General features: G+C 69.6%; 49 protein-coding genes and 1 riboswitch (1 of these 50 running past the window's edge). Of the genes, 26 read left to right on the forward strand and 23 right to left on the reverse strand.

Annotated features, from left to right (window positions below; translation table 11 throughout):
• A partial coding sequence (locus FKV25_RS16165) for a hypothetical protein (RefSeq protein ID WP_211345366.1) occupies positions 1–216 on the forward strand: 216 nt, incomplete at its 5' end.
• Positions 217–1,048: 832 nt separating this feature from the next.
• Here the strand turns inward: FKV25_RS16165 and FKV25_RS04455 are convergent.
• A complete protein-coding gene (locus FKV25_RS04455) occupies positions 1,049–2,368 on the reverse strand; it encodes a serine hydrolase domain-containing protein (RefSeq protein ID WP_141517596.1) in 1,320 nt (439 codons plus the stop codon).
• Positions 2,369–2,457: 89 nt separating this feature from the next.
• Here FKV25_RS04455 and FKV25_RS04460 point away from each other — a divergent pair, with 89 nt between their 5' ends.
• Together FKV25_RS04460 and FKV25_RS04465 are read left to right on the forward strand one after the other, a co-directional pair.
• Positions 2,458–3,048 carry a LemA family protein gene (locus FKV25_RS04460; RefSeq protein WP_211345368.1) on the forward strand — a complete coding sequence of 197 codons (591 nt, stop codon included), beginning with the start codon at positions 2,458–2,460 and terminating at the stop codon, positions 3,046–3,048.
• A gap of 94 nt (positions 3,049–3,142) precedes the next feature.
• The gene (locus FKV25_RS04465) at positions 3,143–5,032 is read left to right on the forward strand and encodes a M48 family metallopeptidase (protein WP_141517598.1); all 1,890 of its coding nucleotides are present in this window, start codon (positions 3,143–3,145) and stop codon (positions 5,030–5,032) included.
• Positions 5,033–5,059: 27 nt separating this feature from the next.
• Here the strand turns inward: FKV25_RS04465 and FKV25_RS04470 are convergent, their stop codons facing one another.
• Positions 5,060–6,673, reverse strand: a complete 1,614-nt coding sequence (locus tag FKV25_RS04470; RefSeq protein ID WP_141517599.1) for a GMC family oxidoreductase — start codon at positions 6,671–6,673, stop codon at positions 5,060–5,062.
• A gap of 228 nt (positions 6,674–6,901) precedes the next feature.
• Here FKV25_RS04470 and FKV25_RS04475 point away from each other — a divergent pair, with 228 nt between their 5' ends.
• Both FKV25_RS04475 and FKV25_RS04480 read left to right on the forward strand, forming a co-directional pair.
• A complete protein-coding gene (locus tag FKV25_RS04475; protein WP_141517600.1) occupies positions 6,902–8,245 on the forward strand; it encodes an NTP/NDP exchange transporter in 1,344 nt (447 codons plus the stop codon).
• A gap of 69 nt (positions 8,246–8,314) precedes the next feature.
• Positions 8,315–9,511 (forward strand): NAD-dependent epimerase/dehydratase family protein, encoded by a 1,197-nt coding sequence (locus FKV25_RS04480; protein WP_141517601.1) that lies wholly within the window; start codon positions 8,315–8,317, stop codon positions 9,509–9,511.
• 22 nt (positions 9,512–9,533) lie between these two features.
• Here the strand turns inward: FKV25_RS04480 and FKV25_RS04485 are convergent, their stop codons facing one another.
• Complete coding sequence (locus tag FKV25_RS04485; protein ID WP_141517602.1) at positions 9,534–10,034, reverse strand: hotdog fold domain-containing protein; 501 nt, start codon at positions 10,032–10,034, stop codon at positions 9,534–9,536.
• Positions 10,035–10,110: 76 nt separating this feature from the next.
• On the reverse strand, positions 10,111–12,588 hold the full coding sequence (locus FKV25_RS04490; RefSeq protein ID WP_141517603.1) for an acyl-CoA dehydrogenase: 2,478 nt from the start codon (positions 12,586–12,588) through the stop codon (positions 10,111–10,113).
• Positions 12,589–12,843: 255 nt separating this feature from the next.
• On the opposite strand from FKV25_RS04490, the gene FKV25_RS04495 reads away from it, so the two are divergent.
• The 3 genes from FKV25_RS04495 to FKV25_RS04505 all read left to right on the forward strand — a co-directional run bounded on the left by FKV25_RS04495 (position 12,844) and on the right by FKV25_RS04505 (position 15,935).
• Entirely contained in the window at positions 12,844–13,419 is a 576-nt protein-coding gene (locus FKV25_RS04495; protein WP_246071915.1) for a TetR/AcrR family transcriptional regulator, read from the forward strand.
• A gap of 84 nt (positions 13,420–13,503) precedes the next feature.
• Entirely contained in the window at positions 13,504–15,342 is a 1,839-nt protein-coding gene (locus FKV25_RS04500; protein ID WP_246071917.1) for a phosphoenolpyruvate carboxykinase (GTP), read from the forward strand.
• Positions 15,343–15,344: 2 nt separating this feature from the next.
• Positions 15,345–15,935 carry a 2OG-Fe(II) oxygenase gene (locus tag FKV25_RS04505; protein WP_246071918.1) on the forward strand — a complete coding sequence of 197 codons (591 nt, stop codon included), beginning with the start codon at positions 15,345–15,347 and terminating at the stop codon, positions 15,933–15,935.
• A gap of 7 nt (positions 15,936–15,942) precedes the next feature.
• Here FKV25_RS04505 and FKV25_RS04510 read toward each other — a convergent pair whose 3' ends face one another.
• The gene (locus FKV25_RS04510) at positions 15,943–16,980 is read right to left on the reverse strand and encodes a hypothetical protein (RefSeq protein WP_141517606.1); all 1,038 of its coding nucleotides are present in this window, start codon (positions 16,978–16,980) and stop codon (positions 15,943–15,945) included.
• Between the two features lie 163 nt (positions 16,981–17,143).
• Here FKV25_RS04510 and FKV25_RS04515 point away from each other — a divergent pair, with 163 nt between their 5' ends.
• Complete coding sequence (locus FKV25_RS04515; protein ID WP_141517607.1) at positions 17,144–18,760, forward strand: tetratricopeptide repeat-containing sulfotransferase family protein; 1,617 nt, start codon at positions 17,144–17,146, stop codon at positions 18,758–18,760.
• A 10-nt stretch (positions 18,761–18,770) separates the two neighbouring features.
• Here the strand turns inward: FKV25_RS04515 and FKV25_RS04520 are convergent, their stop codons facing one another.
• From FKV25_RS04520 to hslO, 4 genes are all read right to left on the reverse strand, one after another.
• Positions 18,771–19,430, reverse strand: coding sequence for a putative 2OG-Fe(II) oxygenase (locus FKV25_RS04520; protein ID WP_141517608.1), 660 nt, complete (start codon positions 19,428–19,430; stop codon positions 18,771–18,773).
• Positions 19,431–19,521: 91 nt separating this feature from the next.
• Positions 19,522–22,362 carry a TonB-dependent receptor plug domain-containing protein gene (locus FKV25_RS04525; RefSeq protein WP_141517609.1) on the reverse strand — a complete coding sequence of 947 codons (2,841 nt, stop codon included), beginning with the start codon at positions 22,360–22,362 and terminating at the stop codon, positions 19,522–19,524.
• A gap of 216 nt (positions 22,363–22,578) precedes the next feature.
• Positions 22,579–23,415 (reverse strand): XOO1806 family protein, encoded by an 837-nt coding sequence (locus tag FKV25_RS04530; RefSeq protein WP_211345370.1) that lies wholly within the window; start codon positions 23,413–23,415, stop codon positions 22,579–22,581.
• 174 nt (positions 23,416–23,589) lie between these two features.
• A complete protein-coding gene (gene hslO / locus FKV25_RS04535; protein WP_141517611.1) occupies positions 23,590–24,492 on the reverse strand; it encodes an Hsp33 family molecular chaperone HslO in 903 nt (300 codons plus the stop codon).
• Between the two features lie 84 nt (positions 24,493–24,576).
• On the opposite strand from hslO, the gene mtgA reads away from it, so the two are divergent.
• Genes mtgA through FKV25_RS04550 form a run of 3 tightly spaced genes read left to right on the forward strand, consistent with a single transcriptional unit; the run spans position 24,577 to position 26,799 of the window.
• Positions 24,577–25,311 (forward strand): monofunctional biosynthetic peptidoglycan transglycosylase, encoded by a 735-nt coding sequence (mtgA, locus tag FKV25_RS04540; protein ID WP_141517612.1) that lies wholly within the window; start codon positions 24,577–24,579, stop codon positions 25,309–25,311.
• Between the two features lie 59 nt (positions 25,312–25,370).
• Positions 25,371–26,411, forward strand: a complete 1,041-nt coding sequence (locus tag FKV25_RS04545) for a glycosyltransferase family 2 protein (RefSeq protein WP_141517613.1) — start codon at positions 25,371–25,373, stop codon at positions 26,409–26,411.
• Entirely contained in the window at positions 26,371–26,799 is a 429-nt protein-coding gene (locus FKV25_RS04550; protein ID WP_141517614.1) for a CBS domain-containing protein, read from the forward strand. Before FKV25_RS04545 ends, FKV25_RS04550 begins: the two co-directional genes overlap by 41 nt.
• Positions 26,800–26,830: 31 nt before the next feature.
• Here FKV25_RS04550 and FKV25_RS04555 read toward each other — a convergent pair whose 3' ends face one another.
• Entirely contained in the window at positions 26,831–28,831 is a 2,001-nt protein-coding gene (locus tag FKV25_RS04555; protein WP_141517615.1) for an AsmA family protein, read from the reverse strand.
• A 112-nt stretch (positions 28,832–28,943) separates the two neighbouring features.
• On the reverse strand, positions 28,944–29,621 hold the full coding sequence (gene trhA / locus FKV25_RS04560; protein ID WP_141517616.1) for a PAQR family membrane homeostasis protein TrhA: 678 nt from the start codon (positions 29,619–29,621) through the stop codon (positions 28,944–28,946).
• A gap of 92 nt (positions 29,622–29,713) precedes the next feature.
• On the opposite strand from trhA, the gene FKV25_RS04565 reads away from it, so the two are divergent.
• On the forward strand, positions 29,714–30,337 hold the full coding sequence (locus tag FKV25_RS04565; protein WP_141517617.1) for a sulfotransferase family 2 domain-containing protein: 624 nt from the start codon (positions 29,714–29,716) through the stop codon (positions 30,335–30,337).
• A gap of 19 nt (positions 30,338–30,356) precedes the next feature.
• Complete coding sequence (locus FKV25_RS04570) at positions 30,357–30,974, forward strand: aspartyl/asparaginyl beta-hydroxylase domain-containing protein (RefSeq protein ID WP_211345369.1); 618 nt, start codon at positions 30,357–30,359, stop codon at positions 30,972–30,974.
• Between the two features lie 15 nt (positions 30,975–30,989).
• Here the strand turns inward: FKV25_RS04570 and FKV25_RS04575 are convergent, their stop codons facing one another.
• The 3 genes from FKV25_RS04575 to FKV25_RS04585 form a co-directional block, all read right to left on the reverse strand.
• Positions 30,990–32,594 (reverse strand): peptide chain release factor 3, encoded by a 1,605-nt coding sequence (locus tag FKV25_RS04575; protein ID WP_141517618.1) that lies wholly within the window; start codon positions 32,592–32,594, stop codon positions 30,990–30,992.
• Between the two features lie 74 nt (positions 32,595–32,668).
• Positions 32,669–33,601, reverse strand: coding sequence for a peptidoglycan DD-metalloendopeptidase family protein (locus FKV25_RS04580; RefSeq protein WP_141517619.1), 933 nt, complete (start codon positions 33,599–33,601; stop codon positions 32,669–32,671).
• A 39-nt stretch (positions 33,602–33,640) separates the two neighbouring features.
• Positions 33,641–34,765 carry a phytase gene (locus FKV25_RS04585; RefSeq protein WP_170218528.1) on the reverse strand — a complete coding sequence of 375 codons (1,125 nt, stop codon included), beginning with the start codon at positions 34,763–34,765 and terminating at the stop codon, positions 33,641–33,643.
• A gap of 130 nt (positions 34,766–34,895) precedes the next feature.
• Positions 34,896–35,028, forward strand: a riboswitch (SAM riboswitch).
• A 69-nt stretch (positions 35,029–35,097) separates the two neighbouring features.
• On the opposite strand from FKV25_RS04585, the gene metX reads away from it, so the two are divergent.
• The 3 genes from metX to FKV25_RS04600 are packed head-to-tail and all read left to right on the forward strand — an operon-like array spanning position 35,098 to position 38,485.
• Complete coding sequence (gene metX, locus FKV25_RS04590; protein WP_141517621.1) at positions 35,098–36,168, forward strand: homoserine O-succinyltransferase MetX; 1,071 nt, start codon at positions 35,098–35,100, stop codon at positions 36,166–36,168.
• The gene (gene metB, locus FKV25_RS04595; protein ID WP_141517622.1) at positions 36,165–37,379 is read left to right on the forward strand and encodes a cystathionine gamma-synthase; all 1,215 of its coding nucleotides are present in this window, start codon (positions 36,165–36,167) and stop codon (positions 37,377–37,379) included. Before metX ends, metB begins: the two co-directional genes overlap by 4 nt.
• Positions 37,376–38,485: a homoserine dehydrogenase family protein gene (locus FKV25_RS04600; protein WP_141517623.1), complete on the forward strand. Its 1,110-nt coding sequence runs from the start codon at positions 37,376–37,378 to the stop codon at positions 38,483–38,485. Before metB ends, FKV25_RS04600 begins: the two co-directional genes overlap by 4 nt.
• A gap of 183 nt (positions 38,486–38,668) precedes the next feature.
• On the opposite strand, the gene FKV25_RS16615 is transcribed toward FKV25_RS04600, so the two are convergent.
• Both FKV25_RS16615 and FKV25_RS04610 read right to left on the reverse strand, forming a co-directional pair.
• The gene (locus FKV25_RS16615) at positions 38,669–40,747 is read right to left on the reverse strand and encodes a glycosyl hydrolase family 18 protein (protein ID WP_425462607.1); all 2,079 of its coding nucleotides are present in this window, start codon (positions 40,745–40,747) and stop codon (positions 38,669–38,671) included.
• Between the two features lie 469 nt (positions 40,748–41,216).
• The gene (locus FKV25_RS04610) at positions 41,217–42,599 is read right to left on the reverse strand and encodes an L-serine ammonia-lyase (protein WP_141517624.1); all 1,383 of its coding nucleotides are present in this window, start codon (positions 42,597–42,599) and stop codon (positions 41,217–41,219) included.
• Positions 42,600–42,701: 102 nt separating this feature from the next.
• On the opposite strand from FKV25_RS04610, the gene FKV25_RS04615 reads away from it, so the two are divergent.
• Positions 42,702–42,956 carry a glutaredoxin family protein gene (locus FKV25_RS04615; RefSeq protein WP_141517625.1) on the forward strand — a complete coding sequence of 85 codons (255 nt, stop codon included), beginning with the start codon at positions 42,702–42,704 and terminating at the stop codon, positions 42,954–42,956.
• Positions 42,957–42,962: 6 nt separating this feature from the next.
• On the opposite strand, the gene FKV25_RS04620 is transcribed toward FKV25_RS04615, so the two are convergent.
• Genes FKV25_RS04620 through FKV25_RS04630 form a run of 3 tightly spaced genes read right to left on the reverse strand, consistent with a single transcriptional unit; the run spans position 42,963 to position 44,880 of the window.
• On the reverse strand, positions 42,963–43,529 hold the full coding sequence (locus tag FKV25_RS04620) for a YceI family protein (RefSeq protein ID WP_141517626.1): 567 nt from the start codon (positions 43,527–43,529) through the stop codon (positions 42,963–42,965).
• 29 nt (positions 43,530–43,558) lie between these two features.
• Positions 43,559–44,116 (reverse strand): cytochrome b, encoded by a 558-nt coding sequence (locus FKV25_RS04625; protein WP_141517627.1) that lies wholly within the window; start codon positions 44,114–44,116, stop codon positions 43,559–43,561.
• A complete protein-coding gene (locus tag FKV25_RS04630) occupies positions 44,113–44,880 on the reverse strand; it encodes a YceI family protein (protein ID WP_141517628.1) in 768 nt (255 codons plus the stop codon). The genes FKV25_RS04625 and FKV25_RS04630 overlap by 4 nt, the downstream gene beginning before the upstream one ends.
• A 199-nt stretch (positions 44,881–45,079) precedes the next feature.
• Between FKV25_RS04630 and FKV25_RS04635 the strand changes: the two genes are divergently transcribed.
• The 5 genes from FKV25_RS04635 to FKV25_RS04650 all read left to right on the forward strand — a co-directional run bounded on the left by FKV25_RS04635 (position 45,080) and on the right by FKV25_RS04650 (position 51,946).
• The gene (locus tag FKV25_RS04635) at positions 45,080–48,619 is read left to right on the forward strand and encodes a hybrid sensor histidine kinase/response regulator (RefSeq protein ID WP_170218530.1); all 3,540 of its coding nucleotides are present in this window, start codon (positions 45,080–45,082) and stop codon (positions 48,617–48,619) included.
• Positions 48,620–48,675: 56 nt separating this feature from the next.
• A complete protein-coding gene (locus FKV25_RS04640; protein ID WP_141517630.1) occupies positions 48,676–49,137 on the forward strand; it encodes a DUF2946 family protein in 462 nt (153 codons plus the stop codon).
• A gap of 66 nt (positions 49,138–49,203) precedes the next feature.
• On the forward strand, positions 49,204–51,279 hold the full coding sequence (locus tag FKV25_RS04645) for a TonB-dependent receptor family protein (protein WP_141517631.1): 2,076 nt from the start codon (positions 49,204–49,206) through the stop codon (positions 51,277–51,279).
• Positions 51,270–51,401, forward strand: coding sequence for a hypothetical protein (locus FKV25_RS16565; protein WP_281286208.1), 132 nt, complete (start codon positions 51,270–51,272; stop codon positions 51,399–51,401). The genes FKV25_RS04645 and FKV25_RS16565 overlap by 10 nt, the downstream gene beginning before the upstream one ends.
• Positions 51,398–51,946, forward strand: coding sequence for a copper chaperone PCu(A)C (locus FKV25_RS04650; protein WP_141517632.1), 549 nt, complete (start codon positions 51,398–51,400; stop codon positions 51,944–51,946). Before FKV25_RS16565 ends, FKV25_RS04650 begins: the two co-directional genes overlap by 4 nt.
• Positions 51,947–52,026: 80 nt before the next feature.
• On the opposite strand, the gene hemE is transcribed toward FKV25_RS04650, so the two are convergent.
• The 4 genes from hemE to FKV25_RS04670 form a co-directional block, all read right to left on the reverse strand.
• Positions 52,027–53,103: a uroporphyrinogen decarboxylase gene (hemE, locus tag FKV25_RS04655; protein ID WP_141517633.1), complete on the reverse strand. Its 1,077-nt coding sequence runs from the start codon at positions 53,101–53,103 to the stop codon at positions 52,027–52,029.
• A 79-nt stretch (positions 53,104–53,182) separates the two neighbouring features.
• Positions 53,183–53,437, reverse strand: a complete 255-nt coding sequence (locus FKV25_RS04660) for a WGR domain-containing protein (RefSeq protein ID WP_141517634.1) — start codon at positions 53,435–53,437, stop codon at positions 53,183–53,185.
• 85 nt (positions 53,438–53,522) lie between these two features.
• Complete coding sequence (gene aroB, locus FKV25_RS04665) at positions 53,523–54,626, reverse strand: 3-dehydroquinate synthase (protein ID WP_141517635.1); 1,104 nt, start codon at positions 54,624–54,626, stop codon at positions 53,523–53,525.
• Entirely contained in the window at positions 54,623–55,165 is a 543-nt protein-coding gene (locus tag FKV25_RS04670) for a shikimate kinase (RefSeq protein WP_141517636.1), read from the reverse strand. Before FKV25_RS04670 ends, aroB begins: the two co-directional genes overlap by 4 nt.
• Before the next feature lie 114 nt (positions 55,166–55,279).
• Between FKV25_RS04670 and FKV25_RS04675 the strand changes: the two genes are divergently transcribed.
• From FKV25_RS04675 to FKV25_RS04685, 3 genes are all read left to right on the forward strand, one after another.
• Positions 55,280–55,483, forward strand: coding sequence for a dodecin family protein (locus tag FKV25_RS04675; protein WP_141517637.1), 204 nt, complete (start codon positions 55,280–55,282; stop codon positions 55,481–55,483).
• Positions 55,484–55,568: 85 nt separating this feature from the next.
• Positions 55,569–56,171: a pyridoxamine 5'-phosphate oxidase gene (pdxH, locus tag FKV25_RS04680; RefSeq protein ID WP_141517638.1), complete on the forward strand. Its 603-nt coding sequence runs from the start codon at positions 55,569–55,571 to the stop codon at positions 56,169–56,171.
• Positions 56,168–56,456, forward strand: the beginning of a protein-coding gene (locus tag FKV25_RS04685; protein ID WP_425462608.1) for a cobalamin-binding protein. It continues 512 nt past the right edge of the window; 289 of the gene's 801 nt are visible here — the first part of the coding sequence; the start codon lies at positions 56,168–56,170; its stop codon lies off the right edge, out of view. Before pdxH ends, FKV25_RS04685 begins: the two co-directional genes overlap by 4 nt.

The raw sequence follows: 56,456 nt of genomic DNA on the forward strand, positions 1-56,456 counted from the left end.
AAGGCCGCCAAGAAGGCCGCCGCCAAGAAGACGGTGAAGAAGGCCGCCAAGAAGGCCGCCGCCAAGAAGACGGTGAAGAAGGCCGCCAAGAAGGCTGCTGCCAGGAAGCCGGCGAAGAAGGCCGCCAAGAAGACCGTCCGCAAGACGGCCAAGCGCACCTCGAAGAAGAAGGCCGCACCGGCCGCACTGCCGAACATCCCGGCACCGATGATCTGATACGTCCCGATACCGTTTCCACGGTCATCAGACTCTTCCCCGCGGCCCAGGCGGGGGAGAGTTTTTTTATGCTCCATCACCCGGATCAGGCGAGCGCACCGCGAGGCGCGGAAGTCCATGTCGCCTGCATGCGCCAGCTGGCGAACGATCTGTCCGTTGTCCGGCCGCCACGGCCTGCGGTGCTCGGCGGCCTCAAAGTCGCAAGACCAAGATCAAGGAGCGTAGCGCGCAATAAGCGCAGTGCATTGCGCCACGCTCTGTGCCGGCCAACTGACCCGGGCGATGGTCGATAGCCAGGGCGAAAGCAAGAGCTGGATTCCAGCGTTCGCTGGAATGACGGTTTGTGTGGGTGCCGTAAGGGGTTCGGCTGCAGCGTCGCCGCAAGGTGGGTCGAGCCGAAGGCGATACCCACCATGGCTTCCGGCCACGACGTGAGATGGGTTTTGCTCCGCGCAACCCATCCTGCGAAGCTGCGAACGCCTGATCGCCAGCCGCGTAGCCCGGGGAGGCGAAGCGCATCCGGGGGCCCGGTGTGAGGGGGATCGGACCGGGCGACAAGCCACGCGTATTGCGCCAAGCCCTGTGCCGGTCAAGTAGCCCAGGGAGAAGGCGAAAGCGGGCTCCCAGCGCTTATCGAACGCACGACGCGTTGCGCCGGGGCAAGGCGTGCCGGAAGCGCATCGCAGGAGGAGCGAAGAAGGCGTCTCCAGGCAAGGGGAGGCTGGCCCACCCATCGGCACACCCCGGCTGCTTCCCGGGGCGACGGATGTCGATCACGCCGCCTTCCGCGGAAATCCAGGAAGCACCCTGTGGAGCGGTGCCGGTCGCGGAGTCAGTGCCGCGCGACGAGTCGTGGGTCCGGGGCCTGGAAGTGTGCCGGCGTGCCGCCTTCACCGGTGAGCGCATCGTCGTAGTCGATGTCGAGCCACTTGCGTTCGGGCAGGCCGAGTGCGCTGTCGAGGATCATCGGCAACAGGCCCGAGGGCAGGCTCGTGTTCGAGTTCCACATCACGGCCACGCCGAAATCGCGGCCCGGCAGAAGCGCGACCATGCCGCGATACCCCTGCACGACACCGCCGTGGTAGATCATCCGTTGGCCCGCGTAATCGTGGACCCGCCAGCCCAGCGCATAGCCGGCATAAGTGATCCGCTCCCGGCGCCAGGACGTACCCATCTGGCCCGGTGTGTCGACGATCGGTGCATGCAGCGTCGCCAGCAGCGGCGCCGACAGCACGTCAGGCCGGTGGCCGGTCTGGGCGATCAGCCACTGCGCCATGTCGCTCGCGCTTGCGTTCACCCCGGCCGCGGGCGGCAACTGGTAGTACGTCGGCTTCGGCGAGACCGAGGCCCAGCCACCGCGGGTGGCGATATGCGGGCGCGCCCAGCTCGGGCTGCTCTCGATGCCCTCCAGGCCGAGGCTGGCATCGTTCATTCCCAGCGGCTGGAAGATGCGGCGGCGCACCTCCTGGCTGTAGAAGTCGCCGGTCGCGGCGAACACGACGTCGCCGATCAGGCTGAAGGCGACATTCTGGTAGGCATAGCAGGTGCCCGGCTGGCAACGCAGCGGTGTGTTGGCAAGGCGGCCGGTCAGCGTGCGGTAGTCGACGTAGCGCTCGAGGTCGCGGTCGTAGGCATTGTGCGGCAGCCCCAGGCGGTGGCTGAGCAGGTCGGCGATGGTCACCTGCTGGGTGGCGTAGGGGTCCTTGAGCTTGAAGTTCGGCAGGTACTGGGTGACTTTGCTGTCCCAGCGCAAGGTGCCTTCGTTGATCAACAGGCCGGCCATGCTCGAGGCGAAGGCCTTCGACAGCGAAGCCAGGCGGAACACGGTATGCGAGTCGACCGGCGCGGGCGCCTGCATGTCGGTAACGCCATATCCGCGTGCACTGAGCACCTTGCCTTCGTGCACGATGGCCACGGCCATCCCGGGCACGCGGCGATCCGCGACCAGCGCCTGCGCCATGGCCTCGAACCGCTTCACGTTGAAGTCCGGCGGCAGCGGCGTGCTGCTGACGGTGGAAATCGTGTCGGTGGCCGGAGGCGGCGCGGCAGAGGAGGGCGTCTGCGCCGTGGTGCCGAGGGCGAGCGGAAGCAGGGCGGACAGGACCGCCAGGCGTAGGAAGGTGCGTGGCCGGGCGGTCATGGTGGCTTTCATCGTTCGCAGCGCCTGCGTATGCTGGGAGTGCATTCGATTCTAGCGCCGACCCCACCCGGGGTTACAAGCCACGTGGAGTGAAGGTCATGATGGGTTTATTGATTCTGCTTGTCGTGTTGGCAGTCCTGGGGTTCTGGGCGGTCGGCATGTACAACGGCCTGGTCGGCGCCCGCAACGCGTTCAAGAACGCCTTCGCGCAGATCGACGTACAGCTCCAGCGTCGTTTCGACCTGATCCCCAACCTGGTGGAAACCGCCAAGGCCTATCTGGCGCACGAGAAGGGCACGCTGGAGGCGGTCACCGCGGCGCGCAACGCGGCGCAGTCCGGGCTGGCGGCGGCCAAGGCGTCGCCCGGCGATCCGGCCGCGATGGCCGAGCTGTCGCGCAGCCAGGGCGCGCTGGAAGGCGCGCTGGGTCGCCTGCTGGTCACGGTCGAAGCCTATCCCGAACTCAAGGCCAGCCAGAACATGATGCAGCTGACCGAGGAACTCACCAGCACCGAGAACAAGGTGGCGTTCGCCCGGCAGGCCTACAACGACAGCGTGATGGCCTACAACAACAAGCGCGAGATGTTCCCGTCGTCGGTCGTGGCGGGCATGTTCAACTTCAAGCCGGCGGCCCTGCTCGACATCCCGGCCGACAAGCCCGAGGTGCGCGAGGCGCCGAAGGTCCAGTTCTGACCGCCCTGCCCGGGGCACGCCCCCGGGGAGCCCCCGCGGGCCCGGCGTCGCCGGGTCGCGTGTCCCGCCCACTCGACCCCTGGCCGATCCACGCATGAATTTCTTCGAACACCAGGCGGCGGCGCGCAAGAGTTCGACGCGGCTGGTCGTGCTGTTCGGGCTGGCGGTACTGGGCATCGTGCTGGCGGTCGACGCGGCGGTCGGGCTCGTTGCCGGGTTTACGCCGGGACTGATGGCGGTGGCTTCGCTGGGTACGCTCGCGGTCATCGGCCTGGGGTCGCTTTTCCGGATCGCCAGCCTGGGCGCCGGCGGCGAACCGGTGGCGCTGCAGCTGGGCGGGGTGCCGGTGCCCGAGGACACGCGTGACCTCAACCTGCGACGCCTGCGCAATGTCGTCGAGGAGATCGCGATCGCGTCCGGCGTGCCCGTGCCCAAGGTCTACGTGCTCGAGCACGAAGCGGCGATCAACGCCTTCGCCGCCGGCTACTCGCCGTCCGACGCCGTGGTCGCGGTGACGCGCGGTGCCCTCGACCGGCTCAACCGCGACGAACTTCAGGGCGTGATCGCCCACGAATTCAGCCACATCCTCAACGGCGACATGCGCCTGAACATCCGCCTCATGGGCGTGCTGTTCGGGATCATGATGATCGCCATCATCGGCCGCAAGGTCATGGTCCACGGCCACTACGCCAGCCGCAGGGAGGGCGTGGCGGTGGTGCTGGTGGCGGCCCTGGTCGCGATGGCGATCGGCTCGATCGGCCTGTTCTTCGGCCGCATGATCAAGGCGGGCGTCAGCCGCAGTCGCGAACGCCTGGCCGATGCCTCGGCCGTCCAGTTCACGCGTCAGACCGCCGGACTGGCCGGCGCGCTGAAGAAGATCGGGGGGCTGGAGGACGGCTCGCGGCTCGCCGCGCGCGGCGATGCCGAGGAGGTCAGCCACATGCTGTTCGGCGACGGCGTCGGGTTCAGCGGCCTGTTCGCGACCCACCCGCCCCTGGTCCAGCGCATCCAGGCACTGGAGCCCGGCTTCGACGACGCCCAGCTCAAGGCGCTGTCGCGGCGGTGGATGCAGGCGGCGCCCAATGGGCTCGAAGAGGACATGCAGATGGGCCTGGCGCCGGGCGCACCGCCGCCGCCCTTGCCGTCGCAGGCCGAGCACGCCCTGTCGCCGGGAGCCGTGTCCGCGCAGGTGGCCCATCCCGGTGCGGACGACTACCTGCGTGCCGACGCCCTGGTCGCGGCCATGCCGCCTTCGCTGCGCGCGCTCGCCGCCGAACGCGAAGGGGTGGTGCCCTTGCTGCTCGGCCTGCTGATGGATTCGCGCCAGGCCATCGCCGACAAGCAGGTGGCCGAGATCTCGGCGCGGCTGGGCCGCGTCGTCGCCGAGCGCGCACGCCACATCCACGACAGCGAGCTGCACGACCTGAACCCGATGCTCCGGCTGCCGCTGGCCGCGATGGCGTTCCCGGTCCTGCGCCTGCGTCCGCGCCCGGAACTGGATGGCTTCCTCGATGCCTCCAACGCGATGGTCTACGCCGATGGCCGGGTCAGCCTGTTCGAATACTGCCTGGCGCGGTTGCTGACGGTACAGGTGCGCGAGTCGCTCGACCCGGCACGCTACGCGCGCATGGGGCGCAAGCGCGTACCGGGCGTCAAGCGCGAGTTCGCGACCCTGCTCGCGGTCGTGGCGCAGGCCGGCCACGCCGACGAGGCAGGTGCCCGGCGCGCCTACCTGGCTGGACTCCAGCGGATCCTGCCGCGCGACCACATGCCCTACGGGCCGCCGGCCGAGGGCGTGGTCGCGCTGGACGAAGTCTGGGAGCCGCTGGACGCGCTCGATCCGCTGGCCAAGCAGGTGCTGGTGGAGTCCATCACCGAGGCGATCGGCCACGATGGCCGCGTCAGCGTCGCCGAAGCCGAGCTCCTGCGCACCATCTGCGGCGTCCTGCACTGCCCGCTGCCGCCGATGCTCGGCGGCGCCTGAACCGGCGGGCGCGGGGCGCGGCGAACGCTAGCGCGCGAGATCGGGCGCCAGGATCATGCCGGCCGCGCGCTCGGCGATCATGATCGTCGGCGCGTTGGTGTTGCCACCGACCAGCCGCGGCATGACCGAAGCATCCACCACGCGCAGGCCGTCCACGCCCTTCACCCGGAGGCGCGTGTCCACGACGGCCTCGTCGTCCTGGCCCATCCGGCAGGTCCCGACCGGGTGGTAGATGCTTTCGGCGCGGGCGCGGACGAAAGCGGCCAGGCCCGCGTCATCGAGGTCGCCGTGGGCCGGATGGACCGGTTCGCCGCGGTAGGGATCGAAGGCCGGCTGGGCCAGCAGCTCGCGCGACAGACGCGCGCATTCGACCATCATCTTCATGTCGAACCCTCCCTCGTCGCTCAGGTAGCCCGCCTCGATGCGCGGCTTGTCGCCGGCGCTCGCGCTGGCCAGGCGGATCCGTCCCCGGCTGCGCGGACGAAGGAAGCAGGCATGCACCGTGTAGCCGTCGCCCGGCAAGCGATTGCGACCGTGGTCGTCGAGCAGGGCGGGCACGAAGTGGAACTGGATGTCGGCCCGCGCGTCGGCTGCCAGGCGGGAACGCACGAAGCCGCCCGCCTCGGCGATGTTGCTGGTGCCCGCGCCGCGACGCCCGCGCAGGTAGTAGTCGAAGGCGATGCGCAGTTCACTGGCGCGGTCGTAACTGACCGGCAGCCTCGAGCGGGTCAGGGTGCAGATGTCCAGGTGGTCCTGCAGGTTGCGGCCAACGCCGGGCGCGTCGAACACACGCTCGATGCCCAGCCGCCCCAGTTCGTCGGCCGGCCCCACCCCCGAGAGCATCAACAACTGCGGGGAGTTGACCGCACCGCCGCAGAGCAGCACTTCGCGCGTCGCCGACTGGTGGTAGGCGCGCCCGCCGGCGCTGTAGGCCACCCCCGAGGCCCGCGGCACCGCGCCACGATCGAAGGTGATGCGAGAGACCTGCGCCCCGGTGACGACCTTCAGGTTGCGCCGGCCTTGCACGGGGTGGAGGTAGGCCACCGCGCTGGAGCAGCGGGCACCGTCCTTCTGCGTCACCTGGTAGAGGCCGAAGCCCGCCTGTCCGGGGCCGTTGAAATCGTCGTTGCGCGGGTGGCCCATCTGCGCCCCGGCTTCGACGAAGGCGTGCGACAGGGGGTTGACGTGGCGCAGGTCGGCCACGTGCAACGGCCCCGTGCCGCCATGCAGCGGTCCGGCGCCGCGCGTGTTGCACTCGGACCGGAGGAAGGCCGGAAGGACGTCGCGCCAGGCCCAGCCCGGCGCCCCCAGGGCCGCCCACTCGTCGTAGTCGCGGGGGTCGCCGCGGGTGTAGCACATCGCATTGATCGAGCTGCTGCCGCCCAGGACCTTGCCGCGTGGCCACCACAACGCACGGTCGTCCAGCATCGCCTGCGGCGCGGTGTGGTAATCCCAGTTGAGTTGCGCCTGGTCGACAAGCCGGGCGAGGCCCGCGGGCATGTGGATGAAGGGGTGGCGATCGCGTGGGCCGGCCTCCAGCAGCAGCACGTTCACGTCGGGATCGGCGGACAGCCGGTTGGCCAGCACGCAGCCCGCCGAGCCGGCACCGATGATGATGTAGTCGTGGCGTCTCGCGGACATGGGTCCTGACGTGGCCTGGATTGTGCGCATTACAGCAGATGCCGTGCACGCCGGCTGCGTGGGAGCGGGCAGGGTTGGGTACCATGTGCGGCATGCCCGCCGCGATGGGGGCTGCGCGGGTGCGGCGCCCACGGGGGCATCGCCACGGCGCATCGCATCGCGCATCCATTGCGACCTTGAGCGTCGGGAGAGCCAGGTGGGGCCGGACAAGCACATGGGCGGTGGACGATGAAGGCCTGGCCGGCGCGGACCCGGCGCCTGCGGGCGATGCTGGCCGGCTCGCCGCCACTGTGGTGGTCGCTGCTGTACTTCTTCTGCCTGCTGTGCGGCTACTACGTGCTGCGCCCGGTGCGTGACGCCATGGGCGCCTCCAGCGATGTCTTCGCCGTGTTCCCGCCGGGCCTGCTGGCGTGGGCGGCCGGCCACGGGGTGGCCCTGGGCGACTACACCCTGCAGGTGCTGTTCACTGCCACCTTCATCGTCATGGTGCTCCTGCAGCCGCTGTACGGCGCGCTGGTCGCGCACTTCCCGCGACGGGTCTTCCTGCCCATCGTCTACTTGGCCTTCATCGCCTGCCTGTTCGGCTTCCAGGCGCTGTTCGCGGGGGGCGTGCCGGGTCGCGGCGGCCTGTTCTTCGTCTGGGTGGCCGTGTTCAACATGTTCGCCGTCACGGTGTTCTGGAGCTACATGGCGGACGTGTTCGACAACGAGGACGCCAAGCGCTTCTACGGCTACATCGGCGCCGGCGGGACCCTGGGTGCGCTGGTCGGACCCGCGCTGACCAGCACGCTGGTCGGACTGATCGGGGTGGCCCACCTGCTGCTGGTATCGGCGGCGTTCCTGTGCGTGTGCCTGCTGTGCATCGTCAAGCTCAGGCCCTGGGCGATACGCCGCGAACGCCTGCACCGCGACGCCAGCGGCGAGCAGGCGATGGGCGGTTCGATCGTCGCCGGACTGAAGCTGGTCGCGTCCAGTCCGATCCTGCGTGCACTCGCGCTGCTGATGTTCTTCGGCGTGGGCGTGGGCACGCTGCTCTACAACGAGCAGGCGGCCATCGTGAGGGCCTTCTACCCGGACGCACGCGAGGCCACGCGGTACTACTCGCTGATCGACGCGGCGGTGAACACCACGACCCTGCTCATCCAGCTCGTGATCACGCGCTGGCTGCTGCGACGTCACGGCGTCGCGCCGGCGCTGCTGCTGCCGGCCTTCGCGATCATCTGCGGCTACGCATTGCTCGCGATGTCGCCCCTGCCGGTGCTGGTCGCGATCGTCCAGGTGGCCACGCGGGCGGGCGAGTTTTCCCTGGGCAAGCCGGGGCGCGAGACGATCTACACGCGGGTCGACCGCGAGTCGCGCTACAAGGGCAAGGCGGTCATCGATACCGTGGTCTACCGCGCCGGTGACCTGAGCTTCGTCTGGCTGCACAAATGGCTTGCGATCTTCGGCTCGCGGGTGGTGTTCGGCGTCGGCATGGGCGTGGCCGCCTGCCTCGCGCTGGCCGCCTGGCGGGTCGTGCGCACCCAGCGCGAACTTCCCGGCGGGGAAGCGACGCCCCCCCGTGAGGCATGACCTCCGGCGCATGGCGGACCGGCCGCAGAGGTCGCACAGTGCAGCCATCCCTTGCCGCTGGAGCCCGTGATGCAGACTGGACGCCGTGAACTCTTGCTGGGCGCGCTGGCAGGCGCCGTCGCGATGGCGCTGCCGGCATGCGCCGCGGGCGGATCCGTGGCCGGGGCCCCGCCAAAGGCCCGGCCGCTACGCATCCTGGTGATGGGCGGCACCGGCTTCCTGGGGCCGCATTTCGTCGAGGCCGCGCTGGCGCAAGGCCATCGGCTCACGCTGTTCAATCGTGGCAAGAGCCATCCCGAACGCTTCAGCGATCCGCGCTACGCCGCCATCGAACAGTTGCAGGGCGATCGCAAGACCGACCTGTCGGCCCTCGAGGGCGAGCAGCGATGGGACGCGGTGCTCGATACCTCGGCCTACATCCCCGCGGACGTGACGCGCTCGGCACGCCTGCTCGCCCCGCGCATCGGCCAGTACCTGCTGGTCTCGACGATATCGGTCTACGCCCGCAACGACATCGTCGACATGGACGAGGACGCCGAACTCATCCGACTGCCCGACCCGACGGTCACCGAGGTGACCGGCGAGACCTATGGCGGCCTGAAGGCGCTTTGCGAGGCAGCGGCGCGCGCGGAAATGCCGGAGGGCACGACCGTCGTCAGGCCGGGCCTGATCGTCGGGCCCGGCGACACCACCGACCGCTTCACCTACTGGCCTGCGCGGGCCGACCGTGGCGGCGAGATCCTCGGCCCCGGTTCGCCCGAGGCGCCCACGCAGTTCATCGATGCCCGCGACCTGGCCGACTTCCTGCTGCACCTGCTCGAAACGCGCACCCTGGGCACCTTCAACGCCGATGCGCCGGCTGGGGCGCTGACCATGGGGGCGGTGCTCGATGCCAGTCGCGAGGCGGCGCGTTCGATGAGCGTCCGGCACTGCGTCACCGCGCCATGCCCGCAGCCTCCCGGTGCGCAATCGAGCGTGACGTGGGTGCCTGCCGATTTCCTCGAGGCGCAGGGGGTGCGTGCCTGGCAGGACATGCCTGCGTGGATTCCCGCACGGGGCGAGTACGCCGGCTTCGGCCGCACCCGTACCACGCGCGCCCAGGCCGCGGGCCTTCGCTACCGGCCTCTGGAGGAGACCGTGCGCGACACCCTCGAGTGGTGGCGAGCACAACCGGAGTCACGGCGCGCGCAACCCAGGGCCGGTCTCGCGCCGGAGCGCGAAGCCGAAGTATTGCGCGCCTGGCACGCTGCCCGGCAGACCGGATGACGCTCTACGGCCGGTCCCGGCCCTAGCGTGGACCGGCTGTTGCTTCGCGGTTGCGCGCGGGACGCGGTGACACCCACATGGCGATGACGGCGACGAACACGAGGCTGCCGGTGTGGTCGAGCACCTCGACCCGGACCGGGAGTTCGTAGCCGCTTTCGCGCGAGGCGATGGGCGCGTCCGGCGTGGCCGTCGCGTGCATCGTGCCCTGGGCGCGTGCCCGGTACTCGACCTGCATGCCCTTGGGGATCCAGCGCATGTCGCGCGGCAGGCTGGCATCGAGCATGACGCCGCCAGCCAGTTCCGCCAGGTTGCACAGCGCGATCGCATGCACGCTGCCGATGTGGTTGTGCACCGCGCGGCGGTCGCGCATGCGGACCTCGCAGCGCCCCGTCCCGAGCGCGACGAAGCGCGGCGAGATGGTGGAGAAGTAGGGCGCCTTGAAGCAGACCGCGCGGGAGAACAGCCAGGGGCCGGCGGGCCAGCGCGACAGGCGTTGCCAGGTGGACAGCAGGGGAGTGCTCATGGACGCTCCGTCGAAGGAACCGCGACCCCGGAAAAGGGAACGGCGGGTCGCCCCGCCGTTCCGCCTCGCGCGCCGGTCAGGCGGCGTCGCGCTTGTCGTCGGCCGCGATCTGGTCGCGGAAATAGCCCGCCGAGCGCAGTTCCCAGGACTCGAAGTCGTCCACCGAGATCGCATCGACGGTCATTTCGCGGAGCGCTTCGAGCTGCTTGCGCTCCTCGGCCGTGATCCAGCCTTCCTTCACGCCCTCGTCGAGCTGCGACTTGAAGTCCAGCGCTTCGATGTCGCTGTTCTTCAGGGCCTTCAGGAACTTGCGCTCCACCGGTTCGGCCAGCACCACCTGCGGCAGGTAGCTGTTGATGCGCCCGGCCGGGTTGTTCGCGCCGGGCGTGGTGAAGATGCCCTGGGCGAGGCGGTCGCGCGCGTCGTTGGGCGACATCAGCAGCGAGGCCAGCTTGTGGCCCAGGCGATCGCTCGGCGCCTGTGCGCGGCGGCCCCACGGGAACACCAGCAGCCACAGCAGCCAGCCCACCGGTCGAACGGGGAAGTTGCGAAGCGCGCTCGACAGGGCGATTTCCATCTTGTGCACGCTGTTGTGGAACGACCAGGCGAGCAACGGCTGGTCGGAGGCCGGGCGGCCCTCGTCCTCGTAACGCTTGAGCATGGCGCTGGTGATGTAGAGGTGACTGAGCACGTCGCCGAGGCGGCCGGACAGCGACTCCTTGAACTTCAGCTTGCCGCCCAGCAGGAGCATGGACGTGTCGGCCATGAGCGCCAGCGCAGCGGAATAGCGGTTGAGCTTGCGGTAGTAGCGACGGGTGTAGGCGTCGCCCGGGGCGCTGCCGAAGCGCGCGCCGGTGATGCCGAACCACCAGCTGCGGACCGCGTTGGAGATGGCGAAGCCGATATGGCCGAAGAGGTTGCGGTCGAACTCGCGCAGGCGCTCGCCCGGGTCGGGCAGGGTGGTGGCCTTCATCTCCTTGAGCACCCAGGGATGGCACAGGATCGCGCCCTGGCCGAAGATCATCAGCGAGCGCGTCATGATGTTCGCACCTTCCACCGTGATCGCGATCGGCGATGCCTGCCAGCCGCGGCCCAGGTAGTTCTTCGGCCCCAGGATGATGCCCTTGCCGCCATGGATGTCCATCGCGTCCTTGGCCGCCTCGCGGCCCATCTCGGTGCAGTGGTACTTGGAGATCGTCGAAGGGACCGCCGGCAGCTCGCCGCGCGCGACGGCGGCGGCCGAGGCCTCCGACAGGGCGCTGGCGGCGTAGGCATTACCGGCGATGCGCGCCAGCGCTTCCTCCACGCCCTCGAAGCGGCCGATCGACAGGCCGAACTGCTTGCGGATGCGCGAGTACGCACCGGTGACCACGGCCGCCATCTTGGCGCCGCCGCTGGCGGTCGAGGGCAGGGTGATCGAACGCCCGATCGACAGGCACTCGACCAGCATCTGCCAGCCCTTGCCGGCGTACTTCTCGCCGCCGATGAGCTGGCTGAGCGGGATGAACACCTCGCGGCCATGGATGGGGCCGTTCTGGAACGGGCTGTTGAGCGGGAAATGGCGGCGGCCGATGTCGATGCCGGGGGTGTCGCGCGGGACCAGCGCCAGGGTGATGCCGATGTCCTGCTTGTCGCCGATGATCCCGTCCGGGTCGTACATGCGGAACGCCAGGCCGATCAGCGATGCCACAGGCGCCAGGGTGATGTAACGCTTGTCGAAGGTGAGCTTGAGGCCCACCACCCGCGCGCCGTTCCACTCGCCCATCGTGACGATGCCGTAGTCCGGGATCGAGGTGGCGTCGGAGCCGGCCCACGGGCCGGTCAGGCCGAAGCACGGGACCTCGCGGCCGTCGGCCAGGCGCGGCAGGTAGTAGTCCTTCTGCTCCTGGGTGCCGTAGTGCATCAGCAGTTCGGCCGGGCCCAGCGAGTTGGGCACGCCGACGGTGGAGCTGACCACGCTCGACATCGACGCCAGCTTCTGGATGACCTTGTGGTTGCCCAGCGCGGTGAAGCCCAGGCCGCCGTACTCCTTGGGCACGATCATGCCGAAGAACTTGTTCTTCTTGATGAAGTCCCACATCTCCGGCGGCAGGTCGGCACGGACGTGGGTGATGTCCCAGTCGTCGATCATCTTGCACAGCTCTTCCACCGGGCCGTCGAGGAAGGCCTGCTCGTCCTCGCGCAGGGTCGGCCGCGGTTGCGACAGCAGGGCGTTCCAGTCGGGCTTGCCGGAGAAAAGTTCGCCCTCGAAGCCGACCGTGCCGGCCTCCAGCGCGACGCGTTCGGTCTCCGACAGCGGCGGCAGGATCTTCGTGTAGAACTTGAGCAGCGGCGCGGTGATCAGCGGCAGGCGGATGGCCGGGACCAGCAACGGCACGGCGACCGCGGCCAGCAGGATGCCCGCGACGAGGCTGGCGATGGCGTTCGCGCCCAGCAGCCAGGCGGCCACCAGCGCAGTCGCGCTCAGGGCCACCCACACGGCAAGCCGCATGCGGTGGTAGGCGGCGATGGCGCCCACGACCAGCAGGACGATGAAGGGAATCGCGATGCTCATGGCGACACTCCAGAGACGGTATGGCATTGGTGACGGAAGGACAGACAGGCCCGCCCATGGCGATCTCCATCCTGCCAGCCGGGCCGCGAAGAGGGGGTGACCCGCTCGCCTCGGACTGGATGGCGATGGTGGCCTGCTGTTAACATACGCTTGAGTATGGTTATAGCGCTGGCAGCCTGTCAAGCCGCCGGAATGTCTGCATACTGTCCCCCTCGCACCCGTATGGTTACACTTGACACCATGAGCGTTTCAGCCATGACGAAGACCGAGCGGAACGGCCGCCTGAGCGCGGAAGACTGGGCCCAGGCCGCCCTGGACCAGATCGCCGAGCAGGGCGTGGCGGCGGTCGCCGTGGAGCCGCTCGCCCGTCGCCTGGGAGTCACCAAGGGCAGCTTCTACTGGCACTTCCCGTCCCGCGACGCACTGCTCGTGGCGGCGCTGGAGCGCTGGGAAAAGGTCGAGCAGGAAGAAGTCTTCGGCCAGCTCGAACCCATCCCGGACCCGCGCCAGCGCCTGCGCGCACTGTTCAGCGTCGTCGCGCACGAGGTCAAGTCGCACATCGTCTATTCCGAGCTGCTCAAGGCGCTGGACCATCCCGCCGTGCAGCCCGTCATCGGACGCGTGTCCGACCGCCGGCTCGAGTACCTCACCGCGTCGTTCCGGCAGGTCGGCCTCAGCCGCACCGATGCGCGCTATCGCGCGCAGCTGCTGTACGCCGCCTACGTGGGCTTCCTGCAACTGAACCTGCAACTGCACCAGACCCGGATGCAGCACGAGGAGTTCGAGGCCTATGTCGAACACATGATGGACACCCTCATCCCGTCCAGCTGAATCCGGTCGCGCGCCGCCGGCCCCGTGCCGGCCTGCCGGTCGCGTCCAATCCGTCTTGTCCGAAGTATGTCCCGGAGTCCCGCCGTGAATGCCCTCTCCTCTGAAGCGTCCAAACCCGCCCCTTCAACGTCCGTTGCCGGCAGCCGCCTGGCCGCGCTGAACGCCTGGGTGGCCGAGGTCGCCGCGCTGACCGCTCCGGCGGCGGTGCACTGGTGCGACGGCAGCGACGCGGAGAACGCGGCCCTGGTCGCGCAGATGCAGGCCGACGGCACGCTGCTGCCGCTCAACCCCGCCACGAACCCCGGAAGCTGGCTGCATCGTTCGGACCCCGACGACGTGGCCCGCGTCGAGCACCTGACCTTCGTGTGCACCTCGCGCGAAGAGGACGCGGGCCCGAACAACCACTGGATGGCACCTGCCGCCGCGCACGCGAAGATGGACGCGCTGTTCAAGGGCTGCATGCGCGGGCGCACCATGTACGTCATCCCGTACTGCATGGGCCCGATCGATTCGCCGCTGTCGCGCTGCGGCGTGGAGATCACCGACAGTCCCTATGTCGTGGCCAACATGCGCCTGATGACCCGGATGGGCGCGCCCGCGCTGGCGCGCATCGAGCGCGAGGGCCTCGAGCGGGCTGCCCGCGGCGAGGGCGGCGACACGTTCGTCAAGGGCCTGCATTCCATTGGCGAGCTGGACCCGGGCCGCCGCTTCATCATGCACTTCCCCGAAGAGCTGGCGATCAAGTCCTACGGCTCGGGCTACGGCGGCAACGCCCTGCTTGGCAAGAAGTGCCACGCCCTGCGCATCGCCTCCTACCAGGCGCGCCACGAGGGCTGGATGGCCGAGCACATGCTGATCGTCGGCATCGAGAACCCCAGCGGCGAGACCCACTACGTCGCGGCGGCGTTCCCGTCGGCCTGCGGCAAGACCAACCTCGCCATGCTGATCCCGCCGGAGGGCTACCAGCGCGAAGGCTGGAAGGTCTGGACGGTCGGCGACGACATCTGCTGGATGCGCCCGGGCGCGGACGGGCGCCTGTACGCCATCAACCCGGAGGCCGGCTACTTCGGCGTGGCCCCGGGCACCTCGGCGAAGTCGAACCCGAACGCCCTGGCCACCATCGACGCCAACACCATCTTCACCAACGTCGGCCTCACCGCCGACAACCAGCCGTGGTGGGAAGGCCTGGACAACGGCGAGCGGCCGGCGACGGACTGGCGCGGCAATCCCTATGATCCCGACAAGGGCCCGGCCGCGCATCCGAACGCGCGTTTCACCGTCAGCGCGAAGCAGTGCCCGAGCTGGTCTCCGATGGCCGAGGACCCACAGGGCGTGCCGATCAGCGCGATCGTGTTCGGCGGTCGCCGCGCCTCGCTGGTCCCGCTGGTGTTCCAGGCGCGCGACTGGACGCACGGCGTGCTGGTCGGCGCGGCGATGGGCTCGGAAACCACTGCCGCGGCCACCGGTGCGGTCGGCGTGATGCGCCGCGACCCGATGGCGATGAAACCCTTCTGCGGCTACAACTTCGCCGACTATTTCAGCCATTGGCTGTCGTTCGACGGCGCCGGCGCGGCGTTGCCGAAGGTCTTCCACGTGAACTGGTTCCGCAAGGGCGACGACGGCAAGTTCCTGTGGCCCGGCTTCGGCGACAACCTGCGCGTGCTCGAATGGATGATCGGCCGCGTCAAGGGCGAGGCCGGCGCCGTGGAAACCCCGATCGGCCACCTGCCCATCCCGACCGACCTCAACCTGGAGGGCGTGGAGCTGTCCGACGAGGCGCGCGCCAAGCTGTTCGGCTTCGAGCGTGCTGGCTGGCAGGCCGAGTTCGCCAGCATCGGCGAGTATCTCGACGGGTATGGCCCGCGCATGCCGCAGGCGCTCAAGGACGAACAGTCGCGCATCGCCGTCCTGCTGGCGGACTGAGCATGTCGAGCGCCGACGCGCCGCCGGGGGCGCTGCCCGCCGACCGCGAAGTCCTGGTCGACGGGCGCCCGTTGCGCGTGTTCGACGGCCATCTCCCGAACGTCGGCGACTACGTCCAGGCGCTCGGCCGCGCGCCCTTCACCCGCACCGAGGTGGCGCGCGAGGACACGGCAGACTACCGCCACTGGGCGACCGAGATGAAGATCGAGGCACTGGTCCGCCAACCCATCTTCGAGGTCACCCGGCGCGCGGTCATGGGCTTCTCGTCCCCGGGCCATGGCTACCGCCCGTACCGCGCCTACACGAACGTCGCCAGTTACGGCGACATGCTGTTCACCCACACCGACTGCCTGCCCGAACAGCGCGACCTCACCGCGCTGTGGTACCTGTGCGACCGCTGGGACGTGGAGTGGGGCGGGGAGACCGTGTTCTATGATGCGAACGACGAACTGATGTGCGCCGTGCGCCCGCGTCCCGGGCGGCTGGTCGTGTTCGACGGCGCCATCAAGCACGCCGGCCGGGCGCCGAACCGTATCTGCTACACGCCGCGCTACACCTTCGCGATCAAGTTCGAGCGCGTCGCGATCGGCTGACGCCGCCTCAGCCAGGTGCCAGCGCCTTCCTCTCGCGCGGCATGCGCGTGTGCGGCGCGACGGCGCGCGAAGACCACTCCAGCGCTGACGCGACGATGGGGCCCAGTCGCTCGCGCAAGGCCTCGCGTTCGATCGCCCGCGCGTCGGGCCCGTAGCGAAGCCCGACATCCTTGCTGTTGCGCGTGAACACCGCGTCCACCCGCGCCGCGAATGCCGCCTCGCCATCGGCGAACACGCCATCCAGGCACAGCCAGCGGGCGACCGCCGCCACCGTGGCCCGCGGATCGTCGAGCAGCTGGGCCATGTCCAGGCTGCGCAGGCGGTCTTCGGCATCGGCGGCCAGGGCCCCGGCATAGCGTTCCATCTGCGCATGCCAGACCAGCACGCTGGATTCGACCGGATTGAACGGGTGCGTGGGATCCACGCCCAGTGCCTGTTGCAGCTGCGTGCCCGGGAGCAGGTAGCGGACCATCCACCGCAATGGCTCCTCCGCGCCGGGTAGCTTCTTCAGGCATGAATACAGGAAGTCCTCCAGGCTGCCATGGAGCAGCACCCCGCGACTGCCGGGCGCGGCCCGCAGCAGGCGCGGGATCAGCCGGTTGACGGCGTTGGTGGGCTTCACCAGCACGCGTCCACCCGGCGCCCAGGCGCGCGCGAGCAGCCGGCAGGCATCGCCGGTGCGCGCCTCGAGCCGTGCGCGCGCACCGGCATCGGGCGCCAGCGACAGCGTCGCCAGGTCCGTCAGCGCGTGGGGTTCCTTCAGGGCGACGACCGCGTCCGGGGCGTGGAGGGCGCGCGCGAGCAGGGTCGAACAACAGAACGCGGAATGGAACAGCCAGGCCGGCGCAGGCCCCGGCGATGCGCCAGGCACCGGCGTGGGCCCCGCCGTTTTTCTCGTCCATGCGTCGCCCATGCGCGCGTCCAGGAAGGGCGCGAGCAGGGTGGATGCGTCGATCGGGGCGAAGCAGAACGCATCCGCGGCGATGTCATAGCTCACCGGGAAGTGTCGCGGATCGTCCGCCGCCGGGGGCAGTTCGGTCTTCAATACGGGTCCGTGCGCGGGGCTGCGTGCGAAGGGTGCGGCCACGCTACCAGATGCCCATCGCGATGGCCCAGCCTTGGCCGCGCCCCGCGGCGGCGCCCTGATACCATCGGGCGTGCTTCGCGCGCAGCGCGTCGTCATTTTCCGTTTCCCCGGGGCGGCGCCCATGCCACAAGGCACGACCATCGACATCCACGGCTACCCGCTGCCGGCCGCGCTCGGGCCGCACTGGCAGCGCGGCATGGCACTGGCCGGCCAAGGGGACATGGCCGCGGCAGCGGCCTGCATGCAGGCGATCGTCGATGCCCGGCCCGACTTCCTGCCGGGCCGGCTGCAGCAGGCGCATTTCCTGCTGGGCGCGGACCGCTACCGCGACGCGCTGGCGATCGCGCTGGACCTGGCGGACTGCATGCCGGCCAGCCTGGAGTTCGCCTGGCACCTGGTCCGCCTGCTGCGCCGCTTCGAACTTCACGAACAGGTGGCCGGGGTGGTGTCGCGAAGTGGCTGGGAGCAAAGCTGGAATGCTGAAGGCCTCTGCCGGTTGGCATCCCAACTCGGACCCATAGGGCTCTATGGCCCCATGGAAGCGATTTTGGAACGCCTGTCGGCCCTGGGCTCCGTTGACGTAAACGTACATGTGCTGCGCGGTACGGTTGCCCTCGTCTCCGGCGATACCGGCGCGGCGGCGCATCACCTTCGCCGGGCGTTGGCCGAGGGCGGCGACTCGCTCGCGCATGTCCGCTGGATGTTGACCCTGCACGAAGACGCGACGCACGCGGACGCCGACAGGCATGCGACTGAAGTCGAACTGGAGCGCGTGCGCCCTGGGAGCGAAGACGAGGCCTACCTCGCCTTCGCCCTGCACAACCTCCTGCACGCGGCGGGCGACGTCGAGGGCGCATGGGTGGCGCTGGAGCGGGGGTGCCGGATCAAGCGGCAGGCCGCCCGGCATGATGACGCACGCCAGGAACGCCTGTTCCAGGCCCTCGCCACGGCGCCGCTACCCGACGCGCCGCCCGACGAGGCGCCGGAGCCGGGCCCGCGTCCGGTCTTCATCGTCGGCATGTTCCGCTCCGGCACCAGCGTGGTCGAGCGCGTGCTCTCGGGGCATCCCGACGTGGTGGATGGCGGCGAGAGCTACGTGATGCCCGCGGCGATGTGCGCGGCCGCCGATCATATGTGCAATGAGATCGTGGACGAACGCATGATCCAGCGCATCGACGCCGAGGGCCTGCGAGTGGCGGCTGCCCGTTTCCGTGCGCACGCGCGTTGGAAGGCAGGGGGACGGGCGGTGTTCACCGAGAAGCTGCCGTCCAACTTCCTGCTCACCGGGTACATCCTGGCCGCGATGCCCGAAGCGCGCATCGTGCACATGCGGCGCGATCCCATGGACACCTGCTTCTCCAACCTGCGCACCTTCTTTACCGGGGCTGCTGGCTACAGCTACGACCAGGCATCGCTGGCGCGCTACTACCTGGGCTACCGGGCGCTGATGGCCCATTGGCGCGAGCGCCATCCGGAGCGGATCCTCGAGGTCGACTACCAGGCCTTCGTCGACGATCCCGAGGGGCAGGCGCGTCGCCTGCTTGCGTTCTGCGGCCTGGAGTTCCTGCCCTCGGTGCTGGATGTCGGCCGCTCGGGCGGCTATTCCGCAACGGCCAGCATCGGCAGCGTGCGCAAGGGGATCCTGCGCAATCGGGGGGGCGCGTGGCGAGCCTACGCGGCCCACCTGCAGCCGCTGCTGGAGGGGCTCGCGCCGGTGCTCGTACCGGACGGCGACTGAGCGCGCGGCGTCAGGCGTCCTTCATGCCGAACCAGCAGTTGAAGGCGATGGTGATGCGCTCGTCGCTGCCATAGAAGGGCAGCACCTCGTGCTGCAGCCACGACGGGAACAACACCAGTTGCCCGGCCCTGAAGCGGATGCTCCAGGTGCCATGGTGGTAGGGCGGGCGCTGGCGCATGTTGCCGGCGTCGGTGAAGTAGTTGCTGTAGTGGTGCGGGCTGTGGAAGCGCAGCACGCCCGACTCTTCGCGGTCGGCCGGGGTCTCGCCCGGGTCGACGCAGTAGACGCCCGACCATGAGGCCATCGGGTGCGTGTGCATGATGGTGAAGCCGCCGTGGCGGGTCACGTGGAACCAGGTGTGCGAGAAGATCTGCAGCCGCTGCATCTCCTCCGCGCCATAGCCGTTGATGTCCTGGATCGTGCGTCCCAGGGCCGTCCAGCAGAAGTGCCGCAGTTGCTGGATGCACTCGTCCGGCCAGGCGAACAGGTTGAAATCGCTCTCGAATACGCCCGCCTGCTGCTTCAGCGAGGGATTGGGGTTTGCGTAGCGCGCGCCCTCGGCCTCCCGGGCCAGCAGCAGCGGCTTGATCCGGGCATTGAGCGCGTCGGCCTCGGGATGGGTGTCCTGGGCCATGGGGACGGCGAACATCGGACTGATCTGCAGCGTCATGGCGGCGGTTTCCGGCGTGGGCGGTGGCGGGCGTCAGAAAAAACTACGGCCCCTTTCGGGGCCGTAGCAAGGTAACGCAAGATCGGGTCGATCAGAACTTCTGCGTGTAGCGCATGTAGAAGAACTGGCCCGGGACTTCGTACTGGGGATCGAAGCTGTTGGCGAAGGTCGAAGCCGAGAACGGCGGATCCTCGTCAAAGATGTTGTTGATACCCACAGCGATCTGGCCGTTCCACGGCGCGTTCCAGTAAGCGCTGACGTCGTTGTAGAAGGTGTCGTCGAGCTTGTTGCGCGGCGCCGGGCCTTCAGCGGTACGACGGTCCGGATCCGAGCACAGCAGCTGCGTGTTGGCAGCGTTGTAGCCCGAGCAGTCCTCGACCTGCGAGTCGTAGTAACGCAGGGCCCAGGTCGCACCCCAATCGCCCATTTCCCAACGGGTCATGAGGTTCGAACGGATGCGCCAGTTGTTGCTGCGATCGAAGTATTCGCCGACCTGGTTGTCGCCGTCGTTGTTGTCCTCGAACTTGGACATGTAGGTGCTGTCCCACACGAACGAGAACTTGCCCCACGAGGTCTCCGGCAGACGATAACCGATGGTCATGTCGTAGCCTTCGACTTCACGGCTACCGATGTTCAGGCCGGCCGCAAGCAGGTCGGTGATGAAGCCGCCACCGCCACGCGTGATCAGGCCGCAGGCCTGCGCATTGCCGTTCTCGTAGCAGTCATCGAGGATGAAGTTGCCGGAGAACGTGGTGATGGTGTCCTCGAGCTCGATCTTCCACCAATCCAGCGAGATGTCGAAGCCTTCCAGCCAGCTGGGGTTGTACACGAAGCCCAGGGTCTGGTTGGTCGCCTTCTCCGGCAGCAGGTTCGGGTTGCCGCCGACGCTGATGCGGATCTGCGAGTTGACCTGGTTGTAGCCACCCGTCGGGACGCCATCGGCGACGCAGCGGTTCTGCGCGGCTGCGCTCAGGTTGCCCCAGTTCACGTTGTTACACGGATCGCTGATGGTCGGGAAGCTGTCGCCCACGCCCTGGAACAGCTCGTTGATCGACGGCGCGCGGAAGCCCTCGGCCCAGTTGCCGCGGATCAGCAGGTCGTCGATCGGCTTCCAGCGGAAACCGAACTTGCTGTTGAGGGTGTCGCCGAAGTTGCTGTAGTCCGAGTAACGGGTCGCGATGCTGAAGTCCAGCAGGCGGGCGCCCGGAACGTCGGACAGCACCGGGATGGCCAGCTCGAGGTAGGCTTCGTCGAGCGAGTAGCTACCCGAGGTCGGCGTACGCGAGTTGCCGGTGGTGTCGCCGGCGGCGATCAGCGCGTCCGGACGGTCGTAGCCGGACTCTTCGCGGTGCTCGAGGCCGAACGAGAAGGCAAGCGGGCCACCCGGCAGGTCGAACAGGTCACCGCCGATGTTGGCGAAGTAGCTCTTCTGCTTGTAGCCCAGCTGCTCGTGGGCTTCGAAGGTCAGGTAGTCCAGCATCTCCGGGGTCAGCGAGCCGTTGTTGGCGCCGCCCAGGAAGTTGGCCGGGACGCAGCCCGCGATCGCGGTGCTGGCATCGCCGGGCGTCTGGACGCAGGTCGGAACGCCGCCCACCAGCATCGACGGGCCAAGCGCGTTGCGGATGGCGGTGTAGGTCAGCAGGCCGTTGGTCGCGTCGTTCGAACGGTTCTCACCGTAGAACATGCCGGCTTCCCAGTCGAAGAACTTCTCGCCGACCTCGAAGCTGCCTTCGAAGGCGCCGTCGAACGCAAAGGTGTCGACGGTCTGCTTGAACGAACGGCCACCGGTCTCGACCGCACGGCGCTGGATCCAGTTGATGTCCTGGCCGTAGGGGTTGTAGATGCTGTCGGCGCTGATGACGATGTCGGCCGCCTGCGGGGCGCCCGGGAAGCCCACCACCACCGGCATCGCGGCGAGCAGCTGCTCGGAGCGGCGCTGGTTGTAGGTGACGGTGCTCTTGAAACGCAGGTTGTCGCTGATGTCCAGCGAGCCGCTGGCGAACACCGAGGTGCGCTCCTGCGGGGTCAGCAGGTAGTTGAGCGGGGCGAAGTTGAAGTTGTCCGGGGTACCGGCCCACTCGCTCCAGCCGCGACCGTCGTTCGGGTCGGCCTTCCACAGGCCATAGGCGCCGTCGGGATTGGCGCAGGCGAAGGTGGTGGTGTCCAGGATGCAGTAACGGCCATCCGGGGTGGTCGAGCTGCCGCCCAGGCCCGGGGTGGAGCCGAAGACCGGCACCGCCGAGATCTCGCGGTCGCCCGCCCAGACCGGGTCCTGCTTGACGTAGCCCACGCCCATCATGGCCGACCAGCGGTCGCCGGTGCTGCCGACGATGAAGTCGTAGGCTTCGGTCGCGCCGTCGCCCTTGTCGAACTGGCCGAGGTAGACGTTGGCTTCGGCGCCATCGAAGTTCTGGCGCAGGATGACGTTGACGACGCCGGCGATGGCGTCGGAGCCGTAGATCGAGGAGGCACCGTCCTTCAGGACCTCGATGCGCTCGACGGCGGCGGTCGGGATGGTGTTCAGGTCGACGGCGCCGCCGAGACCGGTACCACCGACCCAACGGCGGCCATTGACCAGCACCAGGGTGCGGTTGGAGCCGAGGTTGCGCAGGTTGACGCGGGTTTCACCGTTACCACCGTTGTTCATGGTGGTGTTCAGCGTCGAACCGTTGGCGCTGATGTTCTGGATCACGTCGCCGACCGAGGTCAGGCCTTGTGCCGAAATGTCTTCGCGCGAGAGCGAGAAGATCGGCTGCGAGGTTTCGATGTCGGTGCGCTTGATGCGCGAACCGGTCACCTCGATGCGATCGAGGGTGGTGGCCTGCTCTTCGCTGTCCTGGGCGAATGCAACGCCCGTTCCGGCAGCAGCCGTGGCGCCCACGGCGAGTGCGAAGGTAATCGCGTCGCGGAGCTGGGTGGTCTTCAAGGTCATCTCTCTCTCCAAGTCAGTCTTGGTTTCCCATGGGAACCCGCCGCCAGCGTCAAGAAAGACGCCAAATACGGCAAGGTCGGAGCCGATAGTAGCCCCCTTGGCCGAAAAATTAAAGTGTCGTTAACAAACGAAAAAAACCGCCCTGTTAAGGACGGTTTCTCTTTAAAAATCAATGGCTTGATAAGGCCAAATGTTGAATTTTCGTGATTCGTGCCGCTACAGGTCCTGCTCGTAGCGCACGTAGGGGACGGTCCCTTCGTCCTGTTCGGCGGAATTCGGCGCGAACGGATTCTTGCCCCGGGTGATGACATTTTCGGCGCCCACGCTGAGCTGGCCGCTCCATGGCGTGCGCCAGGTGAGGCCGATGCCGAGGCCTTCCCACTGGCCGGGCTGGCCGGGCATGTCGACCACGCGACCGACGATGTTGGCGCCGAAGTTGCCCACCTCGGCGCCCAGGGTGAGGCTCTTGCTGGTCCAGCGCTCGCTGAAGCCCACCGGCAGGTCCGAGGCCGGGATCAGCCGGGCCTTGGCCCAGGTGCCGCCGATGGACACGGTGGCCTCGCGGCCGATGTTCTTCTGGCCGTAGAGCGTAAGTGTGTTCTGGTCATACCTGCTGTTGCGGCCGGTCGGGCTGAGCCAGGCCGGCAGCTGGTCCCGGCCTTCGCCCAGCAGCATGCCCACCCGGCGGTCGGCATTGCCGAACGAGGCACCGAGGGTGGCCTGCTGGCTACCGCCGGAGCGTGCATCCTGGTCCAGGGAGGCCAGCATGCAGTGGTTGGCGAGGTTGCCTATGGCGCTGGCCAGGCCGGTCTTGCGGTCGCAGACCAGGCCCAGGGTGTTGCCGGCGGACAGGCCGAAGGCCGCGTCCAGGGTGTTGTTGCCGCCGAACCGCAGCCGGGCGGTGTTGCCCTGGCCGCCGGTGGGCTCGAGCAGGAGCACGGCCTCGAGCTTGCCGTTGGCGTTGTTCAGGACCGGCAGGACCGTGGAATCGCCCGCGGCTCCGGGCCGGCTTTCCTGCGCGCGCGCGCCCGTCGCCACGCCTAGGGCGAGCATCAGGGCGAGGGGTAGCTGGAGCAGGCGCGCGTGCATCGTTGGCTGGGACCAGCGAAGGCTGGAAGAGTTCCTTTATTCCGGATTCAGACTATAAATCGTTAATTTTCGTTTAACAATCGCCGCCGGTCGGTAGTTTGAAGTGCGACACATTCCTGTTGCAGCGACGTGACCGCGTCATTGCGCCCGGTCCGGCGCTTCCATCGAGGCGGAGCGGGTGGCGAACAGGCGGTCGATCTCGTCCCGGCTGAAACGGTATTGCTGCCCACAGAACTCACAACGGATGTGGGCCTCCCCATCGGCCGCGGCCGCATGAGCCTCGGCCTCCCCCAGGGATACCAGCATCGACTCGACCCGCTCGGCCGAACAGGAACACGCGAAGGCCAGCGGACGTTGCCCCAGCATGCGGACACCGTCTTCGTGGAACAGGCGGGCCAGCAAGGTCTCTGCCGGCAATGTGAGCAGTTCGTCCGTGACGACCGTGTCGAAGAGCGCCCCGGCGCGGGTCCAGCCATCGGAGTCGCCCTCGTCGCCCGGCAGCTTCTGCAACATCAGCCCCGCGGCCCGCTCGCCGTCGACGGCCAGCATGAGCCGGGTCGGCAACTGCTCGGACTGGATGAAATAGTCCTCGAAGGCACCGGCCAGGTTGTCGGCGCTCAGCTCGACCATGCCCTGGTAGCGCATCGGCTCGCGCTGGCCCAGGGCCGGGTTCTCGATGGTGATCGCCAGCAGGGCGTCGGGGCCGAGCTCGCGCAGGTCCCGGGAGGGCTGGGCGCCCTCGGCCACCTGGGCGATGCCGCGCAGGGTGCCGGCGGCGGTGCATTCGGCGAACAGCGTGCGCAGGGCGCCATTGCCCCGCAACTGCACCGACAGCCTGCCGTCGACCTTGGCATGCCCGGTGAACAGCGCGGCGGCGGCGGTGGCCTCGCCAAGAAGCTCGGCGACCGCGGCGGGATAGTCGTCCTGGCCGACGATGCGCTGCCAGCTGTCGCGCAGGTGCACGTGCACGCCGCGGACCCCGGCCTGCTCGATCAGGAAGCGGCTCTGGCAATCGTGGCGGGAAGGAGTGGTATCGCTCATCATGGTCTCGACGGGAGTGGGGACGGGGCGCGGGCCGCGCCGGTGCGCCGCCGCCTGTACCTGGCCGAACAAGATGAGGGCGCCGTGGATCGTCGACAAGGGGAAATCGCTGAACCGCGGCGGCGCCGGCGCTGGCTGCACTGGCTCTGGCGGCTGCCCCTGCTGTTGCTGCTGCTGAGCGTGGTGCAGGTGCTGGTGCTGCGTTTCGTCGACCCGCCCGTCTCGGCGTTCATGCTGGGCCGCCAGCTCGAAGCCTGGGGCGAGGGCGAGTGGCGCTACCGTCTCGCCCACGAGTGGCGGGACCTGGACGCGATCTCCCCGCAGGTGCCGCTGGCGGTGATCGCATCGGAGGACCAGCGCTTCGCCGAACACCGCGGCTTCGACATGCAGGCCATCGAGAAGGCAATGGCCAGCAACGAGCGCGGCGGGCGGGTACGCGGGGGCAGCACGATCAGCCAGCAGACAGCGAAGAACCTGTTCCTGTGGAGCGGCCGGAGTTGGGTCCGCAAGGGCATCGAGGCCTGGTACACGGTCCTCATCGAGGCCATGTGGCCCAAACGGCGGATCATCGAGGTGTATGTGAATGTCGCCGAGTTCGGCGATGGGGTGTATGGCGCACAGGCGGCGGCGCAAGCGTATTTCGGCACCGACGCGGCCCGTCTCGGCCCCGCGCAGGCGGCCCGGCTGGCCGCGGTCCTGCCCAGCCCGCGGCGTTACAGCGCCGCACGGCCGGGGCCGTACGTGCAGCGCCGCACCGCGTCGATCCAGCGGCAGATGCGCAACATCGGCGGCGTCGGCTACCTCGAGCGCCTGGACTGACCGCTGCCGCCCCTGCTGCGGCTGCGCCCGGCAGGCATTGACGGGCTACCATTGAGCGCATGAGCCAATCGCACGCCCGGGACATGCTGACCGTCGTCATCGCCGCCTTCAACGAGGCCGACAGCCTGCCGGTGCTGCATCCCCGCCTGATGGGCGTGCTCGGCGCGCTCGCGCGCGAGCAGGGCGTCGACGCCCGCGTGCTCTACGTCGACGACGGCAGCCGCGACGGCACCTGGGCGCTGCTGCAGGCGTTCGCCGCGGCGGACGCGCGGGTCGGCCTGTTGCGCCTGTCGCGCAACTTCGGCAAGGAGGCCGCACTTACCGCGGGGCTGGACCGCATCGAGGCCGGCGCGGCCCTGATCCTCGATGCCGACGGACAGGACCCGCCGGAGCTGATCCCGCGCTTCGTGGCCAAATGGCGCGAAGGCTTCGACGACGTCCACGGCACCCGCATCCAGCGGGCCGGCGAGGGTTGGATCAAGCGTTCCAGCGCGCATGCCTTCTATCGGGTGATCGGACGCCTGTCGAAGACGCCTATCCCGGCAGATACCGGCGACTTCCGCCTGCTGTCGCCGCGTGCGCTGGCCGCGCTGGGCCAACTGCGCGAGCGCCACCGCTTCATGAAGGGCCTGTTCGGCTGGGTGGGGTTCAACCGGGTCGCGATTCCCTACGAGCGCGATGCCCGCGTCGCCGGCGTGAGCAAGTTCAACCTGTGGCGCCTGTGGAACTTCGCCCTGGAGGGCATCACCAGCTTCTCCACCGCCCCGTTGCGCCTGGCCACCTACATGGGCCTGGCGACCGCCGCGGCGGCTTTCGCCTACGGGGTGTGGATCATCGTCAAGGCTTTCTTCTGGAGCGATCCGGTCGCCGGCTGGCCGACGATGATGGCGGTGATCCTGTTCCTGGGCGGCATCCAGCTGATCGCGCTGGGCCTGATCGGCGAATACCTAGGCCGGCTGTACGACGAGGCCAAGCAGCGTCCGCTCTACCTCGTCGACGCGTGGCACCCGGCAACAGGAGTATCCTCGGGCCACGACCACGGCGTTGAAGGAGGCGGACATGCGGACCGTTCGACAACTGCTCGAAGCGAAGTCACTTGACATCCATTCGGTGGCGCCCGATACCCCGGTCGTCGACGCGATCCGGCTGATGGCGCAGAAGGGCATCGGCGCGGTGCTGGTGATGGATGGCCCCCGGCTGGCGGGCATCGTCTCCGAGCGCGATTACGCACGCAAGGTCGTCCTGCATGGGCGTGCCTCGTCCACCACGCCGGTCAGCGTGATCATGACCGCCGACGTGTTCACCGTCGGTCCCGACGACACGGTCGACCGCTGCATGGTCAGCGTCACCGAACGGCGCATCCGCCACCTGCCAGTGGTGCGCGACGGGCACGTGGAAGGCGTGGTGTCGATCGGCGACCTGGTCAAGGCGGTCATCGAGGACCAGCAGCTGGAACTCGACCAGTTGCAGCGCTACATCGCCAGCTGACCCGGCCTTCGCCGGAGGACCGGCGCGCCCATCACTTCGCGTACTGCCCGCCGCAACCGCTGTCCTCGCCGGGCCCGGTCTCGATGGTCGCCAGCAGCGCCGCCGGCGGCGTGATGCTGCCCAGCGCCAGGGCGATCGCGCCGCGCAGGCCCAGGGCGCCGATGTCCGGCCGGATAGAGGGCGAGCGGAAGCTGCCGTCGAGCTTCAGCGGCGCGCGCAGGCTCAACAGGCTGCGGTCCTTGGGTCGGGGGCGAATGGTGAGGTCGAGCCGCTCTTGCCGAAGGTCGATCGTCCCTTCGCCCAGCAGCAGGGTGTCGGTGGTGTCGAAGGCCAGGCTGTTGGCGGTCATGACCCCGTCCTCCAGGTCGAAGTCGCCGAAGGCGCAACGCACCGGGATCATCCTGTCCTCGGTCAGCTCGAACTTGATGATCTCGGCCAGGTCGATGCCCGCCATCTCCATGAGCAGGTTGCTGATCGACCCTCGCCCCATGCCGACCAGGACCTCGCCGTCGCCACGTCCCAGCATGTCGGCCACTGAATTGCCCGTGGTGTCGATGCGCAGTTGTCCGCCGACCTTGCCGATCGCATTGCTGGCGAGTTCGACGGTGGGCAGCAGCTGGGCGAGGTCGAGCCCGCGCGCCTGGATGTCGGCGCGCGTGCGCAGCGTGTCCTCGCGGGCGTCCATGAGCAGGGTGGTGCGCAGCTGGCCATTGGCGACGCCGAAGTCCAGCGGGTCCAGGCGCAGCACGCCGTCCTCGAGCAGCAGGTGCGCGACCATGTCGTCGAGCGGCAGGCGGGGGGCGTTGATGCGGTCCGCCTTGAGGCGCACGTCGGCGTCCATCGTGCGCAGCTTGTCGAGCCGGTACGGCGTGTCGGGCAGGACCCGGGTCCGCGCCGCCTGGGCCGCGGCCTCCCGAGCCTGCTCGGGATTGGCCGTTTCGCCGCCACCGGCCTGCGGGGCGCCGCCGACGAAACCGGCGAGGTCGTCGAAGTCCAGCCGGCTCGATTGCAGGTTCGCGCGCAGGTAGGGGCGCTCGCCAGCGGTGTCGACGTTGGCATCGCCGGACAGGTCGCTGTCGCCGACCTTGCCCTTGAAATCGTCGTAATGCCACACGGTGCCCTTCCGTGTGAAGCGCCCGTCGAGCGTGTAGGGCGGTGTCGGCGGGATCGCGAGTCCGATCAGCGGGTAGAGATCGGCGAGGTCGCGCCCGGCGAGTGCCAGTTGCAGGTCGAAGCCGCGAAGGCGCAAGGGGTCGAGCAGGGTGCCCTGGGCATGCGCGCGCGTGGCGCCAGCGGTGGCCCGTGCGTCGATGCGGTAGGGACTGTCGGCATCGCGCAGGTCAAGAGGCGAGTCGGCGCGTCCCTCCAGGGCGAACGCATTGCCCTGCCAGCGGCCCTGGCCTTCGACCACGATCGGCGGCGAGGGCGAGGCCGCGTCGTCGACGGTCTGCACCGACACCTCGATATCGGTGTCGCGGCCGGCGTCGAGGAAGTGCAACCGGCCCGCATCGATCTCGATGCGACGGAACTCGGTGTGGAAACGCCCGCCGGGCGTCGTGTCGAGGCGCCAGTTGCCGCGCCCTTCCGGGCCGGTCTCCAGTCTGAGAACGGGGCGTTGCAGGCGGATTCCGGGCAGGCGCACCGTGCCCGACAGCAGGGGCCACAGCGCCAGGTCGATTTCCACGCGCTCGGCCTGCGCCATGTCGCGCGCCTCCGACCAGTCGGCGTTGGAGAAGCGCACCCGCTCGGCGCGTACCGTCGGCGTCCAGCCCAGTTCGACGTCGAGGTCGCCGGCGATTTCGAGCTCACGTCCCGTCGCGGCGTGCACCCGGCGCTCGAGCGGTCCCTTGAACCAGTTCCAGTCCCAGAGCAGGAGCAGCAGCACGATCGCAAGCGCCAAAGCCCCCAGTACCCACCACGCCAGGCGCACGCGCGGCCAGGACCTGGCGACCTGCCGCGTCGGAGGCGTGGCGGGAGGTGTGCTCACGGGGTGTACCTTGGGTGCGACGGTCGGGGCATCGGGGCTCGCCATGGAAGCGTGGCCCCACCATCGACAGGCGGGCATCAAGCACGGGTGAAGCCGCGCAGGCGCCGTTCATGAAGCGCTTGGGTCTCGCCCTTGGGCGCGAACGCCGGGAGCAGCCTCAATCGCCGGTGTGCAGCACCTGGGCGGTCACCGCAATGAAGTGGCAAACGCTGCCGGCAACCACGAACAGGTGCCAGATCGCATGCGAGTAGGGTAGCGAAGGGCGGTGGTAGAACACCGTGCCCAGCGTGTAGCAGACGCCGCCGGCGAGCAGCCAGCCGAAGGTCCAGGCGTCCAGCGCGCCGAGAAGCGGCTTTATCGCGACGATGACAAGCCAACCCATCGCGATGTAGATCAGCGTCGAGAGCAGCTTGAAGCGGCCGGTGAACATCAGCTTGAAGACCACCCCGGCCAGCGCCAGCGACCAGATGGCCGCGAACAGGCCCCAGCCCCAGGGGCCGCGCAGCCCGATCAGGGTGAAGGGCGTGTAGGTCCCGGCGATCAGCAGGTAGATCGCGCAATGGTCGAACACCTTGAGTCGCGCCTTCGCCACCGGGTGCTGGACGGCGTGGTACAGCGTCGAGGCCACGTACAGCAGCAACAGGCAGATGCCGAACACGATCGCGCCGGCCAGTTGCCAGCCATCGCCGTGCACCGCTGCCAGTGTGATGAGCACCGACCCGCCGGCCAGGGCGGCGGTGGCCCCCAGTCCGTGGGTCAGGGCATTGGCCCACTCCTCGCGGGTTTCCGCGGCGGAGGGGAGCGGGGAACCAGGGGTCAGGCCGGGGGCGTCCATGCCCGTATCCTACCGTGCGCCACCGAATGTGCGAGCGCCGCCGGCCGCTGGCGATCCTCTATGATGGCGCCCGGTTCCCGATGCCGTCGCCGATGATCATTTCCCACCTGCACCGCTATGTGTTCGCCGCCATTCCCAAGACAGGGACGCATTCGGTGCGCCAGGCCCTGCGCGAACACATGGGGCCGGACGACCTCGAGCAGGTGGGCCTGTTCGTCAACAAGCGCTTCCCGTGGCCCGAACTGGCCGCGATCTCGCACGGTCACCTGGGACTGGCCCAGGTGCGTCCGTACCTGGGGGAGGAGGCCTTCGCCTCGTACTTCAAGTTCGCCTTCGTGCGGAATCCCTTCGATCGATTCGTGTCCTATTGCGCCTTCATGACGCGCGCCGACGGCAGCTTCGAGCGCCAGCCGCGGGAGGTGATGCACCACGTGCTGTTCAGGCTGCGGCCCATGCAGCACGTGCTGTTCCAGCCCCAGCATTCCTTCCTGGTCGGCGAGGATGGGCGACTGCTGGCCGACATGGTCGGGCGCGTGGAGGACATGCAGGGGTCGTACGACGCCATCTGCGCGCGCATCGGCATACCGGCCGCGCCGCTGGGGCAGGTCAACGCCTCGCGCCATGCCCGCTACCGGGACTACTATGACCCGACCCTGGTCGATGGCGTGGCCGAACTCTATCGCCGCGACCTGGAACTGTTCGATTACGCTTTCTGACGATGCCCCCGAGCCCGACTTGAACGACCAGGCCCCCATCGGCGTGTACCCCAATCCGCGCAAGACCACGTCGGTCCGCCGCCTGGGCGTGCTCGACGTCGCGGCGCTGCGCGAGGCGGTGCTGGCGATACCCGAGGCGACCTGGGACGCCGAGAACGCCGGCAAGCCGAACCGTTTCGACGCGCTCGACCGCACCCGCCACATCGTGTTCCGCTTCGTCGACGACTTCCGCGATTGGCGCGGCTCGCACGACCGGCCGCTGTGGGACGCGTGGCGCGGCCTGCTGGCGCCGATCCTGGACCAGGCCGTGGCCCCGTATGGCTACGCCCGGGCGGACTTCCCGCGGGTGATGCTCGCGCGCATGGCGCCGGGCGGGGTGATCAAGCCCCATCGCGACGCCAATCCGGCGGCGAAGTGGCCGCACAAGATCCACGTACCTTTGCTGACCAACCCACAGGTGACCTTCTACGTGGACGGCGTTGGCCACCATTTCGCCGAAGGCGAGGCGGTGGAGGTCAACAACATGGGCGTGCATGCCGTGCAGAATGCCGGCGAGACGGACCGCATCCACCTGATCTTCGAGTACTTCGACCTCGACCAGCCGGACCCTGACTGGGTCCACCTGATCGAGTCCTGAGCCTGCGCGGGGCCGTCAGTCCACCGACACCGCGTGGGCATGCTCGCGGGTGGCGAGGAATTCCACGTCCGGTGCGCGTTCCTGCGCCAGTTGCAGGTTGACGCGGGTCGGCGCCAGGTACACGTACTCGCCGGCGGCATCGACCGAAAGGTTCACCGCGTTCTTGTCGCGGAACTCCTCGAACTTCTTCTCGTTGGCGCACCGCACCCAGCGGGCGGTGGCCACGTTGACCGGCTCGAAGCTCGCCTCCACGCCATACTCGTCCTTGAGGCGGTAGGCGACCACGTCGAACTGCAGCACGCCGACCGCGCCGAGGATGAGGTCGTTGCTCATGAGCGGCTTGAAGAACTGCGTCGCGCCTTCCTCCGACAGCTGGGCCAGGCCCTTCTGCAACTGCTTGAGCTTGAGCGGGTCGCGCAGGCGCGCACGGCGGAACAGTTCCGGCGCGAAGTTCGGGATGCCGGTGAAGGACAGCTTCTCGCCTTCGGTGAAGGTGTCGCCGATGGAGATGGTGCCGTGGTTGTGGATGCCGATCACGTCGCCCGGATAGGCCGTCTCGGCGATCTCGCGGTCGCTGGCCATGAAGGTCAGCGCGTTGGCGAGCTTCATCTCCTTGCCGCTGCGTACGTGGAAGGCCTTCATGCCGGCGTTGAAGCGGCCCGAACACACGCGCATGAACGCGACGCGGTCGCGGTGCTGCGGGTCCATGTTGGCCTGGATCTTGAACACGAAGCCCGAGAGCTTGCCTTCGGTCGGACCGACTTCGCGCGTGGTCGTCTCCCGCGGCCGCGGGGACGGTGCGTGCGCGACGAAGAAGTCCAGCAACAACTGCACGCCGAAGTTGTTGACCGCAGAGCCGAAGAACACGGGCGTCAGTTCGCCGGCCAGGTACTTGCCAAGGTCGAAGGGGTGGGATGCGCCCTCCACGAGCTCGAGCTCCTCGCGCAGTTCGGCCATCGCCGCCGCGCCGATGCGTGCTTCGAGCGCGGGGTCGTCGATCGACGCGAAGATGGTCGAGTCCTGGCGGGTGAAGTTGCGGCCCTGTTCGAACAGGTGCACCTCGCCCGAGACCAGGTGGACCACGCCCTTGAGTCGCTTGCCCATGCCGATCGGCCAGGTGATCGGTGCGCACTGGATGCCGAGCACGCTTTCGACCTCGTCGAGCAGCTCAATCGGGTTCTTGCCCTCGCGGTCGAGCTTGTTGATGAAGGTCATGATCGGGGTGTCGCGCAGGCGGCAGACCTCCATGAGCTTGATCGTGCGTTCCTCGACGCCCTTGGCCACGTCGATCACCATCAGCGCCGAGTCCACGGCGGTCAGTACCCGATAGGTGTCCTCGCCGAAGTCGGCGTGGCCGGGGGTGTCGAGCAGGTTGACGATGCTGTCGCCATAGGGGAACTGCATCACCGAACTGGTGACCGAGATGCCACGCTCCTTTTCCAGCGCCATCCAGTCGGACGTCGCGTGGCGCGCGGCCTTGCGGCCCTTGACCGAGCCGGCCATCTGGATGGCGCCGCCGAACAGCAGCAGCTTCTCGGTGAGCGTGGTCTTGCCGGCGTCGGGGTGCGAGATGATCGCGAACGTGCGGCGGCGGGCGGCTTGGAGCGAAACGTCGGACATACGGGCGGGGCGCACGGGCGCCCGGAAGGCAAGCAGGGGCGTGGATTATAGGGCCTGTACGGCCGCGGGGCCTGCTAGCGGGGTTCGCTGAAGCGCAGCGCGCCGGCCGGGCCGCGCATGCGGAACGGCAGGGACTCCAGGCGCATGCCCCGGTTGACCTGCACCACGAAGTGGAGATGCGGGCCGGTGGTGAAGCCGGTGTTGCCCGACAGGCCGATCCGCTGGCCGGTCTCGACCTGCTGGCCAACGCGCACGTGCACGCCATTGGCCTTCAAGTGGGCATACAGCGCCATCGTCCCGTCGTCGTGCAGGATCCGGATGTAGTTGGCCCGGCCGCCATAGGTTTCCTGGCTGAGGCCGGCGCGGTCGAAGCCGGACTCGACCTGCATGACGCGCCCCGCGCGGGCGGCCAGGACCGGCGTGCCGATGGGGGCGCCGAAGTCGATCGCATGGCGGTTCTCCGGGTCGGCGTGGCTGAAGCTGCCGCCGTAGCCCTGCTCGATGTCCAGCGCGGCGGTCTCCAGGGGCATCAGGTATTCGACGTCCCGGGGCCGTGCGTTCGGATCGCCGGGCAGGCTGTCCATGCGCAACTCGAAACTCCCGCCGCGGCCCTGCGTTGCGGCACTGAGCACAGACACCAGGGCGCTGCCGTGGGCGGGCACCGTGGCGCGCGCGGGTAGCGCCGGGGCACCGATGATGTTGTTGCTCTGGCTGAAATGCAGCATCACCTCGATCGGGCCGTCCAGGGTGTTGTCGGCCCAGGCCAGGTAGCGGCCACCGTCGGGCTCCACCCGCAACCGCGCGATCGCCCCGGGCTCGGCGTGGACCGGAATCTCGCGCACGGGCGTGGCCGGCGCGTCCGGCTGGTGGTCGCCGTAATGGGTGATCCCATTGCGGTCGGTCCATCGATAGACCGTGCCCGCTTCCAGCCGGCCGGGCCCCGGCGCGAGCCACAGCGCCAGCAGTGCGGCGCACGTGGCGAACAGGGGCGGGCGTGGGGAGGGCATGTCAGTGGAGGCGGGAAGCGGAGGCGACGGTTGCGCCGCTTAATCGGTGCAATTGTGCTCCAGCGAGAGCACGCGGGTGACTTCGCGAAGGTCGAAGGCGGTGATCGCCTTGTCGTCGTGGACCGCGTACAGCACGCCGCCGGTGAAGGCGCGCGTCGGCGCCGCGTGCAGGGTGATGCCGTCGGTATAGGACGTGGTGTCGCCCTCGAAGCTGCCGACGTAATCGAGCGTATTGCGGTCGAACAGCAGGAACACCGTCAGCGGCGCCAACTGGTCCACGGCCACCCAGTAGCCCTCGCCATCGCGGCAGTTCCACAGGGCCACGCCCTCGGCTTCGGCACCGAAGGTCGCGTCAGGGAGGCTGGTGCCGGTATAGCGCCCGTCGAGGGTGTACTCGCGCAGCGTGGACACGTGGCGGCGGTCCTCGTCGGCGACCATCAGGCGGCCATTGGCGGCGTCGCCCGCGAGCGATTCCACCATGCGCAGCGCGGCTTCGGGCGAGGTGTCGCCGAATGCGCCCTGGTACTGCGCGACCACGCCTCCATCGTCGGGCGATCGCGCGACGTGGAAGCGCTTCACCCGTTCGTCGAGCTCGTCCCACGCCGGGACCTGGTCGTACTTGTCGCCGTACATGAAGCTGTCGGTGACGTAGGCGTCGTACTCGCCCGGCAGGGTCTCGTGCAGCCAGATCCCGTAGGGACTGCGCAGCACGTCGGCGCCGAAGGTCCCCAACGGGGTGAAGTCCGGCAAGGCCAGCACCTGCACGCGGTGGTTGTCGCGTTCGACGACGAACAGCAGGTCGCCCATCACCGCGATGCCGTTGGGGCGCTTGAACTCCCCCGGGCCATCGCCCTTGGCGCCGTACACGCGCAGCGGCGCGCCGGTATCGCCGTCGAACACGTGCAGGCGATGGCTGGCCTTCGCGGTGGCGATCAGCCAGGTGCCGCCATCGGGCGTGGGCCAGGTCGCCAGGGAGTCCAGTTCCTCGCCCTCGAGGACATCGGAGACGAAGGTCTCGGGGATGTTCAGGGTCGGATGCGTGCCGGCCATCGGCATCGCGTTCCGGCTGCTGCCCGAGCTTTCGCGGGTGACCGGTGCGGTGGAGCAGGCGGCGAGCGCGAGCAGGGCCAGGAGGGTGGCGGCTGTGGTCAGTCGGCTGTTCATCGTCGGGAAGTGTATTCGGGAAACCGTGGTGGGTGTCGGCGCGGGGCCGGATGGGGAGGCAGGATCAATCAATCCTTTCATCGCAATAAAGCGATTGACATGCATGTCCGGCCGGGTGCAGACTGTGCGTCATCCATCGAGACCGACTGAGGGACAGGCCCTTTGACGTCGGGGCAACCGGTGTGGCGAAAGCTGCACAAGGTGCCAATTCCTGCGGTGGTCCACGACGTAGCTGCATGCGCCGGGACCCCGGAAGATGGTCGTGCTGCGTGCCCGGTTCGCCGGCGCGATGTACGTCTGGCTCGATGGCCCCGTCATATCGGATGTCCGCCATGAGCCTCGCCCACAGTTCGAACGCCTTCCCGCTTTCCACCCCCGACGCCGCGTGCCAGGCCAGCGACGCCTGCCTCGAGGTCGCGCCGCGCGCGCCGCTCGCCCTTCGTGGCGAGATTTCCCTTGAGCTGGAGCTGCGCCACGCCGGCCGGCGCGCGGTCACCCTTCGCTACGAGAGCGTGGGGGCGCTCGAGCTTCCGGCGATCTTCGTCTGCGGCGGCATCTCCGCCGACCGCCACGTCGCGGCCAGTGCTGCCCATCCCGAGGCCGGCTGGTGGCAGGCGCAGGGCGGGGAGGGCCAGGCGCTCGACCCGACACGGCACCGCATCGTCTCCTTCGACTGGCTGGGCGCCGATGGCGCCCTGGACGTGCCGTTGGACCCGGCCGACCAGGCCAACGCGATCGCCGCGCTGCTCGATCGCCTCGACATCGCCCGCCTCGAGGCCTTCGTCGGTTGCTCGTACGGGGCGATGGTGGGCCTGCAGTTCGCCGCCCTGCACGGCGTGCGACTGGGCAAGCTGGTCGCGATCAGCGGTTTCCACCGAGCCCACCCCTATGCCAGCGCGTGGCGCGCCCTGCAGCGCCGCGCGGTCGCGCTCGGCGCGCTTCAGTGCGACGAGACGCACGGCCTCGGGCTTGCGCGCCAGTTCGCGATCCTGAGCTACCGCACCCCCGACGAGTTCGACGCGCGCTTCGCTCCCGCGCGCGTCGTCGACGGGCGCGTGCGCGTGGGCGCCGAGGATTACCTCGACCACTGCGCCGCGCGTTTCGTCGGCCGCAGCTCGCCGACCGCCTACCTGCGACTGTCGGAGTCGATCGACCTGCAGGCGGTGGATCCGGCGGCCGTGCGCGTGCCGGTCACCGTCGTCGCGGTCGAAGAGGACCGTCTGGTCCCGCTGTCCGACGCGCATGCCCTGGTCGACGCGCTGCCGGTCGCGGCGCGGCTCCGCGTCATCCGCTCGCCGTACGGCCACGACGCATTCCTCAAGGAGGTCGTCGACATCGGCGAGATCCTCCGCCACGCCCTCCACTCCCCCCTCCAGGACGTCTGCAAGGAGAACGCAGCATGAGCCATCGCAGCCTGTGTACCGCCGCCGTGCGCGCCGGCATCGACCGGGACACCGCCTACGGCGCGGTGACGCCGCCCATCGTGCTGTCGTCGAACTTCAGCTTCGCCGGTTTCAACGACAAGCGCACCTACGACTACACCCGCAGCGGCAACCCGACCCGCGACCTGCTCGCCGAGGCGCTGGCCGAGCTTGAAGGCGGCGACAGCGCGGTCGTCACCGCCACCGGCATGGGGGCGATCACCCTGGTCCTGCACGCCTGCCTGCAGCCGGGCGACACCCTGGTCGTGCCGCACGACGCCTACGGCGGCAGCTGGCGGCTGTTCAACGCGCTGGCCGCGAAGGGCGCCTTCAAGCTGCTGACCGTCGACCTGACCGACCCGCGCGCGCTGGCCGAGGCGCTGGCCGCCAAGCCGGCCGTGGTGTGGATCGAGACGCCATCCAATCCGCTGCTGCGCGTCACCGACCTGCGCTTCGTGATCGAGGCCGCGCATGCCAGCGGCGCGCTCGCGGTGGTCGACAACACCTTCCTGTCGCCGGTGCTGCAGCAACCGATCAAGTTCGATGCCGACGTGGTCGTGCATTCGACGACGAAGTACATCAACGGCCACAGCGACGTGGTCGGTGGCGCGGTGGTGGCGCGGGAGAAGGCGCTCGGCGAGAAGCTGGCCTGGTGGGGCAACTGCCTGGGCCTGACCGGCTCGCCGTTCGACAGTTTCCTGACCCTGCGCGGGCTGCGCACCCTGGACGCGCGCCTGCGCGTGCACCAGGAAAACACGCTTGCGATCGTTGACCTGCTCGAATCGCATCCTGCCGTCGAGGCGATCCACTACCCCGGCCGTGTCGAACATCCCGGCCATGCCGTGGCGGCGCGCCAGCAGAGCGGCTTCGGCGCGATGCTCAGCGTCGACATCAAGGGCGGCGAGGCGGCGGTGCGTGCCTTCGTGGACGGGCTGCAGTGCTTCACCCTGGCCGAGTCGCTCGGCGGCGTGGAAAGCCTGGTCGCCCACCCCGCGACGATGACGCATGCCGCGATGAGCCCTGAAGCCCGCGCGGCGGCCGGCATCGGCGATGGCCTGCTGCGCCTCTCGGTGGGCATCGAGCACGCCGACGACCTCGTGGCTGACATCCATGCGGCGCTCGACCGCGCGTTGGCGGCCGGCGGCAACGTGGTCGCGATCGGCAAACTTGAAGGCGAGTGCGTGGCGCAATGAATGCATTGGTCGAGGATTTGCGCACCTCGCCGGCCCATGGAGGGGCCATCCCGCGTCCGGTGGCGCAAGCGCGCCTGGCCCTGTTGGGCACCGGTACCGTCGGCAGCGCAGTGCTCGCGCGGTTGGCCGCTTGGCAGGACAGCGGCTTCGCGCCGGGCCTGCAACTGGCGCACGTCGCCAACTCGCGTCGCGCCGTGGACGGCGAAGCGGGCCTGGCGCCCGGCCTGGCCCGCGCGCGCCTCGACGGCAGCGACCAGGCCAGTCGGCTCGATGACGTCCCAGCGGCCCTGCGAGGCGCCGGCAAGTCAATCGTGGTCGATGCCACGGCCAGTGCCGAGGTGGCTGCCCGCCACGCGGCCTGGCTGGAGCAGGGCATCCACGTAGTCACCGCCTGCAAGCTCGCGCGCGGCACCTCGCTGGCCGGATGGCAGGCGGTCGAGGTCGCGAAGTCGCGCGGCGGCAGCCAGTACGGCGATGCCGCGACGGTCGGCGCTGGCCTGCCGCTGCTGCGTTCGATCCGCGATCTGCGGGCCGGCGGCGACCGCATCCATGCCGTCGCCGGCGTGCTCTCGGGCTCGCTGGCGTGGCTGTTCAACCACTACGACGGCCTGCGTCCCTTCTCGGGATTCGTGCGCAATGCGCGCGATGCAGGCTACACCGAGCCCGATCCCCGCGAGGACCTCTCCGGCGAGGATGTGCGTCGCAAGCTGCTGATCCTCGCGCGCGCTGCAGGCGTCGCGCTCGAGCAGGAGGCGGTCGAGGTCACGTCGCTGGTGCCGCCCGACATGGCCGCGCTCGGGCGCGGCGAGGTCGATGCCGCCCTGCCGCGACTGGATCCGCTGCTGCGCCAGCGTTACGCCCAGGCCTACAAGAACGGCGAGGTGCTGCGCTTCGTCGCGCGGCTGGAGCAGGGGCGGGCCCGGGTCGGGCTGGAGTCGCTGCCGGCGGACCATGCGCTGGCCGGAGGCGCCGGTACCGACAACCGCGTCGCGATATGGTCGGACCGGTATCGCGATCAGCCGCTGGTGATCCAGGGGCCGGGGGCGGGGGCGGAGGTCACCGCGGCCGGACTGCTGGACGACGTCCTGCGCATCGCCGCGTCCTGAAGCCTCTTCCGCCGTGGCGACGGTGCTGCGGCGGCATGGCTGCCGGGTCCCGGCCTGGGGGACAAAACGGAGCGCCGGCCCCGAGGGGGTAACCGGCGCTCCAGAGCCGCGCCGACCTGAGGGCCGGCGCGGTGAAAGAATCCCCGGCCGTCGCAGGCGCGACGTCCGGGGTCACGGCGGTGCTCAGTCGAGCCCCTCGCTGATGGTCCTGGTCAGCGTGCCCTGGGCATCGTCGCCGCTGAACTCCCAGAAGAACGCGCCACCCAGCGACTGGGCCTTCACGTAGTTCATCTTCTCGGTGATCATCGCCGGCGTGTCGTAGCTCCAGAACGTGTTGCCGTCGTACTTCCACGTCGCGCGCGCGTTGGCGTCGGTGTAGATCGTGCCCGGCTTGTTCTTGATGACCTTCCAGTCCTCGTTGCCGGCTTCATACGTTCCCGGTGCCGCGGTACCGCTCTGGTAGAGGCCGTTGTTGACGTTGGGGACGTTCGTCCAGCCGCGGCCGTAGTAGCCGATGCCCAGGTTGAGCTTGGACGCGGGGACGCCCCGGCTCAGGAAGGCTTCGATCGCATCGTTGCTGTTGTACATCGCCTGGTCGCCCGTGGACGGGTCGGCGGGCGAGTCGAACAGGGCCGAGTGATGGTTGGTCTGCGGATTCCACGTACCGTGGAAGTCGTAGGTCATCACGTTGATGAAGTCCAGATACTGGTGGTAGCTGCCCGGGTCGGTGACGCGCACCTTGTCCACGCCAGCGCCCGCGGCGATGGTGAGCAGCAGCCCGGGGCGTTGCGCGTCCAGCTGGCGCCGGAACTCGGCGAGCAGCGCGGTGAAGTTGGCGCTCTCCTCGGGCGTGCCGCAGGTCAGGCCGCAGGACGCCGGATACTCCCAATCGAGGTCGATGCCGTCGAACACGCCCAGTGCCGCGCCGGGACCACCGGCACCGTCGGTGACCGGCAGGTTGCCCTTGATGTAGGCATCGATGCAGGACGCCACGAAGGCCTGGCGGTTGGCGGGCTTGGCGGCCTCGGCGAACTGGCGCGACCACGTCCAGCCACCCAGCGAGATCAGCACCTTCAGGCCCGGATGCTTGGCCTTGAGCTCCTTGAGCTGGTTCCAGTTGCCGCGCAGCGGCTGGTCCCAGGTGTCGCCCACGCCGTCCACGCTCTGTCCGGCGGCGAACGACTTGGTGTAATCGGCGAACGCATCGCCGCCTTCGCCGGTGTTGGGGTTGGACGGGATGGTCCTGCCGACTTCGCAGCGGTTGTTGCGCACGTTGCCGAACGCATAGTTGATGTGCGTCAGCCGCGCGGCGGCGCCGCTGGTGTCGATGTCCTTGACGAGGTAGTTGCGGCCGTAGATGCCCCACTGGGTGAAGTAGCCGATCACGTTCTTGCCGCCGCCGGGCGGCGTGGTGCCGGTCCGGGTCGATACGCTGATCGCGCTGCCCTGGGCCGAGGCGTTCCCGGCGTTGTCGCGGGCGCGCACGCGGTAGCTGTAGCTGGTGCCGGGGCTCAGGCCGGTGTCGGTATAGCCGGGCTGGGCGGGCGAGCCGACCAGGCTGCCGTTGCGGTAGACGTCATAGCCGGCCACGCCGCTGCCGCCGGCGTTGTCGCTGGACGCACTCCAGCCCAGGCTGATGCTGGTGGTGGTCTGGCTGCCCGAAGCGAGCCCGGTCGGGACGCTCGGGGCGGTGGTATCGGTCGGCGGGTTGGTGCTGGTGACCGTCACGGTGATCGCGCTGGAGGTGGTGGTGGCGCCGTCGTCGTCGGTGGCCACCGCCTTGAGCGAGTAGTTGCCGGCCGCCGCATTGCTCCAGGTCACGCTGTAGGGCGCGCTGGAATCGGTGCCCAGCGACGTGGTGCCGCGGAAGAACTGCACCGAAGCGATCGCGCCGTCGCTGTCGCTGGCGTTGGCCGAGACGGTGATGTTGCTGCCGGCCGGGTGGCTGGAGCCCGCGGTGGGGGCGGTCAGGGACACCGACGGCGGCAGGTTCGGGTTGGGGCCGCTGCCGCACTCGCCGAGATCCTCGTACCAGCCGCAGGTCGTGCAGTGGGTGGGGGGCGCGTTCCAGATCGGGATGTTGGCCTTGTAAAGACGGTTCTGGTACTGCAACTGGTCGCCGGGGTTGTAGACGGTGCTCGGGTTCCAGACGGGGACGGCGGCGCAGGACGCGGCGCTGGCCTGCGTGGGCGCGAGCGCCAGGGCGGCGAGCATGCAGACCAGCAGGCTCCCGGGGCGCATTGCTTTCTCAAGCGGGTTCATGACTTCTCTCCATAGAAACGGGTGCGGTGCGGACGTGCCGGTGCTGCAAGACCGGCGCAACTCCCCTCGGGTCCATCTGAAGCGAAGGCGGTGCCTTCGGTTACGGCATGGGAGGCTCGGGCCTCCTCGTGTCGGTGCTTCGACTGCAATGCGGGGCCCGCGGGACCGCCTGCGCGCAAGCGCGTCGTGGTACCCGGTGGAGATCCGCGCGTGTGTGACACGCATTCACAATCTCAGCCCCTGTGGCGCCGAGGTTGGTCGCGGAAAGATATCGTTGTCAATCCGGTGTTCAAGGCTTTGCGCCTTGGTTCACATATATGCATGTCATTTCAAGACATTTTTATGTCTTTTTGTGCGCTGCAGCGAGACAATTGCATCCGCCGGCACCAGTCGGGGCCATTTCCGTGCAGGCCGATACGCAAACGCCCGGTCTGGACCGGGCGTGGGGGCGTGAGGCTGGCCTTGCCCGTCAGCACTCGATGACGTTGACCGCGAGGCCGCCGCGCGAGGTTTCCTTGTACTTGTCGCGCATGTCGCGCCCGGTGTCGCGCATGGTCTTGATGACCTTGTCCAGGCTCACCTTGTGCTTGCCGTCGCCGCGCATCGCCATCCGGCTGGCGTTCAGCGCCTTGACCGCGCCCATCGCATTGCGCTCGATGCAGGGGATCTGCACCAGGCCGCCGATCGGGTCGCAGGTCAGGCCGAGGTTGTGCTCCATCCCGATCTCGGCGGCGTTCTCGATGCGGCTGGGCGAGCCGCCCAGCGCCGCGGTCAGGCCCGCGGCCGCCATCGAGCAGGCCACGCCTACCTCGCCCTGGCAGCCGACCTCGGCGCCTGAAATGCTCGCGTTCTCCTTGTAGAGGATGCCCACCGCGGCCGCGGTCAGCAGGAAGTCGCGCACGCCCTGCGGATTGCTGCCCGGGATGAAGCGGTCGTAGTAGTGCAGCACCGAGGGGATGATGCCCGCCGCGCCGTTCGTGGGCGCGGTGACCACGCGACCGCCGGCGGCGTTCTCCTCGTTGACCGCCAGCGCATAGAGGTTGACCCAGTCGAGCGTGGTCAGGGGATCGCGCATGCCGGCTTCGGGCCGCGACGACAGGTCCTGGTACAGGCAGGGCGCACGTCGGGAGACATGCAGCCCGCCGGGCAGGGTCCCGGTCTCGCGGATGCCGCGGCGTACGCAGGACTGCATCGCCTCCCAGATCTCGTCCAGGCCGGCGTCGATCTCCTCGCGGCTGCGCCAGACCTCTTCGTTGGCGTACATCAGGCCGGCGATGCCCAGCCCGCTTTCGGTGGCGCGACGGATGAGCTCGTCGCCGGACGCGAAGGGATGGGGCACCTGCGTGGTGTCGGCGACGATGCGGTCCTCGGCCGCTTCGTCCTGGTTGACCACGAAGCCCCCGCCGACGGAGTAGTAGTCGCGCGTGGCGATCACCTCGCCGGCGCCGTCGTAGGCGGTGAAGCGCATTCCGTTGGTGTGGAACGGCAGCTTCTGGCGCTTGTTCATGATGAGGTCGTGCTTCTCGTCGAAGTCGATCTCGTGGCGGCCGAACAGGCGGATGCGCTTGCTGCCGCGGATGCGCTCGAGCGCCGCGGGGATGATGTCGGGGTCGATCTCGTTCGGCCAGTGGCCCTCCAGGCCCATCAGCACCGCCTTGTCGGTGCCGTGGCCACGGCCGGTCAGCGCCAGCGAGCCGAATACTTCGGCGCGCAGGCGCGCGGTCCTGTCGAGGTCGCCGTTGTCGATGAGCCAACGTTCGATGAAGCGGGCGGCGGCGCGCATGGGGCCGACGGTGTGCGAGGAACTCGGCCCGATGCCGATCTTGAACAGGTCGAAACAGCTGACAGCCATGTTGTACAACTCCGGATTGTCCCCGCGAGGGATGGCAGGCGGGGCGAGGCGCTATTCTACGGCCCCGCCCGCCGCGGAGTTGAATACTCCACCGGATTGAAGATGCCCGGATCGCCCCTGTCCACGCCCGGTTTCGTGCTGTTCCAGCGCGACGACTGCCACCTGTGCGACCTCGCGCTGGACGTGCTCGCGGCGGCGGGCCTCCCGGAGTTCGAGAGCGTCTTCATCGACGACGACGACGCCCTCGAGGCGCGCTACGGCCTGCGCGTGCCGGTCCTGTCCGATGCCAGCGGCAGGCGCCCGGACCTGGATTGGCCGTTCGACGCCGCCGGCGTGCGCGCCTGGCTGGCGCGCTGAGGCGGTTCAGGGCGCGGGTCGGAACACCACGCGGGTGCTGACTGCCACCTCGTCGGGGAGTTCGGCGACGTCCGCCCAATCGCCCGCGCCGACGCCGAAGGCCAGGCGCGGCACGGTGGCCTTGCCGGCCAGTACCGGGGCAGGTCCCGGCGTCCATTCGAAGGTCAGGGTCACCGGCTTGCTGATCCCGCGCAGGCTCAGCGTGCCGTCGGCGGCGTAGCGGCCGTCGTCGAGCGCGCGGAAGCCGCTGGCCTGGAAGCGCGCCTGGGGAAACTTGCTGGCGAAGAAGAAGTCCTCGCCAATCAAGGTCTCGTCGCGCTCGGGGTTCTTCGTGCTGGCGGTGGCCAGCGGAATCGCCACGTCCAGCCTGCCCGACGCCGGATCGGCGGGATCGAACGACAGCGTGGTGCGGAAGTCCGGGAACCGCCCGACGAATATCTCGCCCTGGTACTTGCTGGCGAAGGTGAGCGCCGAGCCGGGCGCCTGGACGTAGTCGGCGGCGATGGCCGGCAGGGCCGCGAACGCCAGGAGCAATGCGGCCAGTGCTTGGGCGGAGCGTTGGGTGAAGGACATGGCGTGGGTCTCGGTGGGAGCGGGTCGGGTCAGGTGCCTCGGCGACGCGGCAGCATGCGCTTGAGCGTGTCGTCGCGCTGGAAGATGTGGTGGTAGAAGGCCGCGCCGACATGCAGCGCGACCAGCGCCACCAGCACCCAGAACAACCATTCGTGGGCCTCGTGGGCGAAGTCGCGGATGCCCGGGTCGGGCGCGCTGAGCTTGGGCACCTCGGCCATGCCGAACCAGCGCAGCGGGCGCAGGCCGCTGGCCGAGTCGTACAGCCAGCCCGACAGCGGCATGGCCAGGATCAGGCCGTACAGCACCCAGTGCGTGGCGCCCGCGATCGCCGCCTGCCACGCCGGCGTGCCGGCCACCGGGCGCGGGCTGCCGGCGTAGAGGCGCCAGGCCAGGCGCAGCACGACCAGCACCAGCACCGTCAGGCCGACGGACTTGTGCAGGTCGTACACCCAGAAGTACTTGGGCGATCGCGGCAGCGAATCGAGCGAGAGGCCGACGATGGCCAAGCCCAGGATCAGCAACATGATCAGCCAGTGCAGGAACTGGCTGACCGGACCCCAACGGTCGACGGTGTTCTTCAGGCTCATGGCAGGGGCTCCGGGCGGGGTGGTGGGACGTCGCCGTCGTCGGCATCGTCCAGGGAGGGGTCGTCGCTCGCCGCCGCTTCCAGCGCGGCCGCGGCGGCGGCTTCCATGGCCTCGTTCGCGTCCGGGGTCGCGGGGGTTACATCCGCGCCAGGCGCCGGCGCCGGCTCGAACGCCGCGCGGGCGTCATCGTCGCGCACGGCCTCGGCTTCGATCCGCAGGCTCACGGTATCGCCGATGACCGACGTCCAGGCGTCGATGCCGAAGTCGGCGCGGCTCAGCTGCGCGGTGGCCGAGAAGCCGGCGGTGCGGCGGAAGGGCGGCATCGGATGGCGCTCGATGGCATTGAGGGTCACGTCCAGGCATTGCGGGCGGGCGACGCCATGCAATTGCAGGGTGCCGCAGACGCGCGCATGCGTGGCGTCGACCGGCTCGACGCGCTCGCTGCTGAACCGGGCCTCCGGGTAGCGGGTCGTATCGAGCAGGTTGCGGGCGGCGACGGCGCGATTCCAGTCCGCGTCGCCGAAATCCAGGCGGGCCAGCGGCACGCGCACCTCCAGTCGCGCGCTGCGCCAGTCCCCGGGATCGAACAACAGGGCGCCTTCGCTGCCCGACACGGTGCCCAACGCCTGCGAGAAGCCGGCGTGGCCGACCGCCACCAGCACGCGCGTGTGGACCGGATCCAGGGCGTACGCCGCGGGCTCTCCCGCGGGCGACGCGAGCGGTGCCAGCAGGACTGCGAAGGCGAGGGCGGGCGTGAGTCGCATGGGCGGGTCCGGCGGCTGGGTCGGGTGCGCACACCATAGCAATCCCGGCGCGCCGCTTCGTGATCGTGGAGCGACGCAGTGTTGCAGCCGCGTGGGCAACCTGGCGGCGATTGCGGTATTTTCCGGGCCGCGGGGCGGATTCGTCGCCAGCGCCAGGAGGCAGGCTGTGGGCCAGGGACAGTGGACGTGGCGGGGAAGGGTGGGCGGCGCCATCGTCGGCGCGCTGGCCCTGTGGTCGGCGTGGACCGCCCCGGCCGGGGCGGCGATGCCCGACGTCCCGCGTCCGCAGCTGATCGGCGTGGAACGGGGCCTGCCCTCGACCTACATCAACGGTATCACCGAGGACCGCCAGGGCTACATCTGGGTCGCGACCACCGACGGCCTGGCGCGCTACGACGGCAGCGGCATGCAGGTCTGGCGGCACGATCCGGCCGAGCCCGGCTCATTGCCCGGCAACCTGATCACGGCGGTCCACATCGATGGCCAGGACCGCGTCTGGGCCGCGGTCGAGGCGCGCGGCCTGAGCATGCTGGACGCCGCCCGCGCGCGGTTCCGGCACTACCGCATGGCCGACGCCCCGGCGATGGGCAGCGACGATGTGTTCGCCATCGCCAGTCGTGGCGAGGACGTGTGGTTCGGCACCTATGGTGGCGGCCTGCATCGCCTGTCCGCCGACGGAACGATCGAACGCTTCATGCCACGCGAGGGCGACCCCGGCAGCCTGCCCTCGGAAACCATCACCTCGCTGGCCTTCGATGCACGGGGCGTGCTGTGGATCGGCTCGCTCGCCGGCCTCGCCGCATGGGACGGCGCGCGCTTCGAACGCATCGCCCTGCCGGGCGATGCGCCGAACGGCCTGGTGTATTCGGTCACCGCCCGCGACGACGGCGTATGGGTCGGTGCCGCCAGCGGTGTTTACCTGCGGACGCCGGAGGGGGAATGGCGCGACCTGCCGTGGGCACCCATGTTCGCCAAGCCCAACGCCGTGCTGAGCGTGGTGGGCGACCACCAGGGTCACTTGTGGCTGGGCACCCAACGCAGCATCTGGCACGTGGCGCCGGGTCGCGTGCCGGTGCCCGCGGCGCTGGCCCCGCATGGCCCCACGCGGCTTGTCCAGCAACTGCATGCCCAGGCCAATGGCGGCCTGTGGATGCCGGTCGCCGGCCGTGGCCTGGGCTACCTGCGGCCGGACTGGCGTACCGCCATCCAGCTTTCGCGCGAGAACGGCCTGACCAGCTCGCTGTACCTGGGCATGGTGCCCTCGGCCGACGGCGGCCTGTGGTTGATGGGCGAGCGCGGCGAACTCGACCACCTCGACGCGGTCGGCCTGCTGCATCCCACCGACGAAGACATCCGTGACGCCTTGTCCGACTGGCGTCCCACCGCGATCGTCGAGGACCGCCGCGGCCACCTGTGGCTGGGCACCGCGGGCGTGCATGCCAGCCTGCTCAGGATCGACGGCGAGGGCCGCGTGCGCGAGTGGTCCCCCGACAGTCCGCGCGACGCCACCCTGGGCGGCGCGATCCCGCTGATGAAGCTCGCCCCCGACGGCAGCCTGTGGATGGTGAGCTCCGGCGGCGGCGTGCAGCAGCGCGACACCGACAGTGGCCGCGTACTGACCGAGATCCCTGCAGGCGGCGACAACGGCCTGGGCGGCGGCGACCTGGAGGCGATCGGTTTCGATGGCGACGGCGCCCTGTGGGTGGCCGGCGACGACGGCCTGATGCAGTGGGACCCGGTACGCGAGCGTTTCCAGACCTTGCCCGATCGCGTCGGCGAGCGCGTGTACGGCTTCGACTTCCGCGGCCCCGACGAGCTGTGGCTCCAACGCCTGTCAGGCCTCAGCCACTACCGCCGCGAAGGCGGGCGCTGGCGACTGCGCGCGGATGTCGGCAGCGCGCAGGGCATCCCGGCGGTCGAGGGCATGGGCCTGCACGTCGACGCGCGCGGCCGGGTCTGGCTGGCCACGGCACGCGGCCTGTATCGATGGGATCCCGAGCGGACCCAGGTGCGCCGCTTCGGCCTGGCCGATGGCCTCACCAGCCAGCAGTTCGTCGACCACTCCACGGTGCTGACCGGCGAGGGCATGTTCGCCGGTGCGGTCGAGGACGGCGGGGTGGTGCTGGTGGACACGCGCGCTGAGGATCCCGCGCCCTCGCGGCCGCCGCTGCACTGGGACCGGATCGAAGTGCGCCGCGACGGCGAGTGGGCGCCGGTCGCGGCAGGCATGCTCGCCGGCTTGCCGTCCAGCGACCGCGAACTCCGCGTGCGCTTCCGCCTGCTGGCCTACGAGAATCCGGACGCCAACCGGTACTTCAGCCGCCTGGACGGCTACGACCGTGACTGGGTCGCGCAGGGCCCGCAGGGAGAGCGCATCCTCGCCGGCCTCGCGGCCGGCGAGCACGTGCTGCGCGTGCGCGGCGAGGACGCGGCGGGCAACGCGTCCGGGGAGAAGTTGCTGCGCTTCACGATCCTGCCGCCGTGGTGGCAGACGCCGCCGGCCTGGGCGGGCTTCGCCGGCCTCCTGGCGTTGCTCGCATGGTGGTCGAGCGACCTCTACCGTGCCCGCCTGCGGCAGAAGCACAGCCGCGAACGCATCGAGCACGAACGCGAAGTCGCCCAGCAGGCTTCGCTGGCGAAGACCCGTTTCCTGGCCACCCTGGGCCACGAAGTACGCACGCCGATGACCGGCGTGCTGGGCATGAGCGAACTGCTGCTCGACACCGGCCTGGACGAGCGCCAGCGTGCCTACACCGAGGCGATCCGCACTGCCGGCGAACACCTGTTGCGACTGGTCAACGACGCGCTGGACCTGTCGAGGATCGAATCGGGCAAGCTCGAGCTCGAGCCGGCGCCCTTCGACCTGCACGCGCTGGTACACGAAGTGGCGGCGCTCAGCGAGCCGATGGCGCTGCGCAAGGGGCTGGCGTTCTCCGCGGAGGTGACCGTGGACGTGCCGGCCTGGGTCCGGGGCGATCGCAAGCGGGTGTGCCAGATCCTGCTCAACCTGCTGGGCAATGCGATCAAGTTCACCGACGTCGGACGCGTCGGCCTGAGGGTGGACGTAACCGAAGAGGGGGCGATCTGCTTCCACGTCGACGACACCGGGCCGGGCCTCAACCGCGAACAGACCGCGCGCCTGTTCCGTCGTTTCGAACAGGCCGAAGGCGTGCGCACGTCCGCGCGCTACGGCGGCAGTGGCCTGGGCCTGGCGATCTGCCAGGAGTTGACCGTCGCGATGTCGGGCCGCATCGACGTCGACAGCGAGCCCGGCCGTGGCGCGCGCTTCGACGTCATCCTGCCCCTGCCCGCCTGCGAGGCGCCGGCAGTCCAGGCCACGCCCGGAGCGGAGGCGTTGCCGCCGCTGCGGATCCTGCTGGTCGAGGACGATCCCACCGTGGCCGAGGTCATGGCCGGCCTGCTGCGTGCGCAGGGCCATCGCGTGGTGCATGTGGGCCACGCCCTGGCGGGGCTGAGCGAGGTCGCCGCGGCACCGTTCGACGTCGCGCTGCTCGACCTCGACCTGCCGGGGATGGACGGCCTGGCCCTGGCGCGCCAGCTGCGCCAACAGGGCGCGCGGATGCCGCTGGTCGCGATCACCGCGCGTGCCGATGCCGAAGCCGAGGTCGAATCGATGGAGGCCGGCTTCGACCAGTTCCTGCGCAAGCCCCTCACCGGTCGCATGCTGGCCGGCGCGCTGTCGCGGGTGCTCGGCGGCCGGCAGCAGGGCATGCAGTAGATCGGCCGCATCGACGTGCCTGCCATGTCCGCTGCGCGACGTCCAGATGTCGCGCGATGCGCGTAGCCAGTAACATCGCCGCCGTGATCCGATCCCGCTCCTTCCAGTCCGGCATGCTCAGGTTGGCGTTCGTGGCCACCCTGCTGCTGGTGCTGCTGCCCACGTTCGGCCGCCTGGCGGAGTCGCGGGTGCAGACCGACGGCTCGAACGGCGCGGATGCACACTGGACGGCGATCTGCACCGTCGCCGGGATCCAGTACATCGCGTTGCCGGATGCGCTTGCGGCACCCGGGCACGCGGGCGCCGGCGCGCACTCCGGCAAGGGGACGCCTGCGCATCCCGGTGCCGACTGCGACTACTGTCCGCTGCTTGCCTCGTTGCTCGTCGTCGCGTTGTGCTGGGCGATCCTCGGGCCTCAGGGGCAACGTGCCATCCCGACAGTGCCCGCGCCGTCCGCGCGTCGCTGGCAGCGGCATCCCTGCGGGCTCGGCTCGCGCGGTCCACCGATCGCCCTCTGAAACACAAGCCCCGACCCGTTCCGCGTGGCCGACCAGGCCGCGCATCTTGTGCTTTCCGGAGTCCTCATGTCTATACCCGTTTCCGCGACGCCGCGCGCGTCGCGCATGGCCGTGGCCGTGTGCCTGAGTCTTTCCCTTTCCCTCGTTTCCCGCCCTGCCGCTGCCGGCGGCGACGACGATCCCGGTGCCGCCACGCTGGACACGGTAGTGGTGCGTGGCGAGCGACCGGCGACCGTCGAGTCGCTCCAGCAAGCCCGCGACCGCCTGTCCCAACGCGCTGGCGGCACCGCCATCATCGATGCCGACACCTACCGCGACGGTCGTGCCAGCACCATGGCCGACGCGCTGGGCTATGCGCCCGGTGTCTTCATCCAATCGCGCTTCGGCGCCGAGGAAGCACGTCTGTCCATTCGCGGCTCCGGCCTGCAACGCACCTTCCATGGCCGCGGGATCGAACTGATGCAGGACGGCAGTCCCCTCAACCTCGCCGACGGCAGCTTCGATTTCCAGGCGGTGGAGCCGCTGTCGGCACGCTATGTCGAGGTCTACCGGGGCGCCAACGCACTGGAGTACGGCGCCGCCACCCTGGGCGGTGCGGTCAACTTCGTCTCGCCCACCGGCCACGACGCGGCCGCGCTGACCGGCCGCATGGAAGCCGGCAGTTCCGGCTACAGGCGAGGGCAGGTGGCGACCGCCGGAAGCCGCGGAGACGCCGACGGCTACGCCAGCCTGACGGCGTTCGAGCAGGACGGATTCCGCGACCATGCCGTCCAAGAGAATTATCGCCTGTTCGCCAATGCCGGTTACCGCTTCAACGACACGCTCGACGGCCGCCTTTACTACACGCATGTCGACACCGACTCCCAGCTGCCGGGCAGCCTGACGCGGGCGCAGGCCTACGCCGACCCGCGCCAGGCGGCGGCCGGCAGCGTGGTGCTCGACCAGAAGCGCGACTTCCGTCTCGACCGCGTCGCGGGCAGGCTGGCATGGACGCCTGGCGACGGACGCAAACTCAGCCTGTCGCTCTACTATGCCGACAAATCGCTGGACCACCCGATCTTCCAGGTACTGCGCCAGGACACGCGGGATTACGGCATGGACTTGCGCTGGCAGGCGTCGGGCGCGCTCGCCGGACACCGGAACGAACTCGTTGCCGGACTCGCCTATGGTCGAGGCGACACCACCGATGCGCGCTTCCTGAACCTCGGGGGCACGGCCGGTGCCCGCACCAACGGCTACGCGCAGCACGCCAGCAACGCCAAGGCCTACCTGGAGAACCAGGCCTGGCTCACCGACCGCTGGACGCTGGTGATGGGGGCGCAGGGACTGAAGTCGGTCCGCAACCTTCGCGATACCTTCGTCACCGCCTTAGACGAGAGTTTCCGCGAGGACTACAGCGGGTTCAGTCCCAAGCTGGGCACGCGCTTCATCGTCGACGAGCGCCTGCAGTTCTTCGGCAACCTCAGCCGGAGCATGGAGCCGCCGAGCTTCGGCGAGCTGGCCGGCGGGCCGAACGTCACCCGCAACGACGCCCAGCGCGCGACGACCGCCGAACTGGGCATGCGCATCCAGCGAGCCGGCCTGTCACTGGACGCGGCCGTGTATCGCGCGCGGGTCGAGGAAGAACTGTTGTCGTTGAGCGATGGCGACGGCAACCCGCTGGGCACCGTCAACGCCGACCACACCCTCCATCAGGGCGTGGAACTGGGCCTGGACTGGGCGTTCGCAAATCGCTGGAAGCTGTCGGCGAACTACCTGTTGAACGACTTCCGTTTCGACCACGACCCGGTTTACGGCGACAACACGCTGGCCGGGGTGCCGCGCCAGCAAGTGCGCATGGCCCTGCGCTGGTCGCCGGGCCCGGTCTTCCACGTGGCCCCCCAAGTCGAATGGGTGCCTCAGGACTACTACATCGACCATGCCAACACGTTCACCGCCCCGGGCTACGCATTGCTGGGCCTGAAACTGGGCGGCGATATCGGGTCGGGGGCGTCATGGTTCGTCGACGCCCGCAACCTGGCGGACCGCAAGTGGATTTCCACCACCGGCGTGATCGCCGACGCCGGCGGGCAGGACTCGGCGCAGTTCCTGCCGGGCGACGGGCGGTCGGTCTACGCCGGCCTGCAGTGGGCATGGCAATGAGCCCGGTCGCCATCGGCGCGGCCTGCTGCATGGCCCGGGACGTCCTGCTGGTGCTGCTGCACGTGCACGGTACCCGCATCCCGCAACCCTTATCCTTGTTCGACACCCAGGAGGTCCCATGAAAACCCCGTTCTTTGCCGCATCCCTGCTCTCGGCCCTGCTGCTCGCGGCATGCGCGGCGCCCCAGGCGCCCACGGCCGAGGTCGATGCCACCACCGACGCGCGCCCCGCGCCCGCCCCGGCGGACCAGGGCATCACCGTGAGCGCGGCCTGGAGCCGCGCGATGCCGCCCGGCGCCCGCGTAGGCGGCGGCTTCATGACGATCCGCAACCGCGGCGACCGGGACGATCGCCTCGTCTCATTGAGCAGCCCGGCCGCCGACAGCGTGGATGTCCATGAAATGCGCGAAGTCGACGGGATGATGCAGATGCGCCCGCTCACCGACGGGCTGGTGATCCCCGCGGGTGGCGAGGTCGTGCTCGAGCCCGGTGGCTATCACCTGATGTTCATGCAGCCCGTGCAGCCCTTCGTCGAAGGCGACGCCATCGATGTGACCCTGGTCTTCGAGCATGCAGGCGAACGCCAGGTCGCGTTCGAGGTGCTGGGCCTGGGCGCGACCGCTCCCGAGGCGGGCGAGGGCGCCGCCACCGAACACGCCGGGCACTGAGGCAGGCGCGGCGCCGCGAACGTGCGCGGCGCCGAATGTGGACAGGGCCGTCGTCGGCCGCCGACGGGGCCGACCGGCGCTCAGCGCGCGCTGAGCGTATGCACGGCCTCGACCAGGACACCGACGTGGTCGGGGTCCATGTCCGGCGACATGCCGTGGCCGAGGTTGAACACGTGGCCCTCGCGCGACCCGCCGTTGCCGTCGCGCCAACTGTCGAGCGCACGCCCGACTTCGGTGCGGATGGCATCGGGCGTGGCATACAGGGTCACCGGATCCAGGTTGCCCTGCACGGCGACCTTGCCGCCGGTGCGGCGGGCCGCCTCGCCCAGGTCGACCAGCCAGTCGGCGCCCACGCCTTCGGCGCCGGTCGCCGCCAGGTCTTCCAGGTAGGCGGCGTTGCCCTTGCCGAACAGGATCAGCGGCGTGCGGTCGCTGCCTTCACCGCGCTCGAGCTCGCTGGCGATGCGTTGCAGGTAGCGCAGCGAGAACTCGCGGTACATGCGCGGCGAAAGCACGCCGCCCCAGGTGTCGAACACCTGCAGCGCCTGCGCACCGGCCGCGCGCTGGGCCGACAGGTAGGCGATCACCGCGTCGGTCGTGACCGAGAGCAGCTGGTGCATCGCCTCGGGGTGGTTGAGGGCGAGCGACTTGACCCGGGCGAAATCCTTGCTGCCGCCCCCTTCGACCATGTAGCAGGCCAACGTCCAGGGGCTGCCGGAGAAACCGATCAGCGGCACGCTGCCGTCGAGCGCGGCGCGGATGGTGCGGACCGCGTCCATCACGTAGCGCAATTCGCCGTCCATGTCCGGTACCGCCAGGTGCGCGATGTCCGCGGGCGTGCGGACGGGATTCGTGAACTTCGGACCCTCGCCCTCGGCGAAATACAGGCCCAGGCCCATGGCGTCGGGAACGGTGAGGATGTCCGAGAACAGGATCGCCGCGTCCAGCGGATAACGGCGCAGCGGCTGCAGCGTCACTTCGCAGGCCAGCTCGGGGTTCTTGGCCAGGGCCAGGAAGCTGCCGGCCTCGGCGCGCGTGGCGCGATACTCGGGCAGGTAGCGGCCGGCCTGCCGCATCAGCCAGACCGGCGTCCGGTCCACGGGCTCGCGGCGCAGGGCGCGTAGGAATCGGTCGTTCTTCAGGGGGGTCGCGGACATGGAAGGGCTCGTGGGCTGGGGCCGGCACCGGCGTGCTGCGGGCGGCGGGACTAGCGGGGGCGCGGGGGCGCGGCGAAAACTAGCGAGGCGCGGGGGCGCCCTGGGTGAACATCAACTGGAAACCGCGCTTGATCTGCTGGTCGCGCACGCGCTCCAGCGCCGCCATCGCGCTGTCCTGGTCGAGGAACTGCTCGCGCCGCACGCTGCTGCGGCCGCCGATGTGGCCGGACTCGCGCACGAGCGTGTAGCCCCCGAGCAGGTCGGGTTGCAGGAACAGCTGTACGAAGCGGGGGGCCTCGTCGCCGTCGGCTCGTTGTTGCAGTAGCAGGCGCATGACCGTCCATTGTAGTGCGCAAGCCGCCGCCGAGACAGGCCGCCGCGGGCGATGCCGCCCGGATCGGCACCGTCGGCGGGGCCGATCAGCCGGCCAGCACGTCCAGCACGGCCGCGTCAGGCACGTCGCGGACGACGCGGGCGGCGCCGGCACGGTCCCACAGGATGAAGCGCAGGCCCTGTGCGTCGGCCTTCTTGTCCAGGCGCATGCGCGCCAGTAGCGCGTGCGGGTCCAGCCCGGCCGGCACCGCGACGGGCAGGCCGAAGCGCTCCAGCAGCACCTGCAGGCGGTCGGCATCGGCGACGGGCGCCAACCCCTCGCGCGCCGAGAGGCGGGCGGCCAGGACCATGCCCACGGCGACGGCTTCGCCGTGGTTGAGGCCATCGCCGGTCGCGCCGGCATAGCCCTGCTCGGTTTCGATCGCATGCCCGAAGGTGTGGCCGAAGTTGAGCAGGGCGCGGTCGCCATGTTCGAAGGGGTCGCGTTCGACCACGTCGGCCTTGTAGCGGCAACTGCGGGCGACCGCCTCGGCGATGGCCGCGTCGTCGCGCGCCAGCAGGGTGTCGACGCGCGACTCCAGCCAGTCCAGGAAGCCGGCATCGAAGATCGCGCCGTACTTGACCACTTCGGCCAGGCCCGCGCGCAGTTCGCGGTCGGGCAGGGTGCGCAGCGCGGTGGTGTCGGCGATCACCGCGCGCGGAGGGTGGAAGGCGCCCACCAGGTTCTTGCCGCTGGGCAGGTCGACGGCGGTCTTGCCGCCCACCGACGAGTCGACCATGGCAAGCAGGGTGGTGGGCAGTTGCACCACGTCGATGCCGCGCATCCAGCAGGCCGCCGCGAAACCGGCCAGGTCGCCGATGACGCCCCCGCCCAGGGCGATGACCGCCGCGTCGCGCGTCGCACCCAGGCCGGCAAGGGCATCCAGGCACTCGCCGAAGCGCGCCAGCGTCTTCTCGTGTTCGCCCGCGGGCATGACGAAGCGTGCGATGCCCAACCCGGGGCGTGCGCGGCGCAGCGCGGCCTCGACGCGATCGGCGTACAGCGGTGCCACGTTCGCGTCGCTGACCAGCAACGCATGGCGTCCGCGCAGGGGCGCGCGCAACGTGGCGCCGTCGTCCAGCAGGCCCGGTGCGATGCGCACCGCGTAGGGGGCGTCGCCGCCGATCTCGACCGTGTGCATCGCCGTCATGCGGGGACTCCATTGCGTTTCCAGAGTGGCTCGAGGGCATCGATGAGCCCCGCCGCCGCGTCGCCGGCATCGAAGCGGCCGGTGTCGAAGGCGAGGTCGGCGACCTCGGCATACAGCGGGCTGCGCACGCGGGCCATGGCCTCGAGCACCGATTCGCGATCGGCGCGTGCCAGCAGCGGCCGGCTGCGATCACCCTGCAGGCGCGCCAGTTGCTGCGCAGGCGTCGCCTGCAGGTGGACGACGAAACCGCGGGTGCGCATGCGCTCGCGATTGCGCGGGTCCAGCACCGCGCCGCCCCCGGTCACCAGCACGATGTCCACGCCGTCGAGCAGGGTGTGCAGCATGGCGTGCTCGCGCGCGCGGAAACCGGACTCGCCCTCGCGGTCGAACAGCGCGGCCACGCGCATCCCGGCCTCGGCTTCGATGGCCGCGTCGAGGTCGAGCAGGCGCAGGCCGAAGTGCGCGGCCAGCGGCGGTCCCAGATGGGTCTTGCCCGCGCCGGTCGGGCCGACCAGGATCAGGTTGCGTGCCGGATTCATCCGCCGATTGTAGGGCAAGGCCCCCGCGCGGCGTCCCGGTCGCGCGGGTTTAACGCGCTGCGTCGTAGCGTGGGGGTCCGGGTGCTGCTGCCCGGCCAACCCAGGGAGTCCGCCATGTCGGTTGCCAAGGTCATCGAACTCACCGCCGCCTCGCCGGTCAGCGTCGAGGACGCGGTCAAGACCGGATTGAAGAAGTGCAGTGAATCGGTCAAGAACATCCGGGGCGCCTGGGTCAACGAAGTCAAGGTCGTGACCTCCGGCGATGGCACCATCACCGAGTGGCGTGTGAACCTGCGCATCACCTTCGTGGTGGAGTGAACCCGGACGTCGTCCACGGTCCCGGGTCTGTTCGTGATCGTGGGGCGGCGTTAGGCTCTTGGGTCCCTGGACCCCGGTGCCCCCGATGAGCGCGTCGAACCTGCTTGAACATGCCCTGGCCACCTTCGACACCCTGTTCGAGGAGGCGCGCGCGGCCGGCGAGCCCGACCCCACCGCGATGACCGTGGCCACCGCCGACCGCGATGCGCGGCCCTCCGCGCGCACGGTGCTGCTGAAGGCGCACGACGCCCGCGGCTTCGTGTTCTACACCCATCTCGACGGGCGCAAGGGCCTGGAACTGCAAGGCAATCCACACGCCGCGCTGCTGTTCCACTGGCCGCGCGTGCGCCACGGCGTGCAGGTGCGGATCGAGGGGCCGGTGGAGCGCGTCTCCGACGAAGAGGCCGATGCCTACTTCGCCACCCGCCCGCGGGGCAGCCAGCTGGGCGCCTGGGCCTCGAAGCAGTCCGAGACGCTGGATTCGCGCGAGACCTTCGACGAGCGCCTGGCGCAGGTCGAGCGGGAGTTCGAGGGACGCGAGGTCCCGCGGCCGGCGCGCTGGACGGGCCTGCGGGTGCGGCCGGAGAAGATCGAGTTCTGGTACGGCGCGGACTTCCGCCTGCACGAACGCCAGCTCTACGAATGCGACCCGGTCGGCGACTGGTCGCAGCGGATGCTGTATCCGTGAGTTTCGGCCCGCGCCGCATCGTCTGCCTGACCGAAGAACCCACCGAGACCCTGTACGCGCTCGGCGAGCAGGATCGCATCGTCGGCATCAGCGGCTTCACCGTCAGGCCGCCCCGCGCGCGCCGGGAAAAGCCGAAGGTCAGCGCCTTCACCCGCGCCCGGATCGACGAGATCCTCGCCCTGGAGCCGGACCTCGTCGTCGGCTTCTCCGACATCCAGGCCGGGATCGCCAGTGAACTCATCGGCCGCGGCGTGGAGGTTTGGATCAGCAACCACCGCAGCGTCG

This window comes from Marilutibacter aestuarii, assembly GCF_006546775.1.
GTDB lineage: Bacteria > Pseudomonadota > Gammaproteobacteria > Xanthomonadales > Xanthomonadaceae > Marilutibacter > Marilutibacter aestuarii.

Coding starts and splice junctions, on each gene's coding strand:
- FKV25_RS04455 (WP_141517596.1), bottom strand. CDS start 2,368: ATGAAAGCCACCATGACCGCCCGGCCACGCACCTTCCTACGCCTGGCG.
- FKV25_RS04460 (WP_211345368.1), top strand. CDS start 2,458: ATGGGTTTATTGATTCTGCTTGTCGTGTTGGCAGTCCTGGGGTTCTGG.
- FKV25_RS04465 (WP_141517598.1), top strand. CDS start 3,143: ATGAATTTCTTCGAACACCAGGCGGCGGCGCGCAAGAGTTCGACGCGG.
- FKV25_RS04470 (WP_141517599.1), bottom strand. CDS start 6,673: ATGTCCGCGAGACGCCACGACTACATCATCATCGGTGCCGGCTCGGCG.
- FKV25_RS04475 (WP_141517600.1), top strand. CDS start 6,902: ATGAAGGCCTGGCCGGCGCGGACCCGGCGCCTGCGGGCGATGCTGGCC.
- FKV25_RS04480 (WP_141517601.1), top strand. CDS start 8,315: ATGCAGACTGGACGCCGTGAACTCTTGCTGGGCGCGCTGGCAGGCGCC.
- FKV25_RS04485 (WP_141517602.1), bottom strand. CDS start 10,034: ATGAGCACTCCCCTGCTGTCCACCTGGCAACGCCTGTCGCGCTGGCCC.
- FKV25_RS04490 (WP_141517603.1), bottom strand. CDS start 12,588: ATGAGCATCGCGATTCCCTTCATCGTCCTGCTGGTCGTGGGCGCCATC.
- FKV25_RS04495 (WP_246071915.1), top strand. CDS start 12,844: ATGACGAAGACCGAGCGGAACGGCCGCCTGAGCGCGGAAGACTGGGCC.
- FKV25_RS04505 (WP_246071918.1), top strand. CDS start 15,345: ATGTCGAGCGCCGACGCGCCGCCGGGGGCGCTGCCCGCCGACCGCGAA.
- FKV25_RS04515 (WP_141517607.1), top strand. CDS start 17,144: ATGCCACAAGGCACGACCATCGACATCCACGGCTACCCGCTGCCGGCC.
- FKV25_RS04520 (WP_141517608.1), bottom strand. CDS start 19,430: ATGACGCTGCAGATCAGTCCGATGTTCGCCGTCCCCATGGCCCAGGAC.
- FKV25_RS04525 (WP_141517609.1), bottom strand. CDS start 22,362: ATGACCTTGAAGACCACCCAGCTCCGCGACGCGATTACCTTCGCACTC.
- FKV25_RS04530 (WP_211345370.1), bottom strand. CDS start 23,415: ATGCTCGCCCTAGGCGTGGCGACGGGCGCGCGCGCGCAGGAAAGCCGG.
- hslO (WP_141517611.1), bottom strand. CDS start 24,492: ATGAGCGATACCACTCCTTCCCGCCACGATTGCCAGAGCCGCTTCCTG.
- FKV25_RS04545 (WP_141517613.1), top strand. CDS start 25,371: ATGAGCCAATCGCACGCCCGGGACATGCTGACCGTCGTCATCGCCGCC.
- FKV25_RS04550 (WP_141517614.1), top strand. CDS start 26,371: ATGCGGACCGTTCGACAACTGCTCGAAGCGAAGTCACTTGACATCCAT.
- FKV25_RS04555 (WP_141517615.1), bottom strand. CDS start 28,831: ATGGCGAGCCCCGATGCCCCGACCGTCGCACCCAAGGTACACCCCGTG.
- trhA (WP_141517616.1), bottom strand. CDS start 29,621: ATGGACGCCCCCGGCCTGACCCCTGGTTCCCCGCTCCCCTCCGCCGCG.
- FKV25_RS04565 (WP_141517617.1), top strand. CDS start 29,714: ATGATCATTTCCCACCTGCACCGCTATGTGTTCGCCGCCATTCCCAAG.
- FKV25_RS04575 (WP_141517618.1), bottom strand. CDS start 32,594: ATGTCCGACGTTTCGCTCCAAGCCGCCCGCCGCCGCACGTTCGCGATC.
- FKV25_RS04580 (WP_141517619.1), bottom strand. CDS start 33,601: ATGCCCTCCCCACGCCCGCCCCTGTTCGCCACGTGCGCCGCACTGCTG.
- FKV25_RS04585 (WP_170218528.1), bottom strand. CDS start 34,765: ATGAACAGCCGACTGACCACAGCCGCCACCCTCCTGGCCCTGCTCGCG.
- metX (WP_141517621.1), top strand. CDS start 35,098: ATGAGCCTCGCCCACAGTTCGAACGCCTTCCCGCTTTCCACCCCCGAC.
- metB (WP_141517622.1), top strand. CDS start 36,165: ATGAGCCATCGCAGCCTGTGTACCGCCGCCGTGCGCGCCGGCATCGAC.
- FKV25_RS04600 (WP_141517623.1), top strand. CDS start 37,376: ATGAATGCATTGGTCGAGGATTTGCGCACCTCGCCGGCCCATGGAGGG.
- FKV25_RS16615 (WP_425462607.1), bottom strand. CDS start 40,747: ATGAACCCGCTTGAGAAAGCAATGCGCCCCGGGAGCCTGCTGGTCTGC.
- FKV25_RS04610 (WP_141517624.1), bottom strand. CDS start 42,599: ATGGCTGTCAGCTGTTTCGACCTGTTCAAGATCGGCATCGGGCCGAGT.
- FKV25_RS04615 (WP_141517625.1), top strand. CDS start 42,702: ATGCCCGGATCGCCCCTGTCCACGCCCGGTTTCGTGCTGTTCCAGCGC.
- FKV25_RS04620 (WP_141517626.1), bottom strand. CDS start 43,529: ATGTCCTTCACCCAACGCTCCGCCCAAGCACTGGCCGCATTGCTCCTG.
- FKV25_RS04625 (WP_141517627.1), bottom strand. CDS start 44,116: ATGAGCCTGAAGAACACCGTCGACCGTTGGGGTCCGGTCAGCCAGTTC.
- FKV25_RS04630 (WP_141517628.1), bottom strand. CDS start 44,880: ATGCGACTCACGCCCGCCCTCGCCTTCGCAGTCCTGCTGGCACCGCTC.
- FKV25_RS04640 (WP_141517630.1), top strand. CDS start 48,676: ATGCGCGTAGCCAGTAACATCGCCGCCGTGATCCGATCCCGCTCCTTC.
- FKV25_RS04645 (WP_141517631.1), top strand. CDS start 49,204: ATGTCTATACCCGTTTCCGCGACGCCGCGCGCGTCGCGCATGGCCGTG.
- FKV25_RS16565 (WP_281286208.1), top strand. CDS start 51,270: ATGGCAATGAGCCCGGTCGCCATCGGCGCGGCCTGCTGCATGGCCCGG.
- FKV25_RS04650 (WP_141517632.1), top strand. CDS start 51,398: ATGAAAACCCCGTTCTTTGCCGCATCCCTGCTCTCGGCCCTGCTGCTC.
- hemE (WP_141517633.1), bottom strand. CDS start 53,103: ATGTCCGCGACCCCCCTGAAGAACGACCGATTCCTACGCGCCCTGCGC.
- FKV25_RS04660 (WP_141517634.1), bottom strand. CDS start 53,437: ATGCGCCTGCTACTGCAACAACGAGCCGACGGCGACGAGGCCCCCCGC.
- aroB (WP_141517635.1), bottom strand. CDS start 54,626: ATGACGGCGATGCACACGGTCGAGATCGGCGGCGACGCCCCCTACGCG.
- FKV25_RS04670 (WP_141517636.1), bottom strand. CDS start 55,165: ATGAATCCGGCACGCAACCTGATCCTGGTCGGCCCGACCGGCGCGGGC.
- FKV25_RS04675 (WP_141517637.1), top strand. CDS start 55,280: ATGTCGGTTGCCAAGGTCATCGAACTCACCGCCGCCTCGCCGGTCAGC.
- pdxH (WP_141517638.1), top strand. CDS start 55,569: ATGAGCGCGTCGAACCTGCTTGAACATGCCCTGGCCACCTTCGACACC.